Origin of the sequence: Dorea sp. AM10-31 (assembly GCF_003435815.1) — a bacterium.
Classification (GTDB): domain Bacteria; phylum Bacillota; class Clostridia; order Lachnospirales; family Lachnospiraceae; genus Dorea_D; species Dorea_D hominis.
In genome coordinates, this window is the sequence record NZ_QTUV01000012.1 from 1 (window position 1) to 54,008 (window position 54,008).

47 protein-coding genes, 1 tRNA gene and 3 pseudogenes are annotated in these 54,008 nt (G+C 38.1%); 4 read left to right on the forward strand and 47 right to left on the reverse strand.

Annotated elements, in window-relative coordinates; all coding sequences use genetic code 11:
* Positions 1-78 precede the first annotated feature (78 nt).
* Positions 79-432, forward strand: coding sequence for a cupin domain-containing protein (locus tag DW125_RS13090; protein WP_117538422.1), 354 nt, complete (start codon positions 79-81; stop codon positions 430-432).
* Between the two features lie 187 nt (positions 433-619).
* On the opposite strand, the gene DW125_RS13095 is transcribed toward DW125_RS13090, so the two are convergent.
* The 20 genes and pseudogenes from DW125_RS13095 to DW125_RS13195 form a co-directional block, all read right to left on the reverse strand.
* Entirely contained in the window at positions 620-1,873 is a 1,254-nt protein-coding gene (locus DW125_RS13095) for an ATP-binding protein (RefSeq protein ID WP_117538460.1), read from the reverse strand.
* Positions 1,874-2,187: 314 nt separating this feature from the next.
* A complete protein-coding gene (locus tag DW125_RS13100; RefSeq protein WP_117538423.1) occupies positions 2,188-2,631 on the reverse strand; it encodes a GNAT family N-acetyltransferase in 444 nt (147 codons plus the stop codon).
* Positions 2,632-2,656: 25 nt separating this feature from the next.
* Positions 2,657-3,082 carry a GNAT family N-acetyltransferase gene (locus tag DW125_RS13105; protein WP_117538424.1) on the reverse strand — a complete coding sequence of 142 codons (426 nt, stop codon included), beginning with the start codon at positions 3,080-3,082 and terminating at the stop codon, positions 2,657-2,659.
* Positions 3,083-3,536: 454 nt separating this feature from the next.
* Positions 3,537-4,049 (reverse strand): annotated as a pseudogene (locus DW125_RS13115) (ParB/RepB/Spo0J family partition protein); the annotation flags it as partial.
* A 52-nt stretch (positions 4,050-4,101) separates the two neighbouring features.
* Positions 4,102-4,674, reverse strand: coding sequence for a CDP-alcohol phosphatidyltransferase family protein (locus tag DW125_RS13120; protein WP_117538425.1), 573 nt, complete (start codon positions 4,672-4,674; stop codon positions 4,102-4,104).
* Positions 4,664-5,728, reverse strand: a complete 1,065-nt coding sequence (locus DW125_RS13125; RefSeq protein WP_117538426.1) for an FUSC family protein — start codon at positions 5,726-5,728, stop codon at positions 4,664-4,666. The genes DW125_RS13120 and DW125_RS13125 overlap by 11 nt, the downstream gene beginning before the upstream one ends.
* 33 nt (positions 5,729-5,761) lie before the next feature.
* The gene (locus DW125_RS13130; protein ID WP_117538427.1) at positions 5,762-6,805 is read right to left on the reverse strand and encodes a sensor histidine kinase; all 1,044 of its coding nucleotides are present in this window, start codon (positions 6,803-6,805) and stop codon (positions 5,762-5,764) included.
* Positions 6,805-7,476 (reverse strand): response regulator transcription factor, encoded by a 672-nt coding sequence (locus tag DW125_RS13135; protein WP_117538428.1) that lies wholly within the window; start codon positions 7,474-7,476, stop codon positions 6,805-6,807. Before DW125_RS13135 ends, DW125_RS13130 begins: the two co-directional genes overlap by 1 nt.
* 18 nt (positions 7,477-7,494) lie before the next feature.
* Complete coding sequence (locus DW125_RS13140) at positions 7,495-8,928, reverse strand: phospholipase D family protein (protein ID WP_117538429.1); 1,434 nt, start codon at positions 8,926-8,928, stop codon at positions 7,495-7,497.
* Positions 8,929-9,126: 198 nt separating this feature from the next.
* Positions 9,127-10,686, reverse strand: coding sequence for a cardiolipin synthase (gene cls / locus DW125_RS13145; protein ID WP_117538430.1), 1,560 nt, complete (start codon positions 10,684-10,686; stop codon positions 9,127-9,129).
* A gap of 35 nt (positions 10,687-10,721) precedes the next feature.
* Positions 10,722-11,402 (reverse strand): GTP pyrophosphokinase, encoded by a 681-nt coding sequence (locus DW125_RS13150; RefSeq protein ID WP_117538431.1) that lies wholly within the window; start codon positions 11,400-11,402, stop codon positions 10,722-10,724.
* Positions 11,403-11,552: 150 nt separating this feature from the next.
* A pseudogene (locus DW125_RS13155) lies at positions 11,553-11,741 on the reverse strand (linear amide C-N hydrolase); the annotation flags it as partial.
* 293 nt (positions 11,742-12,034) lie between these two features.
* Positions 12,035-12,274: a hypothetical protein gene (locus DW125_RS14605; RefSeq protein WP_330411928.1), complete on the reverse strand. Its 240-nt coding sequence runs from the start codon at positions 12,272-12,274 to the stop codon at positions 12,035-12,037.
* A 13-nt stretch (positions 12,275-12,287) separates the two neighbouring features.
* Positions 12,288-12,506 carry a hypothetical protein gene (locus tag DW125_RS14530; protein WP_117538432.1) on the reverse strand — a complete coding sequence of 73 codons (219 nt, stop codon included), beginning with the start codon at positions 12,504-12,506 and terminating at the stop codon, positions 12,288-12,290.
* A 412-nt stretch (positions 12,507-12,918) separates the two neighbouring features.
* The gene (locus DW125_RS13170; protein WP_242992997.1) at positions 12,919-14,019 is read right to left on the reverse strand and encodes a Fic family protein; all 1,101 of its coding nucleotides are present in this window, start codon (positions 14,017-14,019) and stop codon (positions 12,919-12,921) included.
* An 87-nt stretch (positions 14,020-14,106) separates the two neighbouring features.
* A pseudogene (locus tag DW125_RS14535) lies at positions 14,107-15,432 on the reverse strand (tyrosine-type recombinase/integrase); the annotation flags it as partial.
* 282 nt (positions 15,433-15,714) lie between these two features.
* A complete protein-coding gene (locus tag DW125_RS13180) occupies positions 15,715-16,623 on the reverse strand; it encodes a radical SAM mobile pair protein B (protein ID WP_117538433.1) in 909 nt (302 codons plus the stop codon).
* Complete coding sequence (locus tag DW125_RS13185) at positions 16,611-17,300, reverse strand: radical SAM mobile pair protein A (RefSeq protein ID WP_044925406.1); 690 nt, start codon at positions 17,298-17,300, stop codon at positions 16,611-16,613. The genes DW125_RS13180 and DW125_RS13185 overlap by 13 nt, the downstream gene beginning before the upstream one ends.
* Positions 17,297-17,734: a radical SAM mobile pair system MarR family transcriptional regulator gene (locus tag DW125_RS13190; protein ID WP_008392846.1), complete on the reverse strand. Its 438-nt coding sequence runs from the start codon at positions 17,732-17,734 to the stop codon at positions 17,297-17,299. Before DW125_RS13190 ends, DW125_RS13185 begins: the two co-directional genes overlap by 4 nt.
* Positions 17,735-17,861: 127 nt before the next feature.
* Positions 17,862-18,386, reverse strand: coding sequence for a flavodoxin family protein (locus DW125_RS13195; protein ID WP_117538434.1), 525 nt, complete (start codon positions 18,384-18,386; stop codon positions 17,862-17,864).
* Between the two features lie 310 nt (positions 18,387-18,696).
* Between DW125_RS13195 and DW125_RS13200 the strand changes: the two genes are divergently transcribed.
* A complete protein-coding gene (locus DW125_RS13200) occupies positions 18,697-18,933 on the forward strand; it encodes a DUF6061 family protein (protein ID WP_002578301.1) in 237 nt (78 codons plus the stop codon).
* A 133-nt stretch (positions 18,934-19,066) separates the two neighbouring features.
* Here DW125_RS13200 and DW125_RS13205 read toward each other — a convergent pair whose 3' ends face one another.
* The 6 genes from DW125_RS13205 to DW125_RS13235 all read right to left on the reverse strand — a co-directional run bounded on the left by DW125_RS13205 (position 19,067) and on the right by DW125_RS13235 (position 24,417).
* Positions 19,067-20,386: an MATE family efflux transporter gene (locus DW125_RS13205; protein ID WP_109214827.1), complete on the reverse strand. Its 1,320-nt coding sequence runs from the start codon at positions 20,384-20,386 to the stop codon at positions 19,067-19,069.
* Positions 20,376-20,834, reverse strand: a complete 459-nt coding sequence (locus DW125_RS13210) for a MarR family transcriptional regulator (RefSeq protein ID WP_108817235.1) — start codon at positions 20,832-20,834, stop codon at positions 20,376-20,378. Before DW125_RS13210 ends, DW125_RS13205 begins: the two co-directional genes overlap by 11 nt.
* A gap of 155 nt (positions 20,835-20,989) precedes the next feature.
* Positions 20,990-21,694 carry a DUF6040 family protein gene (locus tag DW125_RS13215; protein ID WP_021369328.1) on the reverse strand — a complete coding sequence of 235 codons (705 nt, stop codon included), beginning with the start codon at positions 21,692-21,694 and terminating at the stop codon, positions 20,990-20,992.
* Entirely contained in the window at positions 21,678-23,399 is a 1,722-nt protein-coding gene (locus DW125_RS13220; protein ID WP_117535163.1) for a MobA/MobL family protein, read from the reverse strand. The genes DW125_RS13215 and DW125_RS13220 overlap by 17 nt, the downstream gene beginning before the upstream one ends.
* 328 nt (positions 23,400-23,727) lie before the next feature.
* Positions 23,728-24,042 (reverse strand): DUF3847 domain-containing protein, encoded by a 315-nt coding sequence (locus DW125_RS13230; protein WP_002578306.1) that lies wholly within the window; start codon positions 24,040-24,042, stop codon positions 23,728-23,730.
* Between the two features lie 144 nt (positions 24,043-24,186).
* Positions 24,187-24,417, reverse strand: coding sequence for a helix-turn-helix domain-containing protein (locus DW125_RS13235; RefSeq protein WP_002578307.1), 231 nt, complete (start codon positions 24,415-24,417; stop codon positions 24,187-24,189).
* A 175-nt stretch (positions 24,418-24,592) separates the two neighbouring features.
* Between DW125_RS13235 and DW125_RS13240 the strand changes: the two genes are divergently transcribed.
* Both DW125_RS13240 and DW125_RS13245 read left to right on the forward strand, forming a co-directional pair.
* On the forward strand, positions 24,593-25,222 hold the full coding sequence (locus tag DW125_RS13240) for a helix-turn-helix domain-containing protein (protein WP_009243739.1): 630 nt from the start codon (positions 24,593-24,595) through the stop codon (positions 25,220-25,222).
* Between the two features lie 160 nt (positions 25,223-25,382).
* The gene (locus DW125_RS13245; RefSeq protein ID WP_117471158.1) at positions 25,383-26,678 is read left to right on the forward strand and encodes a tyrosine-type recombinase/integrase; all 1,296 of its coding nucleotides are present in this window, start codon (positions 25,383-25,385) and stop codon (positions 26,676-26,678) included.
* A gap of 179 nt (positions 26,679-26,857) precedes the next feature.
* On the opposite strand, the gene DW125_RS13250 is transcribed toward DW125_RS13245, so the two are convergent.
* From DW125_RS13250 to DW125_RS13360, 21 genes are all read right to left on the reverse strand, one after another.
* Positions 26,858-27,256, reverse strand: coding sequence for a hypothetical protein (locus DW125_RS13250; RefSeq protein WP_330411929.1), 399 nt, complete (start codon positions 27,254-27,256; stop codon positions 26,858-26,860).
* A 13-nt stretch (positions 27,257-27,269) separates the two neighbouring features.
* Positions 27,270-27,518, reverse strand: coding sequence for a hypothetical protein (locus DW125_RS13255; protein WP_117538435.1), 249 nt, complete (start codon positions 27,516-27,518; stop codon positions 27,270-27,272).
* Positions 27,519-27,944: 426 nt separating this feature from the next.
* Positions 27,945-28,018, reverse strand: a tRNA-Arg gene (locus DW125_RS13270).
* A gap of 391 nt (positions 28,019-28,409) precedes the next feature.
* Positions 28,410-29,459 (reverse strand): IS30 family transposase, encoded by a 1,050-nt coding sequence (locus DW125_RS13275; protein WP_117538436.1) that lies wholly within the window; start codon positions 29,457-29,459, stop codon positions 28,410-28,412.
* A gap of 206 nt (positions 29,460-29,665) precedes the next feature.
* Complete coding sequence (locus DW125_RS13280; protein ID WP_158549930.1) at positions 29,666-32,800, reverse strand: Ig-like domain-containing protein; 3,135 nt, start codon at positions 32,798-32,800, stop codon at positions 29,666-29,668.
* Positions 32,801-32,932: 132 nt separating this feature from the next.
* Positions 32,933-34,120, reverse strand: a complete 1,188-nt coding sequence (locus DW125_RS13285) for an InlB B-repeat-containing protein (RefSeq protein WP_117538438.1) — start codon at positions 34,118-34,120, stop codon at positions 32,933-32,935.
* Positions 34,098-40,295, reverse strand: coding sequence for a SpaA isopeptide-forming pilin-related protein (locus DW125_RS13290; protein ID WP_117538439.1), 6,198 nt, complete (start codon positions 40,293-40,295; stop codon positions 34,098-34,100). Before DW125_RS13290 ends, DW125_RS13285 begins: the two co-directional genes overlap by 23 nt.
* Complete coding sequence (locus DW125_RS13295) at positions 40,285-41,115, reverse strand: class C sortase (protein ID WP_117538440.1); 831 nt, start codon at positions 41,113-41,115, stop codon at positions 40,285-40,287. The genes DW125_RS13290 and DW125_RS13295 overlap by 11 nt, the downstream gene beginning before the upstream one ends.
* A 10-nt stretch (positions 41,116-41,125) precedes the next feature.
* Positions 41,126-41,980, reverse strand: a complete 855-nt coding sequence (locus DW125_RS13300; protein WP_117538441.1) for a class C sortase — start codon at positions 41,978-41,980, stop codon at positions 41,126-41,128.
* Positions 41,981-42,103: 123 nt separating this feature from the next.
* Positions 42,104-44,050: a SpaH/EbpB family LPXTG-anchored major pilin gene (locus DW125_RS13305; RefSeq protein WP_117538442.1), complete on the reverse strand. Its 1,947-nt coding sequence runs from the start codon at positions 44,048-44,050 to the stop codon at positions 42,104-42,106.
* Between the two features lie 110 nt (positions 44,051-44,160).
* Positions 44,161-44,541: a hypothetical protein gene (locus tag DW125_RS13310; protein WP_117538443.1), complete on the reverse strand. Its 381-nt coding sequence runs from the start codon at positions 44,539-44,541 to the stop codon at positions 44,161-44,163.
* A 148-nt stretch (positions 44,542-44,689) separates the two neighbouring features.
* Positions 44,690-45,742 (reverse strand): hypothetical protein, encoded by a 1,053-nt coding sequence (locus tag DW125_RS13315; RefSeq protein WP_117538444.1) that lies wholly within the window; start codon positions 45,740-45,742, stop codon positions 44,690-44,692.
* Between the two features lie 88 nt (positions 45,743-45,830).
* Entirely contained in the window at positions 45,831-46,088 is a 258-nt protein-coding gene (locus DW125_RS13320) for a DUF4160 domain-containing protein (protein WP_242993003.1), read from the reverse strand.
* Entirely contained in the window at positions 46,081-46,353 is a 273-nt protein-coding gene (locus DW125_RS13325) for a hypothetical protein (protein ID WP_117538445.1), read from the reverse strand. The genes DW125_RS13320 and DW125_RS13325 overlap by 8 nt, the downstream gene beginning before the upstream one ends.
* Positions 46,354-46,412: 59 nt before the next feature.
* Complete coding sequence (locus tag DW125_RS13330) at positions 46,413-46,784, reverse strand: hypothetical protein (RefSeq protein ID WP_117538446.1); 372 nt, start codon at positions 46,782-46,784, stop codon at positions 46,413-46,415.
* A gap of 6 nt (positions 46,785-46,790) precedes the next feature.
* On the reverse strand, positions 46,791-47,792 hold the full coding sequence (locus tag DW125_RS13335) for a ParB N-terminal domain-containing protein (RefSeq protein ID WP_117538447.1): 1,002 nt from the start codon (positions 47,790-47,792) through the stop codon (positions 46,791-46,793).
* Entirely contained in the window at positions 47,779-48,615 is an 837-nt protein-coding gene (locus DW125_RS13340) for a ParA family protein (RefSeq protein WP_117538448.1), read from the reverse strand. The genes DW125_RS13335 and DW125_RS13340 overlap by 14 nt, the downstream gene beginning before the upstream one ends.
* 74 nt (positions 48,616-48,689) lie before the next feature.
* On the reverse strand, positions 48,690-51,476 hold the full coding sequence (gene mobP2 / locus DW125_RS13345; protein WP_117538449.1) for a MobP2 family relaxase: 2,787 nt from the start codon (positions 51,474-51,476) through the stop codon (positions 48,690-48,692).
* A gap of 324 nt (positions 51,477-51,800) precedes the next feature.
* Positions 51,801-52,199: a hypothetical protein gene (locus tag DW125_RS13350; protein ID WP_117538450.1), complete on the reverse strand. Its 399-nt coding sequence runs from the start codon at positions 52,197-52,199 to the stop codon at positions 51,801-51,803.
* A gap of 68 nt (positions 52,200-52,267) precedes the next feature.
* Positions 52,268-52,522: a ribbon-helix-helix protein, CopG family gene (locus tag DW125_RS13355; RefSeq protein WP_117538451.1), complete on the reverse strand. Its 255-nt coding sequence runs from the start codon at positions 52,520-52,522 to the stop codon at positions 52,268-52,270.
* Positions 52,523-52,965: 443 nt separating this feature from the next.
* Positions 52,966-53,757 (reverse strand): DUF5688 family protein, encoded by a 792-nt coding sequence (locus DW125_RS13360; RefSeq protein WP_117538452.1) that lies wholly within the window; start codon positions 53,755-53,757, stop codon positions 52,966-52,968.
* Between the last annotated feature and the right edge of the window lie 251 nt (positions 53,758-54,008).

Consider the following 54,008-nt stretch of genomic DNA (forward strand, 5'->3'; position numbering starts at 1 on the left):
TGCCTCGCAAACCCGCATAAATACTGAATGTGTGGAGTTTTGCTCATGGCTAACTACAAATTAACTATGGAGGTTATTATGGTAAATTACACAAAAACAACTATTGGAAAGGAAAACCGAATTGAGCTACATGAAAAGTTGTCTTTAACAGGTGCAGAAATCAGTTTAAACGAACTACCTGCAGGAGCAAATGTCCCATTTGTTCATTCTCATAAAGAAAATGAAGAAATCTATGGAATTCTTTCAGGTAACGGCAAAGCCATAATTGATGGAGAAGAAATTAGCCTTTCAACTGGAGACTGGCTAAAAATCGCACCTGCTGCAAAGCGTCAGTTTTTTGCATCCGATATTTCTGGAATTACTTATATCTGCATTCAGGTAAAAGAAAATTCTCTGGAACATTTTACAGCAGAGGATGCCGTAATCGGCTAATTAAAAGTATTTATTTACAAAAATTATTTGTTGTCTGTTCTACATAATCTGCGGAACAGTCTCGTTTGTACGGGAAAAAAATAAACTGAGCCACGACTGTTCCTACATGAAATCAGCCGTGGCCTTATTTATATCATTTCACTCTTTTTTGAAATAGAACAACACCACAGCAACAACTCAAATCGACTTAAAATTCCAGACTATTCGCATTCAGCAAGAAATACTTCATTCCCATGATGACAAAACCTTCATCATTTCTCCAAGGCTTTTTGCTGCCATTTACAATGACGATCTTCTTGAAAGAGTCCGGGATATTACGCAGAGAATTGAACTCCTGCGTCTGTTTTTCTTCCGAAGTCATGTCATATGCAACCTGGATATAGTATCTCTGGTTTCCTTGATTCACCACAAAGTCAACCTCCAACTGCTTGCGAACACGTTTGCCCTCTTTATCCTTATCGAAGATATCCACGACACCCACATCAACATTGTAGCCACGGATCAGCAGCTCGTTATAAACAATGTTCTCCATGATATGAGTAGGCTCCTGCTGTCTGAAATTCAGACGTGCATTTCTCAGTCCCAGATCAGTAAAGTAGTATTTCAGATTTGCACCGATATATTTTCTGCCCTTAATATCGTATCGGCTTGCCTTGGAAATCAAAAAGGCATCTGTCAAATGGTCGATATGCTTGGAGATGGTTTTATTAGCATAAGTCATCTGGCGCTCACTGGCAAAGGTATTGGCAATCTTTGAAGGATTGGTCGGTGCGCCGATTGCAGATGCAAGCACATCAACCAGAATCCCAATCTCATCCACGTTCTGAACCTTATTTCTTTCAATAACATCCTTCAGATAGACATTTGCAAAGATGTTCTTCAGATAGTCCGCTTTCTGTCGTTCGCTCTGGAAACTTACGATCTGCGGCAATCCTCCGTAGATCATGTAGTCATCCCAGGCATCATCATAATCACCGTCATAGACAGAATAAAACTCTGCAAAGGAGAGAGGGTAGATTCTAATCTCATCACCTCTGCCACGGAACTCGGTCACAATGTCGCTGGACAGGAACTTGGAATTACTTCCGGTGACATACACATCAATATTGCTCATGCGGAGCAGGCTGTTCAGCACTTCCTCAAATCGTGGCATGAACTGCACTTCATCCAAAAGGAGATAATACTTCCCGTCGTCTTTCATGGCATCCTTGATGTACTTGAAGCATACCTTGGGATCTCTTAATTCCTCGTTCTCAATACCATCCAATGCAATTTCAATAATATGATCAACATCAACGCCGTTCTCCAGTAAGTATCTCTTAAAGATGGTAAACAGCAAAAAGGATTTGCCACATCTACGAATGCCGGTAATCACCTTTATCATTCCATTATCTTTTCGCTCAATCAGCTGCTGTAGGTAAGCGTCTCTTTTAATCTCCATCGTTACACTACCCATTTCCGTGCATCTGCACACTTTTTAGTAATGAGATTCTATCACAGAACGACCTGAATTTCAATATGTATTCCCATTTTATGTGCATCTACACACTTTTATGTAATGTTGATAAATATATTTTCAGATTTTTTTGATTGCAATGTCTATAATCGACTACTCCAATCGTTATTATAGGTAGACAACAAAAAGAAGATGGTTCCGATGTTTCATTAAATATGTTCGTTAGTCTTTTACGCAAAGGATTCTATCTCCTCTGCGCCCTAATGCTTTTCGGATTCAGTTCAACAACTGGAAGTTAATTATAAAGGTCTTTGCAAATACACCATATCTACTAACTGTACTCCGCTCTCGTAGATTGGGTGATCGTAATTATCTATAAAGAAATTTGATATAATATGTGAACGGACAAAACCACACTTTTCATAAAATGGTATTGTCAGTGGGCTATCGCCTGTTCCGACTTGCAGAATGGCGTATTGTTCTCTGTAATTATTAACAATAAACTCAATTAAGGCTCTTGCATAACCTTTCCCTTGATATTCTGGAACTGTAGCAATGTTCTTGATTTCGAGTATATCATTTTTTTCATCCGTTATGACACACTCGCACTTGACCCCATTATCATCAAGTACATACATCTTGCCGCTATCAAGATAACGGTCAACCATATCTTCCTGCTCATCTGCTAATAGGAGCAAATCAAGATATTGTTTTTTATTCTCTTTAACTTCAATAATTTTCATCAATCGCACCTTCAAATTTCGATTTCTATTTTCGTTTCCATAGCATGGTGTACTCTTTTTCACCAGTAGCTTCATCCAAACCTTCACATTGAATAATGAACCCTTCTCTTTGGTAAAAAGAAATTGCTCTGATATTCTTCTGGTATACATTTAATTGTAATCTGACTTTTTTATCCTTAATATAATCCAATAAAAGCTTACCTATGTCACATGACTGCATCTCATCAGAGACAAAAATACCTTCGATATATTCATCATTTAATCCTACAAATCCTTGTATCATTTTATCTGCTTCAAACACATAAACTTCGTATTGTGACATCATTTCTTTTACTAATTCATAATTACTCTTCCAGTATTGATTGGAAATAAAATAATGTGCTTTCAGATTTGTCTTTAACCATATGTCAGCAACTCTATCGATATCTCCGTTTAGCAACTTTCTAATCATAACAAATTTTCTCCACAACTACATCCTTTATGCTTTTCTCTTTTTTTCATTCTATCACAAGCTCACCATTAATCATCATTTTTTTGATATTTTTTCTTTTCCCCCACTGTAAAACAGCCTCTGAGCGTTTCGTTATATAGAGGGGTACACATACAGAGCAAGATCCACCCATGTTTAACAGTATTGCCATTTGGCATCCTGTTCTCCTATGGGATTTATCTTGATGGGGATCTCCCCATACCCTCTCAATAACAGACGTTTCACTTGTCTGTTGGTTCCACCTAAAGGTGTTCACAGCACTATTTCTAATATCGGAAGGGGCAGCCGATATTAAAATACGTGGACTCCCGGTAGGAGGAATAGTCTCAACGGAAGGAGGAGTATGAGAACAAAAAAAAAGATAAAGAACTGAATCACAGACATTTTATAGGATTACGTCTTACAGATGTCGAACTGGATTTATTAGACCAGTATCACTGATATATTCGTAGATCCATTCCTGTATTTCCTTATCGATGTAAGAGATATCAACGGCAACCGTGAATTGAAGCTTCTTGTTATCTACCAAATCAAGAAGTTCCGGAATAGGCTCTGTTAATCGTACAAATCTTTGTACCTGAGCTCTACTTTCCCCAACTTGCTTGCTCAAGACTTCATCCGATCTCAACTTCGTCTCATTTTGAGACAAAGTTAAATCTGCTCTGATTCCCTGCCTTTTCATTGCCTCAAGTTTCATCTTATAAGCAAAAGCTTTCTCACTCGGCAACAGTTCCTCTCGCTGAATGTTAGCGTCCATCATTGCCACAATGGCATCATCATTCGGTAATTCTCTTACGATTGCCGGAATTGTCGTAAGTCCTGCCAGCTGTGCTGCATGCATTCTTCTGTGACCGAACACCATTTCATATTCTTCATTATCATCCATGCGAAGCAGTACCGGTGTCAGTACTCCATTGATCCTTACTGTTTATATCTATCTTCTCCTAAATATTTTTCTAGTCATTGCAATATAAAATTGCTTATACATTCTCTCTCTTAAGAGTCCTGGTATTCTGGATAATATACAGAGCGACCGATATGACCATCATTATAGCGCACAAACCAATCAACAAATCTGATACCATCGGTGTAATGTGGAACCATATAATATGCACCGCTGCAGTTCCATATAATAAAAAGGTTACTATCTTTCCATGCCAGTCTGCACCATGTACTTTTCCTGTCTTTCGTATCACAAGACATCCACTAACTGCCATATACAGCTCCTTACCTGCCATTATTACGATTAAAAGAAGCACATGCGGAAAACGAGTAAACAGACAGATTAACATCGCTGCCTGTGTCAGCTTATCAGCCACCGGATCAAGTATTTTTCCTAAATTACTAATCCTATGGAATCTTCTTGCGATATATCCATCAGCAAGATCCGTAAGACCAGACAGCAATAAGATTTCACCAGCTAACAGAGGATTTTTCTTTACACAATAACTCCATATAATTACCGGAATCAGACAAAGCCGAAAAAAAGAAAGAAGATTAGGAACCGTAATAATTCTATTCAAATTTTCTTCCTGATTCACTTCACTCTGCATGTACGGTCACCTCACTTTCCTTTTTTTTAGACATAAACCAATAAAATATAACACAAAATGCTAAAGCAAATACAACACCAAAAACATTTTGAATCACTCTAAGGCTAACCGCTCCTTGTAGTCCATAAGTCTCTGCAGCAATGGCTAAAGCACCAAATGTGTTAAATAATGCCTGCCAGCCATATTGTGCTGAAAATCCTACACCGATTCCACCAAGAATTCCTATATATGCATAGATTGACGAAGGAAGCAGAAAATATAATACTGTAAAACATATAACACCTGCAATATTTCCGACAATCCTTTTACGGACTCTGTAGTGCATATCTTCCATAAACGGCAAAATCGCGGACATGGCCGCAATACCAGCCCACATTGCACGTGGCATATTACAAAGTTCTGCAATGCAAAGGACAATCGGTACGCATAAAATCTGACATATCTGCCATTTTGTTCTGGAAGAAGTGATATCAAATTCTTGTATCAGATCTTTCAGATTTCTTTTATAAGTTCTGTTTTTATGATTTCGATAAAATACAAAGCAGGTAAGTGCTGCACCTAAAGCCATTCCGACTAATCGCATCTGATAGCTTTTTCCCGTAACATCATAACCATATAGCAGCAGATACCCAAGAGCCAATGTAGATTGATTAAACATGAATGGATTATGGCATCCGAACAGAATCAACACAGCCAGTGCCGCAATATTTAACAGCATTCCCAATACCGGTGAAAACTGATTTGCTAAATGCGGACATACAGTCATAATTACAAAGAACAAAGCCAAAAGCATCGTAGATTGTCCGGTGTGGATCCCCAGATCCGCATTTCTAAACACCATGAGACATAATAAGACTACTACACCTACAATGCTGTTCTCATTTCCAAATAGGATGCTGAAAATACTAACAAAGAAAAAACAAAATGCCATTGTAACAGCTATCTTCACCAGATATACCCACATATGATATAATTTTTCTTTTAATGTTTCACTCTTTTTCAACAGGTTTTTAGAACCTGCCTGATTTAACTGCAACTCCTGATAAAATGTCATATAAATTCTCCCATCTTCTAATTTATCTTAAAACTATATAATCTCATCTTTCTGCTTTGGCAGCTCTATAACAAATCTGCATCCACCATATTCACGGTTTTCTGCTTTAATTGTTCCTCCGGCACTATCTACAATCCGTTTTACAAGTGCAAGACCTAGGCCATTTCCTTCTGCTTTATGAGATCCATCTACCTGATAGAACTTGTCAAATATTCTGGATTTTACATCATCCTCTATTCCTGGTCCTTCATCTTCCAAAATGAACTTAACAGAATCCTGTTCTTGTTTCAGAAACATCGTAATTGTCCCCTTTGAAGGGCTGAACTTAATCGCATTATCCAAAAGATTTATCCAGATATGCATAAAAAGTCCTTCATTCCCAGTATATTTAACTTCCTCCAATTCTACCTGAAAACCAATTTCTTTTTCTGTCCATTTTGTTTCCAATGAAAGAAATGCCTGGCGGATCTGTTCATCCAGACGATATTCTGTTTTTTTCATTGGTATATTCTGATTCTCTAACTTGGATAACAGCAAAATATTACCAACCAATCCGGAAAGTCTTTGGGTGTTAAATAAGATTTTTTCTACATATTCCTCTTGATCCGGAGACAGTTCTTCTCCCTGAAGTAGCATTGTATATCCTTCAATGGCATTAATCGGGGTCTTAAACTCATGAGAAACATTAGATACAAAATCCATCTGCAGCACCTCTGTTGCACGAAGTTCTTTTGTCATAACGTTAAAACTTTGATAAGATTCTCCAACTTCTGCTATACGGCTGTTCGTTTCCAAATGCTGTTCAAAATCTCCCTGAGAAACTTCCTTCATTGCTTTACTAAGTCTGGTAATTGGTTCCAGTAACTTTGCATTGATAAAGGAAGTGATCAGCCCTGCAATCAATGTATTGAAAATTAAAAGCCAGCCAAGCACAGATATGCTGCCCGGCAGATTAAAAAAATGATTCAAAAAAGCAAATAATAAAGCAGATATGACTGTTGAAAATACAAGTGCCAGCCAGATTGCACCAGTCAGACAGGATCGGATCCGCAATTCTTTTTTTTTCTTTTGTTCCATTATTTTTTCACCACCTTGTATCCAATTCCACGCATGGTTACAATTTCGAAATCCGGATTGTCTTTCAAACGCTCTCTGATTCTTCCTATATGTACCTCTACTGTATGTGGGTCTGCCTCTGTCTCATATCCCCATACTTCATCCATTAACTGTTGTTTTGTAAATGTTCGGCCTGGCGAAGCTGCAAGCTTGTACAAAAGTAGAAATTCTTTTTTAGGTAAAACAAGACTTTCCTTATCCGTTGCAACCGTCATTGCATCGTAATCAAACTCTGTTGAACCGATCACAATTTTGTGTTCATTCAATATTTGCGCACGACGAAGCAATGCCCCGACTCTCAAAACCATTTCATTCACATTTACCGGTTTTACCATATAATCGTCACTTCCCGAAAGAAATCCCTGGCGCATATCATCAAAGGAACCTTTTGCAGTGATCATAAGTACTGGTATCTGATATCCTGCTGAACGAAGTTCCGATACCAGTTCATAACCATCCATAACCGGCATCATAATATCAGAAATGATCAGATCAATATATTCCCTATCCAATACCTCTAATGCCTGTGCCCCATCTGATGCACTTTTGACCTGATATCCATTCTTCTCAAGCACTTTTTGGAATAGCTGACTTAATTCTTTATCGTCTTCTACAATTAATATTTGAAACACGTTTTTCTTCCTCCTTCATCAAAACAGGTACCTTGCCCATCCAAGCAGATGTTGTACCAAAAATATATTTCTCTGACGTTTCTTTGTTAATTCAATTGGCTCTACATGATACGGATCATTATAAGTTCCGCCTTCTAATATCTGGCGGGACACTTTTTCATATTCCATCATGCCTTCTTCTAACTGTTTATTAATATCTTTACTGCGTATTACAAGCATCAGTTCCGTATCCAGATAAGCACTTCTCATGTCCATATTAAAGGAACCGATTACAGACAGATCATCGTCAATCAGAATACTTTTTCCGTGGTATGAATAACCACCTTCATATTCCCAGATATTAATTCCTGTACTTAAGATTCTATTTCTGTTTTTCGCATAATCGGCAGACCCAAATGGATTCCCATTATTCGCAACTGAATTTGTCATGATAGAAAAATCTGAAACGGTCTCTGCAATCTCCTCCCATGTATTATACATCATATCATTACAGATAATATATGGCGTGTGGATCTTCACACGATTTTTTGCATTTTTCATCAATTCTCCCAACTGATACCACACTACTGGTTCTTTGGAACCTGTGTGAATAGGATTTGACACTAATGTAATCTTTTCTGTCTCAAAAGTTTCGTCCGTATAATCGGTCTCGCAGATTCTTTCCTTATTCTCTTCAAAATATTTCTGATAGCTGTTCTGCAGCTCTAAAACTGCGTTCTTTACAGATTTTCTATTTGCCAGTTTTTTATTGTTATGAAAATAACCACTGTCTTCCTGCTTCCATATGGTTTCAAAATACTCTGACAACTGGTTAACTGAATTTTCTTTCTCAGGTTCATCGCAAACCACTAACACGTCTCTGTCATAGTTCTTATGCCCCGGAAAATCACCCAGGAAATAATTGTATGTATTTCTTCCCCCAAGAATATATCTCTTTCCATCCGTAATCAAATATTTATCATGCATTCTACCCATCATTTTCCACGGTTTCAACGGATTGGCCTTATTATACAGTTTAATTTCAACATTCTCATGGGAAGATAATCCATAGAAATACGGATTTCCTTCCATATCAATCCAGCTCTCCATTCCATCTACTAACAGACGAATATGTACACCTCTGTCTGCCGCATCATGCAGTGCTCCTAAAATCAATTTTCCACTTTCATCGGATTGAAATGCAAAAGTAGAAAGAATAATTTCCTTTTTTGCATTCTTGATCAAACGCACTCTTTGTAAAAGCGCTTCTGGATTCTTTTCTATGATTACTGCCCGTTCTGTATTTTCACTGCATTCGTTCCGTGACCCATTTTTTGTTTCTTTTTTGGTTGTATTGGACACTTCCGGCTGCTTTTTATATGCAACGCAGATTCCGAGCAATTCATAAAAAGCCACACATAAAAAAATTGCCAGTATAACAAGAAGGATTTTACATATTTTATGCTTTTTCATTGTACATCACTTGATTCCTTTTTATTTCATACTTATACAATACAAAGTCAATCTCAATTTAACCTCAACAAGGTTTATTTTTTTCATCCATGCAAAATCTTCTTTGTACAACAGACTGTTAGATATAGCAAAAACGGCCTTTCAAAAACAGTTAACTTCTAAATCAACTGTTTTTTGAAAGGTCGTTTCATCAGATTCTTATAGCAATCCAGCAAATAATCTCATAAATAATTGTCCCAGTCGCAAATATGCACCTTGTCCGGTTTGATATTGGTCTGTCACATCACGACATTCTCCCATCGTTCTTATCAGATCATTTTTTATTTCCACAACTGCCTGACAATCTGCCATAAAACAGCCGTTTTCAAAATGGTGATATAAACTTCGATAATCCAGATTAATTGTTCCACAAGTTGCCATACAGTCATCTGCCACACTCATTTTTGCATGACAGAAACCAGGAGTCCACTCATAAACACGAACACCATGTTTAACTAATCCATGATAAAAAGAACGAGTTATATTATAAATGAATTTTTTATCAGGAATACCAGGTGTGATAATTCTTACGTCTACCCCTCGCTTAGCAGCCAGACATAACGCATGCGTCATTTCATCTGTTATGATTAGATATGGAGTCATAAACCAACAATATTTTTCAGCTTTATTTATCATACTGATATAAACTTCTTCTCCTACTTGTTCATTATCCATAGGGCTGTCTGCATAAGGTTGAACAAACCCAGTTTGCTGTGCCGCATAATCATAGTGGAAAAGGTATTTACTAAAATCAGAATCATTAGCATCCTTATCACTTACTGCATTCCACATTTCCAAAAATGTCACCGTAAGCGACTGAACAGCATCTCCTTCTAAACGAATACCTGTATCTTTCCACTGTCCATACGGGTGTGTGTAATTAAAATATTCGTTTGCTAGATTATATCCACCTGTAAATCCGACTTTTCCATCAATAACTGTTATTTTTCTATGATCACGATTGTTCAAAAACAGATTTAAACCTGGCACAAATGGATTGAATACACGGCAATGAATTCCTATTGCCTCCATCTTTTTCACAAAATCTGTGTTAATAAAGCCTATAGAACCCATATCATCGTAGAATACTCTAACTTTCACACCTGCTTTTACTCGCTCTTCCAGAACATCTTGAATCTTATGCCATGCTTCAGCGTCTTCTATCGCATGATATTCCATAAAGATAAACTTCTGTGCTTTCTCCAAATCCTTAAGCTGTGCCTCTAATCCTTTCACTGCTTCATCAAAATACACAATATCCGTATTCTGATAGATTGGATACTGCGAATTTCTTTGTATGTAACTTGCTATATTTCCTGCTTTCGGAATTGCTTCTTTTATTCTGCTCAAACACTCCTGACTGTCCGGAAGCATTGGTAACAATTTGCTATCAATTTCTGCATATCGCTCACGCATTTTATGTGTGCCACCATTCAAACCAATCAACAAATACAGGCCTACACCCATAATTGGGAAAATTAGAATTAAGATGACCCAAGGCATTTTCATAGAGGATGTCTTATTTGATGCGTACAATCCCAAAACCAAGATCCCACTCAAAATCCTTGTAAATAAATTTATGATTTCTGCATATTCATTCAAGCGTGTTACGATAGTAATAATAAAAATTACTTCCAGAAGAATGCAGATTATGGAAAAACATAGCCGCTTTACCCCATTTTTTGTTTTTGCTTTGCCCTCTAAAGTATCTTGTTTCATATATATTCCACCTTCCTACTTGCTCAGTTTTCTCCCTAAATTTCGTGGAACATACCAATTTTGTCTTTTATTCTCTGCATTTCATTATCTGCTTCAATGATAGCTCTTGCAGAATGAAGTAATTCTTCACTTATCTCATCATAGCCAGGCATTTCTTCAATTCCTTTTTTATAGCGAAGTTGATGTTCCAATGTTGCCCAAAAATCCATACCATTGGTTCGAATCTGTAATTCTACACGCATAGGTGTTTTACCCTTAGCAAAAAATACTGGTATTTCAACAATCATATGATAGCTTCGATAACCATTCGATTTTGGATTTTTTATATAATCTTTTATTTCAATAACTTTAATATCATCCTGTTGGGTAATCAAATCTGATATCATATAAATATCGTCAATAAACGCACAAACTATTCGAACGCCTGCTACATCATTGAGATATGTCTGTATATTTTCTGTTGTAAATTCATATCCCATCTTCTGCAGTTTATCGTAAATACTATTGGGCTTCTTAATTCTTGTTTTTATAAAAGAAATAGGATTTCGATTGTTCTCAACTGAAAATTCATCATCCAAAACCTCAAGTTTAGTTTGTATCTCCCGAATAGCACAACGATACATCATCATTAAATTATAAAATTTTGTAGCATTATTTAAAAACTGTAGTGATTCCGGACTGTCCATCCTGAGTTTTTTTACTTTATCTTTTGTCATGGAACTTTCCTTTCTACCTCATCCCTGATTTCAAAACATTATTTATTTTGATAGTTGATTCGTTCTCCTTGAATTACTGGATAACAAATTATTTTATCACTATCCAGATTTTCTACATGCATATCTACTGCACTGATCTGATGGTTTTCATAAAGGATAATCCTCTGCAACATGAGCCATTCCAATAATTGCATAATGATTTTTCATATCGCCAACATGGCGAAAATTAAACGCATAATTACGTGGTGTAATTACTATCTGATCACCATAAGAGCATTCATAATCGAGGGTTCGTCCCAAGTAAAAATCTTTTGTTTTATAAGTTGCTGCTGTACACATGATCGTTTATCCTCCTAAATAGATTGAAATATGTCAATGAGTTTTTTTCTTAAACAATAGTATAGCACAATTCTTTTATTTCGTTCCAACTTCATACATGATCATAACATGTAAACTTTAAACTATTTTCCTAGATTATTTCTTCATCAGTTTTTCAAATCAGGTATCCATAGCTAGGATGAATTGACCTACATCTGGCAATTCTTGCAGCATTTCATTTAGGATTTTGTGCTTCACATATTTCTGCACATACACCCAACAGGCAACGCTACTGGCTTCTGATACAATTTCAGCTATGGTTTTGCGCATAAGCTCTTCAAATTCAGCAATTTCTTCTTTCGGAACAACATCATACAGTGTGGTGCCTGATGACTTATTTTTACTCCATTTTCATTTGCATCTTTAAGCAGATTCTTAACTTTTTCTCTTGAATCCTCCGGTACTTTCATGTACTCCCACATAAATGCTACCACATCGGCTGGTGTGTCTTTTTTTAGTGGTGGTAACTGAATATAATCATTGTTTTCGCTCATTTTCATATCCTCCTCACGATATAATAAAATCAATAATACGTTCTCTTGTCATATCCAGTACAGTATCTACGAAAACTCCTGCAAACAGGATCAGATACAGAATAACACTCAGCGAAAACAAGAATGCAACCCAAATGTTAGCTGGAAATTGATCATTTTGAATGGAATTTTGTGTCACGAACGTGATTAGAAAATAACAAAAGCGTTCGTTGTCAGCTAATCCAGCTAACATTTTCGAACGCTTTGAAGCCCGTCGCCAAGAGGATTTGAACCTCCGACCCCTCGCTTAGGAGAGCTCCAACCTATTGTCACTCTCTGTCAATCTGAGGTAAGGTAAACCCATATGAGATACTATTAGAAACTGTTTCCTATTCAATTTGAGTTATTCTGAATACCCCCTCTGTCAAGCTCTGTAAAGCTCTGAAAGTTAGCTGATTGTTTGCTCCAGCTAATAATTGGGGAATGCCTTGATATTACCATCGACATCTGTTATATGACCACCATGCTTCGTACGTTCGATCATGGTAAACAGTATTCAATTAAACTTCCTATCGAAAGCACGAGATATTTTCTTGTCTATAAATAATATAACGCATACGAGACGGTTTGTCCATGCGTTTTTGACTGGCAAATTTTATATTTTATTACGATATTTTTTTCAAAATCTTTTTCTCATTTGTCTTTGAAAAATCACTTAACCGATAAGATCGGACTCGTGTCTTTACAATGATTGGAATTAACAAACCATTATTTACCAGCTTTGCACATCGATTAATAATCGTTTTGTTGGTTACACCAAGCATTTTGCTTACTTCAATTGGTGTAAACTCATATAATCGCTTTTTTAACAGAAATGCTAAGAATTCTTTTTCTTTTGCATTTAAATAAGATAGACTTCCATCTAACTCGTCGTTTTCGGATGTTTTTGATAATTCATATACCTTTTTAGAATACAATTCCATCATCCGCAAAAAATAATTGATCCATATTTCCGGATGAGGAGGGTTTTCTCTTCCTGAATAATATAACGCCGGTAACCCCATTTGCAGTGATGCATAATACTCATCTGGATCATAGGCAAAATATTCTTCCAGAGAACCTATTCCATTAAAACCATATCCATAATAATCAAGAATATAGCCTGACATTAATCTGGCGGTTCTTCCATTTCCATCTTCAAAAGGATGAATGGTAACCAATTGATAATGAACTACAGCAGCAATAATCAGCGGATGATCATCTGTAGTATTTACATATTCAACAAGTTCATCCAACAAGTCTGGAATATCAATATACTCTGGTGGAATATATTCCGCTGCGCCTGTTTCGGAATCATATACTGCAAATAACATTCCAGGTGGCATAGGGCCTCTTAAGCCTATCTTTTCTTTTGACGCACCTTTTTCAACCATTGCCTGCACTTCTAAAATCATTTCTTTTGAAAAAACTTCTTTCTTTTTCAGTTTTTCTTCTAAAAAATTTAAAGCTAAAAAGTAATTACGAACTTCCTGTTCTGGCTTTAAAAAATGTTTGTGAGGATCACTATCAATAGCCTCATTTGCCTGTTTTTCAGTTAATGGATTTCCTTCAATCTTATTAGAAGCATAGGAACTTTTTTTCTTAGAGTTTTTTCTAAGTCTGTTTTTTATAACAGGTGGCATTTCTATCGTACTAAGAGAAAAACGCTTTTCGTCTATTTCCGATATTCTTTTTAAAATTTCATTTGTTAGCGTAACCTTAATCACATGATCCACCTCCATTTCATCCATATATTATATCGTTTTATGAATCGTTTTTCCACTAAAATTACACTATTTTTTCACTATTTTTCATTACTTCATCGTCTTCGCCAGTGAATTGAGCAACGCCCGCATCTCTGGATTAGCCAACACTTTTACCAGAAGTTCCGGATCGACTTCATCAGCAACAGTAGTATTATTATTTTCCTGCTGTACATGCATCTGTGGATCCAGATTCTTTTTCTCATAAAACGCTTCTTCAAAAAGCTCTGCATTTTTCCTTCGGTCATCATCCAGAATATGAGAGTACACATCCGTAACCATATTGACCTGAGCATGACCGGAATCACCCTGTACCGCTTTGATGTCTCCACCATTCAATTTCAGCTTATAAGTAACGCTGCTATGACGGAAACTGTGAAATACAACCGGTGGGAGATTATAGTCCTCGATCAGTTTTTTTTAAGGACCACGGATTGCTCCATCTCCGAGAGGAAGACCAAAGGTACTTGCCATAACCAGGTTATAGTCCATATATTCATCACCAAGAATTTCTTTCATTTCATCTTGCTCAACTTTCCAGTCTACCAACATATTAGCAACACTCTTCGGTAAGAATATTTTACGCACACTGCTTTCTGTCTTCGGTGTTTTCAGAATACGGACCGTAGAATTCTTCTTATGATTTGTTGGGAATACCAACAACACATCTTTTCCATCCAATGCATTCAACGATTCTTTTCTTATACGCTGTGATTCTTTGTTGATGAAGACATATGCACGGTTTTCTTCAATTGCCTCAGAAGAAATATCTACACAATCCCAGGTAAGACCAAGCAGCTCACCAAGTCGCAGGGAACATGAGAAAGATAGATTAATTGCGAGCTTTAATCGTTCATCTTCACAGACACTGAGCGCATACATCAATGTATCCGCTGTCCAGATGTCTCTTTTTTGTGATTTATGTTTTGGTACAGTCGCATGAGTACAGGGATTCTTTTCCATCAGTTCCCATTTCACTGCCTGTTCAAAACAGTTCCTGAGCAGCTTATTAACATCCCTGACCGTACTGGACGATACAAATTCATTTCGACTGGTTTTATTTAATGGATTGATAACAGCACGCCTCTTCAAAAGACTCTGATAATATCTTTCGATGAATCTGGTATTGATCTCTGAGAGTTTCGTATCACCAATGATCGGAAGAATATAGTTATTGATAAGAGAGACATTTCCTTCATATGTAGAAAGCGCCCAGTTTTCTTTGCCATAAAGTGCAACATATTCTGTAATAAGCTCATCCAGTGTTTTGCATTTCCGGACGACAAATGATCCCATCTCTTTTTTATATTCAATTTCTTTTTTTCTTCTCTTTGCTTCGGCTTTCGTTTCATAGGTTTCCCATTTCTGTTTTCTCTGACATTTCTTTATCCTCTTTTCCTTGAAATATGAAAGAAAAATTATTCCTTCATATAACGAAACGCTCAGAGCATGTTTTACAGTGGTCAAAAGCAAATTTTTTTACTTTTTTTCTTACGAGTTTTCTTGCGAGTTTTTTTAATGCAATTCGCAAGAAACTCGTAACATTAGATTTTTACATTTTTCATGAAATTAAGTAAAGAAAAAGAGCATATGGAATTGAATCCATACACTCTATGATTACTGGAACTTTATTTCATTTTTAATTCAACAAACTGGAATTTAGCGATTTCTTTTTCCGGTATTCTCTGTTCCACGGACTTCCTCATGATAGAAATAATCTACGATGATTGGATGTCCCTGTGGCACCCTGCCGTAGGGCATTTCATTATCAACAAAGGAACAATCATATTGCTTTGCCATTTCTTCGGCTTTTTCTTCCAGAGTTTTGAAATAGCTGCGGTTGTGCTTGTTATAGATTTCGTCATAAAGCGGCACAAGGTCAGAATGTTTCTCTGCTATGTAATCCATAATCGTCTTTTTGAAGCCACCCCGAAGATTGAGGTTTTCTAGCCAGAACAGATCGCACTGATCCTTTACCCGCTCAAAGATCGCTTCAAAGTCCGTGATACCGGGAAATACCGGGGATACGAAACAGACTGTACGGATCCCTGCTTCATATACCTGCTTCATAGCAGCGATACGACGCTCAATGCTTGAAGCAGAGTCCATATCATTCTTGAAATTTTCATCCAGTGTGTTGATCGACCATGAAACGGTCACTCGTCCAAGCTTTATCAGCAGATCAATATCCCGTACCACAAGATCAGACTTTGTGCAGATCAGAATATCTGCGTCACTGCCGATCAGCTGCTCCAGAAGTTTTCTGGTATTTCCGAATTGCTCCTCCTGTGGATTGTATCCATCTGTCACAGAACCGATGACCACCCGTTGTCCGGCATATTTCTTCGGATTTTTAATTTCCGGCCAATGCTTCACATCAAGGAAAGTGCCCCATTCCTCCTTGTGCCCGGTAAAGCGCTTCATAAAAGAAGCATAGCAATACTTGCAGGCATGTGTACAGCCCACATAGGGATTGACCGAGTAACCGCCTACCGGCAGACTAGACTTAGTCATGATGTTCTTTGTTTCCACCTCACGAATGAGGATTCCATTTATTACTTCTTCCATGATTTCTGTACCTCTAACACTTTATTAAATTCTTCCGGCATTTCCTGAATCATATTTTCATCCCCTATGATAGGGACAAGGTCTTCCTTCATAAACACCGGAATACCGAGCTTATGTGCCTGGTCCGCCAGAGACCATGCCCATTCCGGCTCCGTATGAATCTTCCTGCTCTGAGCTCCGGTCATGGTGCCGACAACGATCCAATTGATTCCGGAAAGGTCAACTGTGCCGGGATCGTCGAATAACGGCTCAAAGGTAACATGGTAATGTTTTGCTCTGACGTTTTTCCGAAGGGCGTCGATACGCCACAGTTCTGCTTTCCTCGTCACCGTAGCGCCAAACCATGCGTTTTCCAGATCGGTATCAAAATCCAGCAAATCAGGTCGCTTGGTAAGGAACAGGAACTGATGCTGTGGATTTTCACGGATCTTTGCAAACACCTCGTCTCTCCATTCCGGCTTCCATCCGGAGAGATCGCTCATCCCGGTAAGAAGAAAGTTCTGCGGACGTTTCTTTTCCATCATCTTGAGCTTACCCGGAAAGAATTCAGGGTCAGCGAAGTCATCAATCATATGCCAGCGTTTCACGTTGTTGCGGGCATAGCAATATGTACACCCCACTGTGCAGCCGATGACGATATTCATGTTCTGAATCTGATCTTTGATACAAATACTCATGACTTCTGCCACTCCTCAAGATTCTTTCTGATGCGGTCGAGGCATTCCTCAAACCGGGTAATTTCTTCCTCTGAAAAACCTTTGTAGTAAATATTGCCCATCTCATCAGATACAGAATCGTACTCGCCCTTTAAGGCATGTGCTTTCTCAGTCAGAAACAGGAGTGTTTTCCTTTTGTCCGTTTCAGACTGAACACGGCTTATCAGCCCTTGATTTTCCATTCTTTCCAGCATCGTAGTAAGAGATGTTATCGCTAATCCGCATTTAGTCGAGAGTGACCTGATTGAGATACCATCCTCCTGCCACAGCACATAAAGAATACGTCCCTGGGCTCCATTAAACGCATCAATATTCTTTTCACTGAGAATCTTCTCGAAAATCCGGTCTCCAAGCTGTTTTATTTTGGTGACAAGAAATCCTCCATTCATTTCCATACAAAAGCTCCTATATAGTAGTTTATTAAAAACATACTATATAGGAGCTTTATTGTCAAGAGTTTATATATCTTAATAGGTAAATTCCGTTTTTTTCAATTCTCCAAACTGGAATTTGGTGTGTGCTTTATAAATTTTTTCCGATCCACTCAAGTTCGTTCATGGAATCCTTATTTTTTTCAAGTTCATCTCTGGCTGTTGCGTAATATGATTTTTTGAAAAGCATATCCCAAGAAAGATATTTTGCCATACAGTCAAACTGCTTATCAATCAGCTCATACTGGATACTGCCTACGGGAGAACCACCTACAACAATTGTGCCAACTTTTTTGTTTTTTAACTGCAATCCACGGCAGTAGCACTTATCAATGATAAGTTTCAATTGTGCTGACATTCCCCACCAATAAACTGGTGTAGCAAAAAGAATCATATCTGCGGCAGCAATTTTATCAATTGTAGGATTTGTATCATCCTTATCGACGCATCCCTTAGAGCATTGACAGACACCACATCCCTTGCATGGTGCAATGTTGAGTTTGTCGGGTTCAATGATTTCAATTTTATTCTTTTCTGACGCTCCTTTTATAAATGCATTGATTGCTGCCAGCGTATTTCCTTTTCTGGCACTTCCATTAATAATTACAATTTTCATGCGTGTATCCTCCAACTTCCGATTGAGATTTCACCTGTTTTAAGAAATTTAATAACTGTTATATTTTATTATTAAATTCTTCGCAACCCCTTGAAAACACTGGATTTGTCGCAGGTGAGCTTTCCCTTATTATTTCCCTTGTGTTATATCGTCCCATCAGTGTTTATGCACTCTGATAAGGGCAAATACAAGGGCAAGAAAAATCTATAAGACAGTATAACACAAAATAAAAGTGACATGGTGAACTGATTGAAATGCTTCTTAATTTTTGCTACTACTGATTGATTAAATGATAAGGAGATGGGATACGATGAGAACAATATTTGCAGAATACAATCCACAGTGCAACAGCATTGATGTATATACTAATACGGGCTATATACTCCGTATTGATTGTTGGGAAGCAGAAAAAAATTTAAGAACCACACCTGGATCTGATTGTGCTTTGACATCGCTTGCAATCGATGAGCCATTAGAATATGCAAGGTTATATCTTGATGGGAATTTACAGATGTGGGTAGATGCTGAAGATTCATTAGAGTTATGATTATTCCAATCAAAATCTACTAGAATTTATTAAAAATTAGCTTCATAATTTTAAAAGGACAGCCCTATTGCTATGAGGCTGTCCTTAAAAATACAATAGATAAACCTAGATTATTCTTGCTACTATCTGATTGTTAAATTTTCTGTATTCCATATTGCAAATCTCCCTTTTCGCAATATTTTATTAGTATGAATGCCAGAATCGCTGAAAAAACACGTGCCAATACCGTACTCCACCATATCATAATCTGTCCACCAAATAAAGGTGGTAAAACAAGCATAAATATCAGCATCAATACTGGTTCAATGAATGTAAGAATGTATGACAATCCACTTTTTTCAGTAGCATAAAATCCAGCTGTCGCTATTCTGGTAATCGCAACAAATGGTAATGACACTAAAAATATAGGTACAATTTTAGAAATCTCAATACTTACTTCATAAGAAGCTCCGAAAACCCCTCCAATATTTGCTCTGTTTACATACATGATAATTCCACCACAAACAGCAAGAATTATTGCAAAAATGTATGCCATTCTCTGAACTCCTCTCAGGCTTTCTTGATCCTTCTCACCATAAAAACGGCTCATTAAAGGTTGACTTCCATCACCTACGCCCTGCAATATGAGATATATGATACAGATAATATAGGATACACATGCATAAGTTGCAATAGCTTTTTCTCCCCCATAAGAAGCGGAGAATCGGTTTATAAACACCAATGAAATATTAGGAGTCAATGCTAGCCCAAATGGTGCAAGACCTACTCTGAATATAGCGCCACACATTTCTTTTACATTTTTTAAGGATACATACACATAAAACTTTTTATTATATAATGCGTATATGATTGCAATTGCTGCAGTCACACCCTGTCCGGCTATTGTAGCTGTGGCTGCACCTTTCATGCCCATTTCATATATCCATACAAAGATAAAATCCAGAACAATATTGGTTATGAATCCACCAACCATCGCAAACATTGACCAGAAAGAGTTTCCATAATTTCTAATGAATGGCATCATTCCAGTTCCAAGAATCTGCAATATTGCTCCAAGTGCTATAATTTTGATATAATCTGTCGCATTTGTTAATATAATTCCATCTGCTCCAAGCAATCCTAAAATTTTAGACGAAAAGGAGTAAATAATTATGGTACTGATAACACTTACTATTACAAGAAGCCACCAGCTTGTAGCAATAAATTCTTCTGCCCGTTTTCCTTTCTTTTCTGCTGCATTAATTGAGTAATAAACAGCTCCTCCCATACCAATTCCTGTTCCAAGAGCCTGAATCAAAGCCACAATCGGATATGCAATATTAATAGCCGAAAGTCCAGCATCTCCTATGGTATTGCCTACAAAATATCCATCCACTATCGCATATATTCCTGATAATGCAAATGCTATAATAGATGGAATAACATATTTAAAAAATAATGATTTATGATTCATTTTTCTTACAATCTCCTTCCTTGAAAAGTCTGATAAACAGCTCTGTATTATCATTAAGACTTTCTATATTCTCTAATCCCATTTTTTCGATTACATATATTTCTTTTGAGTGCAGTTTTTCTATGATATCTTTCGTATATTCCATTCCTGATTCTGTGAGGCATATCAGCTTATTTCTCTTGTCTGAATCATCAGATACCATATTGATGTATCCTTTTTTCTGAAAATCTTTTAGTATCGTATTTACCGTTTGCTTAGGTATATTCCATTTTTCACTTATCATTTTCTGCGTGCATCTTCCATTACTTTCATAAAATGAATACAAAGCAAAAACTCCATTTGAAGACAGTCCCTGATCCTTTGACCATTCCTCATACATTGCTGTACATTCTTTCCATAAAGCATAATATCGTTGCAACTGTATTATCATATTATTATCTTTTCTCATCTTTTTCCTCCTTAAATTAGTACGAATCCGGACTTTTGTATTATAGTCCGAGTTCGTACTAATTGTCAAGATTTATTTATATACTTTTTCTTTATATAAACAATCAATAGTCCCTTACTAAGGACAGGAAGATTATGAAATTTCCCTGTCCTCTTTTAATAATATCCTCGTTCTTCCATCCAGTCTTTCACATAACATCTGATTCCAATATAAATAATATGCGACAGTAATAGCAATACAATAAGATTTATCGGATTAGCGTTTTTAATCCATTCTCCAAAGTAAATTACAACAGCTGTACTCGTTATCGCTACCACGATACTGATGATATCCCAACAATATTTCCGGTAGATTTTTCCTACCTGATAACCAATCCCGATTATCAGCCACCCGGTTATTACGAATAAAATTGCCATGACAGTACCGGCAATCAGCCAGTACACAATCCCGGAAAGAATACTGTTAGGTATTCCACTGCTTAACTGTCCGAAAGAGTCTGCACCTGTCACAAACTCCCGAAATAAACTTCCCATTCCTTTTCCTAACGCACCGAAAAAGACGATACAGTCGTTAAGGAAAACCGGCGAAAGAATCGCAGTAAACAGTGTTGTTGTTATGCTGTACCATGCCAGTAGAAACAAGATACTTTCATAACCAATCGTCATATTTTTATATTTCTTTTCTAACTGGCTTTTACGGCTATCGCATTTTTCTTTTGCTTTCCGGTAAGCAGTACGGTCACATTTTTCACATTTCTCATAAGGCACTTTTTTCTCAACAGCTACCTCTACCGTCTTTTGGTGTGTCTGTGCATAAAGTTTTTCCTGCTCTGCTTTTTCATACTTAAATTTCCATGCCACGGCTTCTGCGTCGGCTCTTTTCCTGCTGTCTGTCTCGCTGGTCAATCGTTCCTCTGTTTGCCTTAATCTTGTCCGCAATGCTTCGATATTCTCGGCTCTGTTTTCGCTGTTCAATTTCTCGTTCAAGGTCAGCGATTCGCTTAGCTGCCTGTTTAGTTCCTGGATTGTCTGGTCTTTCTGATCCAGTTCGTCCTGCATCTGTTCGGTCATCAGCAGAAGTTCTTCCACCTGCCCGACGTTCTCTAAGTTTCTGCATTCGCTCATCGATCTCCCTCGCTTTCTCTATCTGCTGTTTAAGGTCAGCAATTCGCTGTTCTGTTTCTGCAATAAGCTGTTCTCGTTGTTCAGCTTCTGCGTTAATTCCTGCCATTGCTGATTCTCGTTTTCCAACTGTTCGATTCTGGTTTTCTGTTGCTCGATCTGTGAGAGCAGTTCTTCTGTATCTGGCAAAAGATTTAGCAGCCTGGATAATTCGCTGTTTAAGCTTTTTAAACTCTGGTTCTGCTCCTGAAAAGACAGGAGCTGCCTGTCCCGTTCCTGCAATTCCTGTACCATCTCTGCCATAAGATTCTGCTGTTCCTCGATCTGGTTTATCATTGTCTCCATCATGGGAATGACTTCCCGGCTTTCTTCTAATGTCACGCAATCGCTCCTTCCATTGTGTTAATGCACTGGATACTTTTCCAAAAGAAATCTGTATTTTATCCAGCAGTGCATTTTGTCTTTTTATGATCTGGTTTTCCTCTACTTTCCATGAAGTAGAGGATGTCTGTCCGTTTTGAAATTTCTCGTCAATTTTTCTGGCATCTGCGCCCTCATGGATCGTCGGTATCTCTAATTTTCCCTGCCTTGCATAAGAACGATGGTCAATGTGATTTTCCGTTTTCAAATGTGCATTACAGACGTTTGCCCATTCGCTCCGCCATAGCTCACAATTTTTCGGATTGTTCCACCCGGTAGCATCGGTTAATACACGTTTCCACTGTTTGCGGTTCCTTGTCCCGACTTTCTGGACTCCATTTTCATCAAGTACGGGGATTCGGATTCCATGACGGTCAGGGTTCTTTTTATCCTGCCACCAGTCCGGATGGGATTCATCCACCACAATATTTCCATTTTCATCTCTGACAAACTCCCAATCCTTGATTTCTTTGTTACCCCATGAGTGGTCTGAATTGAATGGTCGCATCGTCACCAGTAAATGCACATGGGGATTACCATCTCCTTTATCGTGGATACTCCAATCCGCACACATTCCCTTATCTACAAAGGTCTTTTGAATATATTCAGTTGTATAATCAATCTGTTCCTGTCGGCTCCATTCTTTCGGAAGTGAGAACTCAAATGACCTGCCGAGTTGTGCATCTGAACTTTTTTCTATCCTCAAGACTTCATTCCATAAACGCTGCTTCTGAAAAGTAAGTTTGAATTTTTCCAGTGCAGCATTTTGGTTATCTGCCCTTTTATATCGGACAGATTTCTGGAACCGTCTGATATTTTCAGCAGGTACATTCTGCCATTCCTGTGGTGCATTTTCACACATCAGCAGGCTGGTATAAACGACTTCTTTTTTTGAAGTATAGTAGCTGATCCTGCCTGTTTCTTCATTTTTCATCACATCGCCATTGAGATAAGCAGACGCCGATATGATGGATTTTCCTTTGCTGCGTCCAACAATCTTTACTGTATAATGAAAAATCGCCATGCTCCGTTTCCCCCATTCTGCCGTATCCGGCTTTGATTTCCGGCAGGTAACGTTTTTCCTAAAAGAAAATGGTATCTGCCGGAGCACCCTCTGCGTAAGAGTGCCCTGTGCATAACAGCCTGCATGGAATGTGCCCCTCTGGCGAAGAGTGCCTCCTGCGGCATGAGCAGGTCTGGCTGAAAGCCCCGCCGACGGAACGAGCCCGGCAAGCGTAAGCGCAGACCGGTTGCCACCTGTGGCAAACTTATACGGACGACCTCTGGTTGTCCATAAGTGCGCCCTTCATAAAAAAGCAATGAAGGGAATGGAAACTCCACTCCCTCCGGCATTACACTTCCTCCGTATTTGCAACTGGCTCTTTCTGCATTGCCTTTGAGAAGAATTTCCCATTTGCTTCCTGCCTTTTTAAGAAGCCGATCAGCTTTGGGATATCATCTTCCTCAATCGCAGAACCCAGTACCGATTCCACTGCACCGCCAATCTGGCAGAGCCTGTGTGTCCGTTTTTTGGTTTCCACATCTTTCTGACGTTTCTTCAGTTCCCGTTTCTGTGCTGCATACTGTTTTGCTTTCTCAAGGCTTTCCTGTTCTTTCTTTTCCAACTGGAGCATACGCTCCTCATAACTCTTTGTTGATCTTGCCATAAATATCATCGTCCTTTCTTTTTTTCCAAACATAAGTTTCCTGTTGTCTGTCAGACGAAGTACATGGTATAATCTGCTTGCGTGTAGGTATATCATGACTCCGGTCTGATAGAACCTTTGGCGGTTTCTTCGGGAACCGCTTTTTTAAGTTGAACCGTTTCTTGTGACTGCTTTCACATTTCCCTTATCCCTCAAGTCCCTGCCCTCGTTGGCTTCCATAAAAAGTTCCAGCATATCCGTTTTGATCAGGACTTTTCTCCCAACCTTCAATACCGGAAGTTTCTTCCACTCTACCAACTTTCGCAGGGTGTTCCTGCCAATTCCCGTATAATCAGCAGCTTCCTCAATAGATAAGGCAATCTTTCTTTGCGTCATATGACCACCTCCTTTCGAATTGCATTATGCAATTTCATTTGTGCTGTCAGTATAGCGTGTTTATATTGCTTTGTCAAGCATTATGAAATTTTGCTGCTTTTCTTAAAATTGCATATTGCAATATATTTTGTTGCGTGGTATAGTAATGACATACCGAAAAAGGAGGCACATCAGCATGAAAGATAAAGAACTACGCAAGCTGATCGGCAGCAGGGCAAAACAGCGCCGTCTGGAATTAAATCTGACACAGCCTTATGTCGCAGAGAAGATGGGAGTTACCGCTTCCACAATCCTGCGTTATGAGAATGGTTCGATTGACAATACCAAAAAGATGGTACTGGAAGGTCTTTCGGAAGCACTTCATGTATCGATTGAATGGCTCAAAGGGGAAACCGATGAATATGAAACTGATATTACGGATAAGAAAGAATTGCAGATTCGTGATGCGATGGGCGACATTCTCAAACAGTTTCCTCTTGACCTCAATAAAACAGAAGACGCTTTTTCTAAAGACTTACTGCTGTTAATGTTAAAGCAATATGAACTGTTTCTGGATTCGTTTCAGTTCGCCTGTAAAAATTACAAAGGCAGTACCAAAGATGCGGACATTGCCAAAGTAATGGGATTTGAATCGAAAGATGAATATAATGAGATTATGTTTCTCAGGGAGATCACACATACTGTCAACGCATTTAATGATATGGCAGATGTTGTAAGGCTCTATTCAAAGAAACCGGAAGCGGCAGAACAAAGGCTTGCAAATCTTTTATCCGAAGTTATGTATGACGATTCTGAATCGGTATAGTAAGATAATCGGAGTTATGATACAATGAGCGCAAGCGAGTCAAGCTGTTTACAGATTTGACGAGCGGCGAATTGGCTTATGGACTTGTCCATAAGATGCCTACACGCAAGAAGCATTTCAGCAGTTCCGATTGTCTGATATCGAAAGGAGACATACGATTATGGCAAAAGGATCTGTTAGAAAAAAAGGAAAAAAATGGTACTATCGTTTCTATGTAGAAGATGCAAGCGGTAAAATGGTTCAGAAAGAATACGCCGGAACCGAAAGTAAAAGTGAGACGGAAAAGCTTCTCCGCAAGGCACTGGAAGACTACGAAGATAAGAAGTTTGTTGCAAAGGCAGATAATCTTACCGTAGGGGAACTTCTGGATATGTGGGCAGAAGAAGAACTGAAAACTGGGACACTCAGCAACGGTACAGTGGAAAATTATCTTGGTGCAATCCGATGTACCAAAAAACACCCGATTGCAGACCGCAAACTGAAAACAGTTACTGCCGAACATTTACAGGCATTTCTTGATCTGCTTACATTCGGTGGTGAGTTTCCAGACGGGAAAGTAAAAAAGGGATACAGCAAAGATTATATCCATTCTTTTTCCGCAGTGTTACAGCAGTCATTCCGTTTTGCAGTATTTCCAAAACAGTTAATCAGTTTCAATCCGATGCAGTATATTAAGCTGAAAAAGCAGGCAGAGGAAGTTGACCTCTTTTCCGATGATGAAGTGGAAGAAGGTACACAGCCGATTTCACATGAGGATTATGAACGGCTTATCCAATATCTGGAAAAGAAAAATCCACCTGCTATTCTTCCGATTCAAATTGCGTATTATGCCGGGCTCCGTATCGGGGAAACCTGTGGTCTTACATGGCAGGACATTAACCTTGAGGAACAATGCCTGACCATAAAACGCAGTATCCGCTACGACGGCATGAAACACAAAAATATTATCGGACCAACGAAACGGAAAAAAGTAAGGATTGTTGATTTTGGAGATACGCTGACTGAAATACTGAAAGCTGCCAGAAAAGAACAGCTCAAAAACCGGATGCAGTATGGCGAATTATATCACCGCAATTACTACAAAGAAGTGCATGTGAAAAACAGGGTATATTATGAATACTATCATCTTGACGGAACACAGGAAGTCCCGACAGATTACAAAGAAATCTCCTTTGTCTGCCTGCGACCAGATGGCTCTTTGGAACTGCCGAGTACACTCAGCATTGTATGCAGATCAGTGGCAAAGAAGCTGGAAGGATTTGAAGATTTCCATTTTCACCAGTTGCGTCACACTTATACCAGCAATCTGCTTTCCAATGGAGCTGCACCGAAAGATGTACAGGAACTGTTAGGACACTCTGATGTCAGTACCACAATGAATATTTACGCTCACTCAACAAGAAAAGCAAAACGGGATTCCGCAAGACTTCTTGATAAAGTAGCGAGCAATGCTTAACTAAAAATTTCCCTTATTTCCCTTGCGGATTCCGCATAAGGGCAAAAATAAGGGAAAATACATATCATTTCACTATTTAATGGGCTGAAAAGCCTGTAAAATAAGGAAAGTTCAGGAAATCTCTCCACAAATTACGATTTGCACTTCAAATCGTTTTCTTCATTCTATCACAGCATCTATTATTCTGCCATCAATCTTTCGAACCAGGTATCCATGACAATAATAAACTGGCTTACCCCTTTCCATTCTTGCAGCATTTCATCCAGAGTTTTGTGCTTCACATATTTCTGTACATACACCCAGGTGGCAACACTGCTGGCCTGAGAGATAATTCCTACTATAATTTTACGCATAGTTTCTTCAAATTCCGCGATTTCTTCTTTTGGAACGATGTCATAGAGATCTGGAATCTGAAAATCTTCCTTCTCACAATTTTCATCCACATCAATTAGATCTGCCGTCACTCTCTTTCTGGATTCCTCAGGTAATTTCAAATATTGCCAGATCATTGAGACCACTTCGGACGGTGTGTCTTTTTTGATTGGTGGTAATTGTATAAAATCATTCTTTTCACTCATTTTCATATCCTCCTCACGATATAATAAAATCAATAATACGTTCTCTTGTCATGTCCAGTACAGTATCTACAAACACTCCTGCAAACAGGATCAGATACAGAATTACACTCAGCGAAAACAGGAATGCAACCTGTACCCAATCATGGTAACAGTATGCAGTCGCTATAATCAACAAAGTGAATATAAATCCAAGGATCCCTCTGACAACCGCATAAGTCTGTACTGTCATCTTCACTGCCAGGCCGATCACAAAAAGTATCAGCTATCTTGACTCCTTTCCTCCAGGATTCAGGAAATAAAAAATGCCTGCCTGGAACTTTTATAGATAGTAAAGTTCCAAACAGACATTGCTGTTTGACCATTAGCTGTAGCTAATAGAATTGAATACTGTTTCAGCTAATTCATGTTTGCAAGTTTGGGAGAGATTGTTTCTTTTCCCGCCTTTTCTCTGATTTACATCCCCGAATAAGAGGTGACAACGGAGCGGAACCCAAATGTTAGCTGGACTTCTTAAAACCCATGTTTGCAAACCGGTAATTTTGATTAGCTGTCAGCTAACAAAAATCGGATTGCGTTAGCTGGAAATTGATCATTTTGAATGGAATTTTGTGTCACGAACGTGATTTGAAAATAACAAAAGCGTTCGTTGTCAGCTAATCCAGCTAACATTTTCGAACGCTTTGAAGCCCGTCGCCAAGAGGATTTGAACCTCCGACCCCTCGCTTAGGAGGCGAGTGCTCTATCCAGCTGAGCTATGACGACACATGCCGCAAACCCTTGATTTTACTGGGTTTCTGGGATTTTTCCCTTCGGCCATATATAAGATTATCAACTCTTTTTCGAGTTGTCAATCTACAGATTTTTTTGATTTGGTAACATTAGAACGTTCCCCAATTTGGGGAATGCTTTGTTGTCACCATTAGCATTTTTCAGAATAGATTCGAACTGAAAGTTGTTTTTCATTTTTTCCCTTTGGGGAATGCCTCGGCTTTCTCTTAGGAGGCGCTTATTTTATCAGTTAAACTAACAAGACTTATTGCCAGAATGTTATTATAACACTCTGGCATATAAAAATCTACATTTCTTTCTAAACAGATCTTATTGTTTAAATGTCAATATTAAATGCGACATTTTTTTATTTTTCAACAAATGCTTATCCTATTTTTTCAATTTCTTTTTTAAACATCTTTTCCGCTGAACTCCATCCATGTATTTTACGTGGATATGTGTTGATCCAATTTTCTATATTTGCTATTTCTTCCTCTGTTTTATTATCAAAATTTACACCTTTCGGTAGATGTCTCCTTATTAACTTGTTTGTAACCTCATTAGTTCCACGTTCCCAACTGCTATATGGATGACAGTAATATATCTTTGTTCTATGTTTTTTCTCATCAAAAATAGACCGCTCCATACCTGTGCAATCTGCAAACTCTGATCCATTATCTACTGTAATTGTCTTAAACACTTTTTTAAATTGTTCTCCCCATTTTCTTTCAAGCATATCCAACGCATTTACTACGGACGCAGTAGTTCCGTCAGAAATTTTGGTCACTATCTCATTTCTTGTTTTCCGTTCTGTTAATACGAGAAGACTATTGCGTGATTTTCCTCTTTTTCCTTTAACCGTATCCATTTCCCAATGACCGAATACTTCTCTGGCATCTACTTCTTCTGGTCTGTTCTCTATACTCTCTCCAGCTTCTGTTCTGGCTTGTCTTTTCAAAGTCTTCTTTTTTCTCTTTTTATTTTTCTTCACTGGTAAATCTTTATTTGTCAAGCACAGAAATATTCCTTTATTTATATAACTATATAAAGTGGTTGTACAAATCATTACGGAAAACTCACTTTCTTTATTTTCCGCTTTAATCTCACCTAATACTGCCGCTGGACTATATTTCTTATCAACTATCTTTTCTTCTATGTAATTGGCAAGTTTTATATCATTTGCTATCTTTAATCCACTACCTTTACACTTCAAGTTTTCTTCATATTTTTCCTGTGCAATATCAGGACTATAACGTTCTTCTTCTGTCAAATTTGTATTTAAAGCTACAAAACGACCTCTTTTGATTTCTCTATAAATTGTACTACGATGAACCCCAAGCATATTCGCTATTTCTATAACTGTATGACCTGCCCTAATTAATGTTTCAAGCCGAATCCTATCACGCATTGATAAATGATCAAACTTTCCCCCCATACTGTACCTCTCTCATTTCCACTATATTTTCTTACCTTATTAATTTCAGTATAACGGAAATCAATTTGTTTTTACAATATTTCCATGCAGACAACAAAAGAGCACTACTTTCGCAGTGCTCTTTTGCTTGTGACAATTTATCTAATTCAATGCTGAAATTGAATTAACAACTACATTATAAAATACACTCCTAACTTTGTCAATACTTATTTAATCTTGACCTTCATTGCCATCTGCTTTTTACTGCCGTCTTTTGCAACGGCTGTAATCTTCACTGTTTTGCCTTTTCCTGCTTTCTTTGCCGTAACAACGCCTTTTGCATTGACTGTTGCATACTTCGTATTGCTGCTTACCCATCTGACCGCTTTGTAAGATTCCTTTGTTCCGGAAACTGCAACTTTTAATTTGGCTGACTTACCATTTTTAATGGTTTTCGATCCGGTAACCTTTACTTTGGTAACTACACCTTTTACAGTCTTGATCTTGTAAGTGCCATACTTTTTACTGCCATCTTTTGATATTGCTGTGATCACTACTTTTTTACCGATACCAGCTTTTTTCGTTGCAACCACACCTTTCGCATTTACTGTAGCATATTTTGTGTTACTGCTTTTCCATGTAACTGCTTTGCTTTTGGCATTTGCAGGTGTTACAGTGGCTTTTAACTGGATTTTCTTTCCTGCAGATAAGACATGGGATGTTCCGGATATAGTAACCTTCTTTACTTTTACAACCGGCTTAGTTGGTTTTACTGGTGTTGGTTTATCCGGTTCCGGATCATTAAACAATGAAAATTCTACCCATTCTGTATAAACGTCTTCATAAGATCCAGATTCCGTTTTGTACTGATAGTGTCCTCTTGCTCTATAAAAAGTCTTCTGTTTCTGATCATCCGGAGCAAATACCGTCCATCCATTCTCTTCTATCGTTTCATAATCCGTTCCATTAAGCTGCTGGATCTGTGTGCCCTGATAGGAAAGGGAGTCTTTTGTATCCCACTGGAATAATGCCTGGATATTGGATTTGATCTGTACAGAAAGCTTCAGATCAAACGTTAACATCGGGATTTCTTCCTGTTTCTTTTCATTGCAGCGTTCACAGGTATATTCCATTAAGCCTTTCTGAGTATAAGTGGCTGCTTTGATCACTTTTCCATTATCATAGGAATGTCCCAGTTTTTCGATTACATCCCCCTCAAGGAACAGCTCACCGCAATTTTTACAGTAACCGTCTCCAGTATATCCGTCTTCCGTACAGGTTGCTTCTTTCTGGTTCCGGTATTCCAGCTCTCCATGACCGAGTTCCGGAATGACTGTATCATAGTAGTAATCACACTCTGTACACTGATATCTCATGATTCCCGGTTCTTTGCAGGTCGCTTTCTTGATCACGATTTCTTCATAAGAATCATGTAGATGTTCGTACTTCGGGATTGTCTCTTCTTTCTTTTCACCACAACGCTTACAGGTATATTCCTTAAGTCCCTCTTCCTCTTTCGTTGCTTCCTTGATCACTTTTCCTTCATCATAGAAATGACCGAGCTTATCAATTGTCTTTCCTTTACTGATCAATGCTCCACAGGTTTTACAGTAGGTATCTCCAGTATAGCCATCTTCTGTACAGGTTGCTTCTACAGCATTGAGTACTTCCGGAGCATGACCGGTTGCTTTTGTCGTTTCCGTCTTTGTAGTACCGCAAACTTTACACTTACGAGTCACAAATCCATCTTCTGTACAAGTTGTCTTCTGCTCTTTTGTTGTGATCCAATCATGTTCACTTTTTTTATCATCATCAATCCTTCTTGATGTTCCACCACATCTTGTGCAGGTTAAGATATGGATGGTTCCGGTTTTACAAGTTGCCGGAATTACTGACGTTTCCTTATAATCGTGTCCGTATTTTTGGATTATATTTGTATAAGTGTCATTACACCGGCTACACGTATACTGTACTTTACCATTTACTAAGCAAGTAGTTTCTTTAAGAACAGTTTCCTTATAATCATGTCCTAACTTTTCTTTTCCCGGCTCTGTATAGGTATCATTACACCGGCTGCATGTATATTTAATATATCCGTCTTTTGTACAGGTCGGCTCTACTTCTTCCTTCTGATAATCATGACCAAGTGCCAATCCGGTTACTTTTGTATAGTCTGCATTTCTGCAATAATGGCATCGATATGTCGTGATTTCTTCATGTGTGCAATCGGCTTTTTGGGTAATAATCTCATCTCCATCGACATATTCATGATCTTCCTCTCCGGTATATACACAATATTCATAAAAGCAATTCTTACACTTATAGACAGTGCCTGGATAACATCCACCTTGTACTCCTCTTATAGTAAACTCATGTTTTCCATTACAGGAAGAATGATCTTTACTGTACATTTCAGATGCAATCGGGTATCTGTCCTTATATTCATTGGACGATTTATAAGATCGATGAAAGCTAAAATCATCTGATCCATATAAGAACTCTGCCTTTGCGGTTCCATTTACAAACGTAAAATTTTGAAAATTTGTTGGATCCGTATAATAATACATTCCATCAATCTTAACTAAGTTCCACGCATGTCCGGAATAGCCCAAAGTTCCACTATCTTCCAATGCCAGCAGCCCTGCTTTATTTGCCATGTAATAAAACAGGTCCGCATAATGTGCACAAACACCTGTCTTTGAAAAATAGGCGAATACTGCCGGACAATATCGCTCTGTATTACCGTAATTCTCTTTATAAGTGATATGCTTACCAACCCACTCTTCAATTAGCAAACATTTCTCATAGTCTGATTTTCCGTCCAGATTAAGACTGTTTAAGACTTCCGTTGTTCCTTCTTGAAAATTTTTATATACTTCCAGTGGGGTTTGATAATCTAATCCTCCTGTATAAACACCTGTATATTTTCCATCCTCATATTTAACTTCTAGACCATATAACGGAGATGCCTCTACTTGCAAGGTATGCCCTAAATCCGGATTACCTGTTTCTTCCTGAAAAATAGTATCGCCAACTTTTTTCTTAAATTTTTTTGCATAAGCTTCATCAATCTCAGGAATGCGTTCTTTAGCATTTATTACTATAGGAATTTTGATATTCTCCAATTGATGCGCTCTTTTAGCGCCAAAATTTCTAACTATCCTCCCTAAATCTTCTGCTGCTTCTTCCCACGAATCGTACTCATGTTGATTTAATGTATATTCAATCCTGTCATTAATACTATCTATAACTCTTTCATTCTCTATCGTATAATCTGCAGCTTTTACTTTACAAGGAAGTAGTAATACTCCCAGCAATAGTGCCATTCCTGCCCCTTTTAATAGCCAATTCAATTTCTGCATATTCATTACCACCTTTTGTCATAAGCATTTATAAGAAATGCCCCGGATTACCGAGGCACTCTCCTTTGTAACTATTATTATAGTACCATAATTCATTTCTAAAGTCTGTACTTTTCCCAGACTTTATAACTCTTATTTTTCAGTAAAATAGCCTGGATCATCTTCCTCATCCGTATGTGCATAATCAGATGTCGTATGTCGATTATCGTAAGCTGTACCATTGCCACCTTCCAGTTTTTCATCACCATAAAACATACCTTCATCTTCTTCTACATCCGAGAAATCAGATATAAGCCCTTTTTTCTTCCAGACTGCATACAGGTCAATACCGGATGTACTGGTCATCTTTATAGAATCCTCATCTTTATAAATTACCTTACCACGTTTTTCTGTACTCCATCCGGCAAATATATACCCGGTTCTCTGAAACGTATTCTTTTTCAATGTTGCAGTGGAATCATAAGCAATATCCTGTCCATCCATGGTTCCTATTCCACCGTTTGCATAGAAATTACACGGATAATTATTGGCTGTCCATTTCGCGTTTGTTGTGAAGCTGGATTTTACATTTGTCAGTGTTTTATCCCATCCGGCAAATGTATACCCGGTTTTTGTCGGTGCTGTTATGGATGCCGTGTTTCCTCTTGCCACAGTTGCTGTTTTGGTTGTCGTACTTCCCCAGCTTGTACCGGTTCCGGCATTGAATGTTACCTTGTACTTCGGACGTTTTAAAGTTAATGTAACGATCGCTCTTGAACCTGTCGTATAATTATATCTGTATCCATCAACAGTTCGCAGACCTACCTGGGCTGTATTCACCATCAGATACTGGCTTTTTGTTGTATCGTTATCGACACATGCTGCACTGTAATATTTTGATCCACTCTGGCTCACATAAAGTCCACATCTTCCTTCACTTTCATCTAGCTCAGTTGTTAGTGTCTGTCCGTTTACTTCATGGTTTGCCGGTACCACATAAGAAATAGGAATTGGAAGGATATAATAATCCCCTTCATTATCTTTCGTTGTTGTTACTTGGCTTTTCAACAGCTTGACACTATGGTTATTGGTTGCATCTGAGATTTCCACATTCCAAAGCATTGCCTTGTTTTTCATATCATCGTGTGTAAAATTTGCCGTTTTCCATACATGGATCTGGATTGTTGAGTTTTTATCTCCACCGGACAACTTGAAATACATGTATCCGCTTTTGTACACAGACTCCGCAGCATGAAGCTTAAGAGCCTGTCCAAAGATTAATAAAAAGAGAAGAATGACCGTTGTGCATTGTAAAATTCTATTTTTCTTGCTCTTTTTCATCTTGTTCACTTCCTTTTCTTTTCCTGTTTCTCATTCCAACCAGTCCCAGTGCTATACAAATCATAGCCGGTAATAACCATGGATACTGTTCTAATGCTCCGGCTTTTGGTATGTTCAGGATCGCACTGTTCGTAATGTCGTATGTCAATTGATAGAAATAATACTCTCCACCGATCTTGATACCCTTGCTTGTATCTGCTTTTTTTGCATCCACTTCATCCTGTGTCATCTGCAATGGGACAGTGATCTTCAACGCTTTTGAAAGTTTGTTCTTTCCAGAAACTGTATTTGTTTCCTCCAGCCAGTAACTTCCGATTGGCAGCCCAGTAAATTTTAGCTTTCCATCCGTATCTGTCTTTCCGCTTTGGATCAGGTTATGGTCCTGATCATATAAGGCGAAGCCTACACTTTCCAATGCTTTTCCGGAATCATCCTTTTTGTTGATCTCAACCGATCCGCTCCGTTCCTTATTGTAAAACGTCACTTCTCCATCCTTGGTACGTCCGGCAAGCGAGCCATCCTTACGTCCTAACTGATACGTGATTTTATTCTTATCAATGGAGATGCCTGTATCTGTACTCTCAATCTTTTCCAGTTCATAATAAGGATTATCGTCCTCTTCTGTAACAGTGTACGTACCCGGATCCAGATCATCAAAAATCAGATCCTTTGTCACTTTCCCATCTTTCGATTCTGATAACAGTTGTTCTATTTCATCTTTATTGAATGTGATCTTCTTACGAAGCTTTACATCATCCCCCTGCAGGGTTGTTCCTGTGATCAGGAAAGTGAACTCCGGATTACCCAGATTCCAGTTTACATCTCCATCAACCTTCTTATGGATCACAATCTTGGATTTTCCCGGAACATGCATATTGGTGATTGCTACGTTCGTATATGCTGTTCTATCTGTATCTGTCTGGTCTTCCTCTGCATAAGAAATTTCATATCCGGTCTTAGAATTACCATTGATCAGATCTGTAGACTCCTCTTTGATCTCATAGGTATATTCTATTCCCTTCGGATCTTCAGCATCCAAATGTCTAAATGTTGCATCATCTTTCCAATTATTGCTTTCATTTAATTCTGTGCTGTCAAAATACTTCCCATTCCGGTACAGATTCACCTTCACACTCTCCGGTCGGATGCCATCCTGATCCTCCCCATCATCCCAGATTTTCTGGACTACGAAATTTTTATATAACTTCTTTGGTCTGTTAGTGACAGAATAAACTCCTGTTTCCGTATCTGTATCATCTGTAACTTTCAAATAATCATCAGGCACTATTTCATCAAACTTCCAATCGGACATTTCTTCAACCGGAATATCCGTCTCAATCATCCAGTTATTCTCGGCAGTTAAGGTATAGTCTTTCGTCTGAGATCCATTAGTAGCTCTAATCGTAATGCTCTTTGGTCTGTTGCCAACGTTATTCTCATCATCCCAGATCTTCTGGAGCACAACCTTTGTCAGTTTTTTATTGGTAACAGCACTATATTCATTCTTGTATGCAATATCCGCTATGATTCCGGATTTTTCATAATCATGGATCACACCGGCAACTTCTCCATTGTAGCTCTCTACCGATCCGCTATATCCCAGTGTTTTTCCAGACATTTCTCCAATCGCATATCCCGGTGCAGCCTGTATTTCCCTGACATAATACATCCTTCCCGATCCGGAAGCATTCAGGTCTGACGGAAGGTTTGAGAACGTCACTACCGCCGCATCCCCTTCGCTGGTCAGTTCAGATTTAGCCATTGCGATCAGTTCATTTACTCTAAAGAGAACGTTTCCGTTTTTAGCTATGACATCTTTTGCCGCATATAATCCAAATGTAGCCCCTGCTACCGGATTACCGCTTTCATCTTCTTTGGCAATCCGGATCGTATGTGTGATCAGCGTATCTTCCACATCCAAGTTTACTTCCACGTCTTCCGGCTGACTTTTGTCCGCATCCGGGGCATCCACTACTTTTACGGTTGTTTCTGCTGATCCGAATTTAGAGCATTCCCCACTTTTGAATGTAAATCCAACCTGCTGCTCCCCAACTGGAGATGCCGTATCCGGATCGATTTCTACCTCTTTATCCGTTACAGCTACTTCTTTTTCAGATCCATCATCATATACCAACTTAAATGTAAAATCATCGGCCTCGTACTTTGTTCCCACCACAAATTCATACTTTGGTTCAACCTTGACTTCTACCGGTTGCGGTGTTGTCGGATCAGATTTAACGATCTCCGTATTGGCATAGATCGTAGTCAGTTTTGTACAGCCCCGGAACATATTTTTGACATATTTAAGGCTTCTGGTATCAAAATTTGTAAGATCTAATTCTGTAAGGTTTGTACATGCCTGAAACATACCTGTGGCATTTATAAGTCCGGATGTATCTGCCGCATCAAAATAAATATTTTCAATAGTAAGTCTGCCAAGGAACATAGAACTACTATCAGTATTCAATATAACGTCCTGTTCCTCATTCTGTGTCGATACAATACACTCTGCACCAACCGACCACATAACTACACTTCCATCTTTCAAAGAGGAAACGTCTTTCACATCTATTCCATCTGGTGCTTTTTCGTTGGAAAATACTACCGTTTTCATATTAGCTCCCATATCATTGTGAAATTTTCCTCCACTTTCCAGTATATATTTTCCTGAATTAGCTTCCGGATAGGTGATCGGTTTCGGATCTTCCGTATCTGTGTCCGGGTTTGGCTTTGTGATCTCATTATAATCATTGGCTTTTGTATCCCATGTAATCACAATCTCATATATAGAATCATCCAGTTGATATCCATATGGGGCTTCCAGCTCTTTGATATAATATTTCCCCTGCGGAAATCCATCTGTTTCTGTGCCATCCTTTAGCGTCCTTGTGAACTGTGCAATTCCTTTCTTATTTGTTGCTTTTTTTGTGATCTGTTCATCTGCTTCCCATAAAAGAGAACCATCATCTGCCAATATATCTTCTTCGGCATATAATCCATAGACAGCTTCTTCTACTTCTCCGGTGGAATACTGGAAGTTATCCATGGAAAATCCGGTCAGTACATCCCCAGTCTTAGTAAGCGCAATCTTTCCATATACCGGTTCATCCATATCCGTTAATGATAAAGTGCCTTTTTCTGCTGTCTCAAAATTTACTTCAAAAGTCTTTTCTTTGCTGCATTTATATCCATCCGGTGATACCGTTTCCTTTAAGTAATATTTTCCATAAGGAAGTTTGCAGCTTGCGACTCCCTCTTTTTCTTCTCCGGTTGTGATACTTGCAACTTTTTCGCCTTTTTCGTTATAAATATCATACGATGCATTGCTAAGTAAGATCTGTGTTTCTGAAGAACGTTTCGTGAGAATGACCTCTACCGGCTTTTCTTCATTCTCAAAAGATACTGTAACCGGTTCTTTTTTATTGGATTTTGAAAGTGTGACCTCCTGATCTTCCGCCAGTTCGTGTGTATCATTGCCAGAAATCTGATGGATCATATACGTTCCATACGGCAGCTTTCCGGATACCGCCTCACCACTTTCATTTGTAGTCAGAGTTTCTACAGTATCTCCATTGATGTCAATGATTTCAAACTCTGCATCTCTTTCGGCTTCTGTCACCGCCTTATCATTTACCCGGTCAGTCACCATGGATTTTTTAATCTTGATATAAGCATAGTCTTCAAATTCATCTTTTCCCTGTATGGTGTAGGTCGGATGTCCATTTTCCATAACCGGTGTATCTTTTTCTGAATAGTAAGGATCCATTAGAGCATATCCATCAGCTCCGGCCCACTGTAATACGATGAACTTCTTTCCGGCATCCAGCTTATTTAACAACATAGACGCTTCACCGTTTTTGTCTGTAGTCATCCTGCCTACGATAGCTTCTCTCGGCAACGATAAAGCATACAATCTTCTTTTCGTTCCGGTCGATAAATCTGCCTTATCAATGTCTTTTGCTAATGATTGATCCAGTATGATGAACTTTGCTTCTGCCTCTTCCGTTTCCTCTTCATCTTTGACTGTCACTTTTTTCAGACGGATTTTTGTAGCGATATTTTCATCTGCGAGGTCATACTGTAGAATTTTATGATCACCGGCTTTGATCGTTACTTGAAAATCTTTAACTTTTTCGTAATTCTCAGCACCTTTTGTCTGATGAACGGTATAGGTTCCAGGCTGCAGCTCACCACTGACTGCAAGTCCGTGTTCATCCGTCACTAGTGTTTCCACTGTTTTTCCAGAGGCATCCTGGATCTCAAATTCTGCATCCTTCTCGGCTTCATTCCATATGCTGTTCGTTTCCTGATCATCACAATGTATGGTTTTTGAAATGGCAATACCGGCATATTCCGGTTCATCGTTTGCATTGATCGTATATTCGGCTTCAGAGCCATCAATCTTAATGATCTGTGTCGGCAGGAATGCATATCCATCCATTCCTTTTGTCTGCTCGATCCGGTAGTTTCCGTAAGGCAGTTCCCTAGACAGCGCATCTCCGTTTTCATCAATAATCAGAGTGTCCACTTTTTCGTTATTACTGTTATAGAGTGCAAATTCTGCTGATTTTTCCGGAAGTTTTTCTGTTCCATAGGTCTTATGAATTGAAATTCTTCCAGTGATCAGTGTATCTGTTACATCTTCGGTCTGGTCGGTGGAACTTAAATCAACCGGATATTTCTTATCAGATAACAGATATCCTTCCGGAGCTTCGATCTCCTGCAGATAGTATTTTCCTGGCTTCAGTTCACTGACGGCAGCCTGTCCATCTTTATCTGTAGTCAGTTCTGTCACCTTATCATCTGTTTCATATAATACTGTTTTATTATCCGTATCATAAATTTTCTCTGCTGCATATAATCCATATACCGCATTGGCTAAAGTTGCTTCTATTCCGTATTCTCCAGTTTCACTGTCCTTTTGGAGCGTCAGTGTTCTCTTTTCCGGAAGATCTGTGAACTGGAAGTAAAGATTCTTATTCTGACTTTTTTCTGTTGCTGTCTGAATGGAATTGCTTACTTTATGACCAAACGGAGCTTTAACTTCTTCAATCTTCCAAGTATGTGTTTTGGATTTCAGAGTGTTCAATTCCGCATTGACCTTCTTTTTGATTTCTGCTCTTCCAGCTTTGATTGCTGCACTTTTATTTTGGTAATACCCATTTTGAGTCAGCTTTTTCCTTTGTGTCGAATCCAGATCATCCCAGTTTTCAATATAGGATTTACTGACGGTATATGTTTTGGTCGTTAATTTCCGACTATATGTATAATCGATGGAACCACCCTCTCCCGTTGTGATCTGTGCAACTTCTTTTCCATCACAAGTTACTTTAAAAGTCGCATTTGGGAGACCGGTTCTTTTCACAGCATCGATCTTATCAATCTTCAGATTCACTTTTTGAGTTGTTGAATCAAAATCCTTCACGGACACACTTTTTTTGATCGGTTCAAAATCTGCAACGACTTTGAAGACCGCAATCGGCTGATGGCTGTTACCGCCACTGACCAATTTATACGTCTTCTGACTGATCTTGTAATTCTTTAAGGCTGTTTTCGCTGCCGTGTAGATCTCATCATATAAGACAACCTGTTTTGCAGCCGGAAATCCACTGATATTGCTGATTAACTTTACTGTTTCGCCTTTGGTCCGGTTGTATGAGCCATGCTGCATGTACCAGGCAAATCCCTGGGCAAGCATTTTCCTGTCTCTTTTATCCAATGACATTAATTTTTTGCTGTTCGTAATACCACTTAAGGATACCTTTTTTGTGATCAGATATTCCTGTGCAAGCCCCACGTATTTATATTTGTCATAACCTGCTTTTTCTTCATACATCCAGCTTGTACGTTCATCATTTTTTACATTAAATTTTTTCGCCGCACCTTCCGGTGTATCCTGTTCTGCATAGACACACTGTCCCAGATCTCCATCCAGATAATGAAGCAGGACGCAAGCATTTTCTTTGATATAATCGAGACCTTTTCCAGAACCAAATTTTGCACTGCCTTTCCAGTGATAGGTAACGATATGGCTGCTTGTGTAGGCTTTGGCTGAAAGCTTATGGCTGGCAGCCTGCGCCGTTAATCCCTGATACTGGAAAGAAGTCATTACGATCACTATGGTGGTCAGCACAGAAATTAATTTTCTTAAGAAACCTTTCTTTTCACTGTTCATATTTTCTCGCTCCCTTCCGTCTTCGGAAAATTGATACAAATTCTAAAGTACACATCACTATCAATGCCGCACCACATAGCTGCCTGAATCGTCTTTCCTCTTCAATTTTTCTCGAAGCACTTTTTTCACTCATTTCATTCTTTTTCATCTTCATTTTTGTATTACTTCTTACACAGTAGACGACATATCTATATTTCCCATGCCCTCTGTATGGATGACACGTGATCAGCGTCACCATATCCCTTCCGGGCTGTATCTTCACTTTGTCTATATCATTCGGATCAATGATCTGTATCTGTTCCACAAGATATGTAAGTTTCTCCCATGGATTGCGGATCACAACTTTATCGCCTGTTTTCAGCCTTCCTATTTCACGGAAATATGGGATACCGCTGTATCCTCTGTGACCGGCGATCACGCTATTTGTATTCTCACCGCCCACCGGCAAGGATGTCTGTCCCAATACGGCTGCACCTTTCGCCAGATGTGAGTCCGATGCTCCCAAATAAAGCGGAAGTTTCAAATCCATTTCCGGAATGGATATATAGCCAAAATCTTTCCGGTTCCATCCCTGTACATGATACGGATTCTGTTCATAACTCCAAGGATCTTTAAATCCCTTTTGATGTTCTTTATAAATCCTGTGATTGTAAGCTACCGCTTTTTTATAAGCTCCGTCTTTTTCTTTATGCACCAACGATTTTTCATAGTATTTTATGTAATTGTTCGTCTTTTCTGACTGAATATGCGTTGCTATATTGGGATAGAAGAAGCATCCAATTCCGATAAAAAGAAAAAGTATTCCAATTACTCTTTTCATTTTACACACCTTATTTTTTCCGTATTTTCCGGATGATCTTATAAATTATGATGGCAACTAAAATTAACGAAAAAGCCATGAGCAATGCACGTTTGTACGCTTTCTGCCACTGCGAACCTCTGTTTTTATTTTTTTCAGCGTCATAATCTTCCGGATTATATTTCGTCCTTGTGCCTCGGACTAACAACCGATGGGAATTTACTCCATATGGGGTACAGGTAATAAGTGTAACGTGGTCTTCTCCCCGGAGGATGTTCAGCTTTTCCGTATCTTCCGGAAGAACTACATTAATCTCGTCCACTTTATATGCAAGGATTTTTCCTACAACATGTATATAAAACAGATCCCCTTTTTTCATCTCTGTAAGATCTGTGAACATTCTTGATGAATTGAGGCCCGTATGACCAGTTAATACCGAATGGGTATCATGCCCGCCTACAGGAACACTTGATGCAGATATATGTCCGATTCCTTTTTCCAGGGTTTTTCCTGCCGTTCCATGATAGATCGGCAGGTTCACACGGATACATGGAATTTCCACATAAGCCATGATATCCGTTCCTTTGATTTTCAGGATATCATCATATCGTAATCCAGTAGCTTTTACGCTCATCTCATCCGTGAACGGATCGGTAAGTACAACTTTGGCTCTTGCAAGCTGCTGATTATATAGTCTGGCTTCCCGGAACAATCTCTGATATTCCTTTTCGGATACCTGTTTGCTTTTTTGTTCATACACTCCAATCTTTGAGCTTGCGCTTTTATCGTAAATATAATTACTGATCCATGGATATAGAGCCAGTCCGATACCAAGAAGAATCAATGCCATCTGCATTATTTTTTTCGGTTTTTTTGAATTTATCATAACTTCATAGTTTCACATTTTCGTTTATTGGAAAAGGGACGGTCCGGGTATCTCCCGAACCACTTCCCTTTTCATGTTTTTTATTTATTAGGTTTTAAGGATTTCGGATTTATTATTTATTCATTATTTTGCAACGTTTTTCTTTCTGCTCCATGCGATTCCTGCTCCTGCAAGAACTACACCTAAAATAGTGATCAGATAGAGTCCGTCTCCGCCAGTTTTTGGAAGTGTAAATCCTTTCGAGTTCAGTACTTCCATGTCAACAAGACCGTGCTCAGAATCTGTAGTTGTCTTGTCGGCGTTCAGAGTTGCGTTTGTACCATCTACTGTTGCAGATGCTGCTGTAGTCTGTACTACAACTTTATTCTGCAGAGCTTCACCTTTAACCACGCTGTCATTTGCTGTACTTTCTGTTCCGGCTTTGCTCTGGATACCTGTGATATTTGCGGTTGTAGCTGTAATATCAGCTTTTGCACTGTTAATGGTAATGGTCATAGGCTCTTTCAGGAGGCTGTATCCTGTATCAGAGTGAGTCTCTGTCATTACATATGTGTCACCTTCGATACCATTGATCAGAAGTGTTCCATCTGCAGCCGGGCTGAACTCTGTAGCTCCTGCCTCTGTAGCTGATTTACCATTTACATAATATACACCGTTAGATCCGGTTGCTTTTACATAGTAGTTGTCTTTCTGGTTTTGAAGTACAAATTTAACTTTTGTTGCATCTCCGTTGTTGTCAGAGAATTTCTTCTGAAGATCAATACCGAATGTATAAACGATACTCTGATCTCTTAAAACGTCATAATATTCCTGGCTTGTTCTTCTCCATTCCAGAGAAACATCATTCGGGTTACCTTTATCTCCGGTTACAACCGTGTTATTTGATTTCACATCTGCTGTATAATATACAACCATGTATTTCTCTGAATAGTTTTTGTTGATCTCATTCAGTCCATCGGCTGTCATTGCAACTGTCATTTTGGCTGATCCATTGTCGTTCTCAGAATAGTCCTGTGTATACTTTCCAGAATCTTTTGTCCATACTGCAACAGCACCACTGTCTGCTACGTTGGCTACATTTGATTCTGCTTTGTCAAGAGAATCGTAAAATGCGATTACAGCATCTTTTCCATAGGTGATACCCTGGCTCAGCTCATCAATGAAAGTGTATTTGCTTAAGTAAGTTGTTGAGCTTGTAATACGTGGAAGTTTTGTAACAAGTTTGTAATCCAGTTTTTCACCTTCAGATGCAGTTACTGTATCAGAGTATGTATATTCCGGTCTTGTTTTTGTGAAGTCAGCAACTGTACCTTTTTCTGCAGTTGTGATGTTCGCTTCATCTGGATTATTTCTTACTTTTTTATCCAGTGTTGGAACACCTGTCTGGTTTTTCGGGTAACATACAACATCATAGAACCAGCTCTCACCTTCATAATCTGTCATTGGGAGTTGCACAAACCACGGATTGGTTGTATATACAACATCTTCCGGGACTTTCGTTTCAACGATCAGGTACAGACCCAATGCAAGGTCCTTCTTAGTGGTTGTTCCGGAAGCATCTGTAAGTGCCATCTTATCAGCGTCTGCTGTATAAGCTTCCAGCTTATCTTTTGTTGCTGTGTTATCTTCTAATGCTGTTTTCAGAGAATCATTGATCTGCTGAGAAGTGAAATACTCCTTCGTATCTTTTGTATGAACCGGATTCTGAGTATCGAGTCCGATGATTTTCTGTAATGCTTCCGGAATCTCATAGATCAGCTTCACATTTCCGCCGGAGCTTAGTGTATCAACATCTCCTACCCGAAGGTATGAAAACTCTACTCCTTTGATGGCATAATCAGCCAGTTTCTTTTCTACTTCACTATTCTGTTTTCCTGTAGAGATCTGGTCATCTACGTTGACACCAGCCTGCGTTGCAGCTGTAATATCATATTTGTGAATTGTTAATGATGCCGTTTTGGATGTATCAATAACATCCTCAGATGCGGCTTTGGCAGGCATAACTGATACAGCAGTCAGCATTGCAGCCAAAGCCAATGTCATGATCTTTTTCTTAACTTTTTTATTCATGATTTTTCTCCTTTACTTTTTTAATTATGATCATTCCATATGGTAATTTGGAATAAATAAGAAAATCCTCTTTTTATCTTCCCTCCTCATAGAGTATCTTCTTTCATAATTCATCTTTTTTTCTCCATAAGTTTTAGATAAAAGCTATCGTTTTTTTCTAACAGATATGCACTGTAATTCACTAATGCCTGAAAAATAATCTGAGATTTTTTGCAACCTGTCAGTTTTGTATATTTATCCAATCTTTCATCTTGGTCTTCATAAATATAGTTGGAATACAATACATTTCTTTTTATATATTTGTCTTCTCTCCTTGATGTAATCAAAACTTCATCATTCATAACTGGATCCACTTCAAAAAAGTACGATACTGCCCGATCCAGAAATACAATTTTGCTAATCTCTTCCATTTGAATCAGATAACTTATAAGTTCTTTTAGTGTTTCTGTTATGTAATATGATGTAATTCTTTTCTTTCTCAATTCTGTCATTTCTCCGTGCAAGCATTTATTTTTATATATAATATCACTTCAAAATTTAGGTGTCAGGAATGACACCCTATTTTTCAAACATTTATTTTTATATATAATATAGTTTTAAAATTTAGGTGTCAAGAATGACACCTAAATTTTTATTCTTCTACCAGTCAAAACTATCAGCAGTACTTCCATTACCAATATCAACATTGCGTTCCCTGTACTTAATGTTCCAACTTTGTCCTGGCTTCAAATCATCATATGTTCCTTTACTGCTTTTTCTCCCACTATTACTTTTTCTACTACTTCTTCTCGTTGAGCCAGTGCTGCTCCTTTTGCCGTAGGAAGAGGATGTTGATCCGGAACGATATGATCTGCCGGTTGTACCGGTGCTATTACTATAGCTATTTGATCTTGCGACCGTAGTTACCGGTTTATTCTTTACTGTTACTTTCACAGTCTTTGTAACAACTGTATCGTTTGATCCGGTAATCTTATATACCAGTTTATATTTTCCAACCTTTTTCAGCTTCACCTTGGAATCGTCTGCCTGAATACTTTTGATCAGTTTATCTTTTTTGATCCCTTTCATCCAGTCTGCTTTATTTCCTTTGATCACTTTGAAATTTCGGAAGCCCTTTACATGCTTCAGATAATCTTCCGTCACTTTAACAGTGACTTCTTTCATACTCTGATTGCCGTTATTATCTTCTGCCACAACTTCAATTTTGTTCTCTCCGGCTTTCGGAAAACTCAATGTATATTTGCTTAAGTCATTTACATCTTCTTTTTTAATATCACATCTGGAAAACTGGATGCTCTTAATACCAGATTTATCCGTCACACTCTTTACCAGATCAGATGCTTTCACATCCCGGTTCACAATGATATTTGCTGCTACATCATTTAATGTGATTTCCGGATTTTTGCTGTCCTGTACTTTTACTTTAAACTGTACCGTTTTATCTTTGTAGGTTGCATATGCCTGATAAGTTCCTACTTTTGATGTATCTACTCTGGACAGATCCAACTTTGTATTCTCTAATGCTGTTTCATTTCCGGCAATATAATCTGCCGGATCCGTACTTAATTTATCTCCATACTCCACCACATAATTTTTCTCTTTTGCAGCATATGCATTATATTTATATATACCTATACTAGCACCCAAAACAACAACTAAACCAACAACTGCTGCGATCCATTTTTTCTTCATAGCTTTTCACCTCATCTTGTGTTAGGTGTCAGGAATGACACCCTATTTTCATTTTTACTTTAGGTGTCAGGAATGACACCTAATTCTTTTAAAATCCAAAATACTCATACCAACGGTTCACAATATCCGCTCTATTCGCACATATATACTTTTGAATTTTCTTCAGATCACTTTTAGGAATATTTCCCTTATTATGTTCTAATATAACGCCATCTCTTTTTATCCAAAACTTTGCAGAATTTTCAGATGGTCTCCCTTTCGATACATGTATATGAATCGGTTCACTGTTTTCATTTGAGTAAAAATAAAATGTATATCCCAAAAAATCCAATAACGCTTTAGGCACTTTGTTTTTCCCCTCTTTCTCTGGCGATCTCCCATATGATAAAACTGTTATTTCTAAGATATTGCTGCATCTGCATCAACTCGTCTTCTGAAAATCCGTAAGATTTATAGACCTGATTTTCCGGGAGCTTTCCTTCTGCAAAATCAAAGCCTTTATCATTTGGTCGTTCAAAGCGAAAGGTAATTGTCTCAAACCCAGCACTATCTTCTTCAATATCAGAAAATGTAAGTGCTATATTATCTATCGTGCTGTAATAATTTTTCATCTTGGCATTCTCCTTTCCCACATCTTGTTTAGGTGTCAGGAATGACACCTAAATAATTTTTAATAATAGTCTTTCGTTTCTTTTATTTCAACGCCTGAAGCATCTACGGTCAATAGTAGTGCACAATAATCAATCAGAGCCTGAAAGATTACACAGCTTTTACTACATCCCAACCTTTCGGCCTTTTCTTCTATTAATGATATTTGATCTTCATCAAATATCATTGTTTCCAGCACATCCCGTCTTTTATAATCCGGATTGCTTCTTTCCGTAAGCATTACTCTTGGATCAATCTTTGAATTTACAGAGAAAAAATTTCTTATTGCTCTTCTATAAAAAACCGTCTTTGTGATTTCCTCTCGCTTGGAAAGAAATTTCACCAAATCCTTGATCTCTTTCGTTATATAAAAACTGGTCTGTACTTTTTCCATGCTGCGCTACTCCTTATTCAGTAAAGTTCTTAATATCTCTATACATTCATCATAACGCATTTTCTCTTCTTTCGTCAAATAAACATATTGCTTTTTCAGACTTTTCGTAATTCCTTTCATATCTTTTTTGAAACGTTCTAAGGATACCGCATTAGGGTTATCTGCTATTTTCTCTGCTTTCTTTTCTGCTGCTCCTGACGGTGTTATTTCTTCCCCTGTTTTTTCTGCTTCTTTCAGATAGTCTCTCTGCTCATCCTTATCCATCTTTTTTACGATCTCATCTGCCGTATTGATGGTTGTTTTTCCGAGCAATATTGCTTCTTTTAGTTCATCAGATGCGTGCTTTTCAATGTTTTCGAATTTATTTATTGTCCCACTGCTCATACCGGTTGTTTGCACAAGAATGTCTCTTGTTTTTTCACCTTTGATCATCAATTCATCTTCTGCTCCATCTTTGCTGGCAAAAGGAATACTCTCTACTCCATTCTCTCTTAACTCCTGAATAATCTCTTTCCATTCACGGATCTCCATCATTCGATCCGCATCTGTGTAATTCCTTGCTTCCTTATTTGTTGTAATAATCGAAAGCCTTTCCTTATTTTTACTACTAAGTGGAAGATCTATCTCTTCTGGATCTTTTACTACACACGGGATAAGGCTGTCCTGTGTCCATTTTGTATTTTCCGGATCTGCAATCAATTGGTCAATCGCTGTCAGTCTTCTTTCTCCACCTAACAATTTATATTTTCCGTTCTCCATTGCTTTTACATGCAATGGCTGAATTAGTCCGGTATGGTCGAGCGACCATGCAAGGCTGTTAATTTCGGCTATACTGTACTTATTCATTTCATTTTTTTCAATATCGTCTCTATTAAGATACGATATCTTTAAATCATTCTTTGATTTATCATTTAATAATCCAGCTCCTACTTTAAGCGTAGGTTCTTCTGTCTGTTCAGCTTTAAGGCTGTCTAACCCTCTGAATAACTCTTTATTAAACTTTGGCATCTTCCTTCACTCCCATTATATATTTTGTTAATTGCATGTACTCTTTTGTTGCCCGGCATTTTTCTTTACCATTATCATATGCCAATAACGGTTTTTGAACCAGTGATCCTTCTTCAATATTTTTCGTTACACTAATATTTGTCGGAAGGATATAATTTCCAAATGCCTCCTGTAACAATTCATAAACTGTTTTAGAAACATTTTTTCGTCCATTCCATTGTGTGAAAAATATACCGCCAATCTTAAGACGCGGATTATATTCCTGCACGGTCTGTACCAGATTCATGGTAATTGCTACACCAAGTAAGCTGCCGCCATCACATCTTACCGGAAGGTACACCCGGTCAGCAGCCGCTAAGCCATTTATATTGACAATCGAAACCGATGGACTACTATCCATTATACAATAATCGTATTCATTTTGCACTGCTTTTAAGTGTTTCTGTAACCGAAACTGCTGCGGCGTTTTTACATCGGCTTTCATCCGTTCCTCTGTTTCTGATAACGTCAGATAACTGGGAATGATATCCAGGTTCTCATATTCTGTTTTCTTAATTGCATCGTGAATATCCATTTCACGATCCATCAAAAGATCTTCCACAGATTTACTTCCCGGCGTATGTACATTTTCACCGTTATATACCTTGGCAAATAATTGTAAAAAATCTACTTCGCTATATAAACAGGTTGTATTCATCTGCGGATCCAGATCAATCAATAAGACCTTTTTTTGAAATTCTGTCGCTAAAATATGAGCAATTGTTGTTACACTCGCCGTTTTTCCCACGCCACCTTTGTTATTAAAAAAAATCAAATTTTCCATTTGTTTTCCTCCGATTTTATTTTATATTGATTATATAGTATAATATATTATATATATAATATTGTCAAGTAGATTTACCTCTCATACTCCTGTTCTTTCTCCGGTAATCGTGTCAGCAGCTCATGTTCCCATTCGTTCTGTCGCTGCTCATACTCATTATTCATAGATCTTTTCAAAGAAACGATTGCCTTGTTTAATGCCGATCCATACCTAATATACTCCAACCTTACACTGCTTCTTTTTTTCCCAGCATACATAGCTGTACGCATTTCCACGTTTTTTAATATTTCCTCTGCAAATGCGTTGCCCTGATCCTTTGCCTTTCCCAACCAATATTTGCTTAACTCAAAATTCTGTTCGCCAGGCTCTTTCTTCATATAAAAAATTCCCAATGACACTTGTGCATATTCATAATTATTTTCTGCAAGCTCCGTCAGCATCTGCATCCCCTCTTTTATCTCACTCTTTTGTTCTCCTTGATATGCCAGATATTTTCCCAGCACATACTGTGTTGATTCGGAAGCTCCCTTTTCCATAGCATCTCTTAATATATCCACACCTTTCCGCTGCTGTTCTTTCTCCGGCAATTTTAAATAACATTTTCCAAGAAGCTCCTTCACATAGTTATTCTCTGTACTTCCTTCCAGATAACCGATTGACTTATGCAGATCATAATATTCCGAATGCATATCTGAATAGATTTTTCCAAGTTTATAGGATGCATATTCATTTCCGTTATTCCTTGCCTTTTCCAGCCACTTAATACCTTTCTCCATCTGATACAACGGGCTTTCTTTGTCCGTATAAATATCTCCTAATGCATACTGTGCATAATCAAATCTTTCCGCTGCTTTCATCAAAAGTTTTTCTGACTCTTTAAGACTTTCAATATCTCCATTTTCCAGATTAATCTTTGCCAATTGATACATCGCATAATAGTTTTTCTTTTTTACTGCTTTTTTCAAATGTGCTTCTGCAAATTCTATATTTTTCTCCGTTCCCTGCCCCTTTAATTCCATCATGGCAATTTTATATCCCAACATATCATCACTGCTTTTTGAAAGCATTTTGGAAAATCCTTCGTATGCATCCCGGTAATATTTCTGCGCTTTTTCCTGATCCACCGCTGCTCCAACACCTTTCTCATACATACTGGCTAATCGATACGCTGCATACGCATTACCACCAATTGCAGATTTATTAAAATACTGTATTGCCTGATCATAACTAACCTCTACATCTTGCCCGTAATAATAAATATTTCCAAGTGAGTACATGGCATAAATATTCCCTTCTCCTGCAGCTTCTTCATAATACTTTCTTGCCTGTTCATAGTCTTTATCAACGCCCTGTCCATATGCATACTGCTTGGCAATTCGATATGGTACATATTGTCTTAAAAATTTATCTTTTTCTAAACTGGTTAAGCTCTCATAAACATCTTGAAATATTTGCAGGGATCCTTTGAAATATTCCCCCGCTTTTTCTTCATCCGCCTCAACACCACGACCGTAATTATAGCAAGTCCCCAGCTCATACAATGCCAATGCATTTTCCGGCTCCTGCTCCAGCAGCCGGATTCCACTTACAAATTTTTCTTTTTCATAAATCAGTTCTTTTGCTTTTTTGTAAATATTGGACCATACTACTCCTCTGCTTGATTCCACCTGATCAGAATACTTCCAGTCTTCCTCCACAGGATACCAGTTATCTTCCAGCTCCGGCTCAGGTAATTTTTCTTTTCGTCCCTGTTCCTCTGCCTGCTCCGCTGCTCTGTATTCCTGTTCCGCATTACTTCTTATTTCATTGTCATATTCTCGCAATTCTTTTAAGATGCAATTTCCAAGTTTCTTGTATAAATCCTTTATTTTGTTATTTACATATTCTTCCGGATTTCCTTTTGTCGAATATGCCTCTTGATATTTCAGACTTTGCATTTTTAATTCTGACACTAATTTTTGAAAATCATTTTTATGATACTGATCAATATATCTACGGCTCAATTCATCAATATCAGGTCGAATGCTTTTCATAAGATTCGTACTGTAATTCCACATCTTTTTATCACATTCCGGCAACTTTTTATATAACTGAAAAAATGCGTGTGCCAGTTCTTTATCCTCTGCAAGTGAATGATCTTTTTTCTGCTTAATGATCGTCCCACGTATGATCTCATTAATTTTATGATTGATATCCCTGCTTTTTATAATTTCATTTGCGATCGTACTTTTACAGGCTTCAATACTGCTTAACTTAAATCTTCCAACCATTTCCTGACTGCTTACCAGTTTTCCGTTTTTATTCCTTACCGGAGCTTTCACCTTTTTTCCGTTTTCTTCTTTCCATTCATACTCCTGATACTCTTTCACTTTCCGCATAGGATCTGGTTCTACTGTAGCAACATGGATATGGATATTATCTGTATTGTAATGAATAGAGCCACTCCATATCGCATTTTCCAATCCTTCTTTTTGCAGCATCTTCCGCATTCCTTTCCTGGTTACTTCATATATCTTTTTTTCATCCAGTATCCCATCGTGCAACAATCCATTTTCTTTTAACCAACTGTTATCAAAGGAAATCACCGTCTGCCACATCAGTGATCCTTTTTCCTGCGCTGCCGCAAATCTTTTTTTCATCTCTTTAGATTCCGCTTCTGTCAACCTATTCTTTTCAGCGGTAAATAATCCTGTAGTTTTTTCTGGATTTCCCATATAATCCGCATAAAGATCATACTCCATCGTATGCTCTGTTCTTACTGCTTCTGGGCGGTCCATATAATTAATATACTGGTTATACTTACTACTGCTTGGTTTACAGAACCGATTTTTTACTATTACTCCTGCTTTGATGTTTCCCATCCCATTTAGGTGTCAGGAATGACACCTAGTTCCTCCTTCCTCTAGGTGTCAGGAATGACACCCTGTCACTTCTTCCTCTTAGGTGTCAGGAATGACACCCTGTCACTTCTCCTCTTAGGTGTCAGGAATGACACCCTCCTGCTTCTTCCTTTTAGGTGTCAGGAATGACACCTTGTTCCTTCTTCCTCTTAGGTGTCAGGAATGACACCCTGTCACTTCTTCCTCTTAGGTATCAGGAATGACACCCTGTCGCTTCTTCCTCTTAGGTGTCAGGAATGACACCTTGTTTGTTTCTCTCTCCTCTTAGGTGTCAGGAATGACACCTTATTTTTTCAATCGTTTTCTTTCATCACTTTTCTGCTTGAAATGCTGTATTTTATCTTTCAAGTTTTTTCTCGATTGCGAAATCACCGGAGATGGCGCAAAATCACATCCAATACAAGTAGACAATTGTTTACTGTGTAAAATCGTATTCACAGCATCCAGTAGCACTATAGAATTTTGTTCCGCTGTTTGTACTGCCCATTTCATACGTTCTTTCTGAAGATAATTTTGTTCCAACTCCTTTCTCACAGCAATTGCAATCTTTTCTTCCCACGCTTCATTCTCTTTTGAGAGCAGATAATTAATAACCTGGCTGGATGTAGTAAAACCCAATTTCGCTTGCAGTTCATTTAAGATCTTTTCGTTTTCTTCTGCTATATAAAATGATTTCTTCCTCATATGAATTTTCTTCCTTTATTAAATTTTCGAGTTAGGTGTCAGGAATGACACCTAACTATGTTCCTTCATTATTTCAGCTTTTCACTAATCTTCTCCAACGCAAGAGTATTGGATTCGATAATGTCATTTGCCTGTTCCAGTCGATCAACTACAGCATCTACTAGGTTATGATATTTTTCATCGATGTTCTGGATATCTTCCAGCTCAGATACTTTTGTCAAATACCTCCGGATATATTCCTCCCGGCTCACTTTGTTCTTCCTGGCAAGTTCATCAATTTTCTTAACGACTGCCGCATCTAATCCACGCACTGATATGTTCATTATTTTGTTTCCTCCATATTTTTATATATGTTATTATATCTTTTTATTATATAGTTATCAATACATTTTTGTCACCACACTTTTTATATTTGAGAGCATGGAATCGTTAGGCTTTGCCTAACCATCAACGTAAGTTGATGTCAGATTCCTCTTATGCTCTTTACTTCTCCGAAGTTCTACTTTTTTCAATAAAAAAAGAAAATTTATTTTCTTTCTCCGCTTTACTGCTCCGATATGCTTCAGTTGCTCTGAATACTTTTTCTACTTAGGGTGTCAGGAATGACACCCTAAAATTATTTCTTTCAAAGAAAAAGAGTGGTCTTTCGACCACTCTGAAAAATACTTCTTTTTCATAAGGTGTCATTGCTGACACCTTACTTTTTTTCAGCAGATTCTTTCTCTGCTATGTTTTTATGTGTTGGAAATTTATATTTCCATTTTTCTTAGATAATAAATGCTCTGTTCGCCAACTGCTCTCTTTCGGCTACTGTACTTACATTGACATCACGAACCATTCTGGATAAATCACCCAAATCCGTATCCTCTGTTTTCGGAACAACGATACATTCATGAATAGAACTTGGCAAGATTACAAGGTTTTCAACCGCATATTCCTTTTTAATTTCATTCATCATTTCTTTATTAAGGAACTGGACAGCCCCCTTATTTCCATGTTCATTTGTTGCAACTAACATTGTATTGTCTCCAAATGAAACTTTCAAAATCTGTCCTTCTGCAAATGTATTCTTTTCTGCCATTTTCCATGCCATTTCTTCATCAATTTTAAACTGCTCCAGCATACCTCTTTTTAATTTCGTCTCCATATACAAGGAATCATTTTCAACTACTCTTCTAACAAGGAAGCTTTCGATTTCCTCACAATATTCGCATTTTCTTCTGATTTCATCCAGCGCATTGTTATTTACTTTTTCTACTTCGATATACAAATGTTTTAAAATATCTTCCTTGTTCAAAAAAGAACTAATTTCTTTTGGAATATTTTCATCACTGACAGCTTCAATAATTTCATCAACAACCCTATCCATTTTATCTCCACGCATTTCAGCTATGGCAATAAGTTCATCTGGATACAGCAACACAGCTACTCCATACCCATCCTTTTCTTTGGTTTCAAACTCAAATGCGTGTAACATTTCTCCGTTTTTCACCACTTCTTTTTCAATAAATTTTAAACCTCTTTTTCCTAATTCTTCTTTCAGCATTTCTCTTGTCATAATAAAATCTCCTTTTTCAAAATTATTTTTTTAATGTGCTTTTTAGATTCGACTCCGGTGGGGAGCGTTCTTTTTTTCTGTCAGCGTATTTGGGCATCCTTTTTCTCCTTTCTTTATCTATGTGCTTTTTGAGTTTTCCTCACGTCTGGGTTTGCGTGTATCATGCACGAACAGGTTTCAGCGCATACGCATGGTGGAGAACAAAGTGGACCTTGCGTATGCGCTGGAATCTGTTATGATACAAATTCGCA

Bases quoted from the DNA above. Each gene is read 5' to 3' on its own strand.
- DW125_RS13090 (WP_117538422.1), top strand. From the start codon at position 79: ATGGTAAATTACACAAAAACAACTATTGGAAAGGAAAACCGAATTGAG.
- DW125_RS13095 (WP_117538460.1), bottom strand. From the start codon at position 1,873: ATGGAGATTAAAAGAGACGCTTACCTACAGCAGCTGATTGAGCGAAAA.
- DW125_RS13100 (WP_117538423.1), bottom strand. From the start codon at position 2,631: ATGAAAATTATTGAAGTTAAAGAGAATAAAAAACAATATCTTGATTTG.
- DW125_RS13105 (WP_117538424.1), bottom strand. From the start codon at position 3,082: ATGATTAGAAAGTTGCTAAACGGAGATATCGATAGAGTTGCTGACATA.
- DW125_RS13120 (WP_117538425.1), bottom strand. From the start codon at position 4,674: ATGCAGAGTGAAGTGAATCAGGAAGAAAATTTGAATAGAATTATTACG.
- DW125_RS13125 (WP_117538426.1), bottom strand. From the start codon at position 5,728: ATGACATTTTATCAGGAGTTGCAGTTAAATCAGGCAGGTTCTAAAAAC.
- DW125_RS13130 (WP_117538427.1), bottom strand. From the start codon at position 6,805: ATGGAACAAAAGAAAAAAAAAGAATTGCGGATCCGATCCTGTCTGACT.
- DW125_RS13140 (WP_117538429.1), bottom strand. From the start codon at position 8,928: ATGAAAAAGCATAAAATATGTAAAATCCTTCTTGTTATACTGGCAATT.
- cls (WP_117538430.1), bottom strand. From the start codon at position 10,686: ATGAAACAAGATACTTTAGAGGGCAAAGCAAAAACAAAAAATGGGGTA.
- DW125_RS13150 (WP_117538431.1), bottom strand. From the start codon at position 11,402: ATGACAAAAGATAAAGTAAAAAAACTCAGGATGGACAGTCCGGAATCA.
- DW125_RS14605 (WP_330411928.1), bottom strand. From the start codon at position 12,274: ATGAGCGAAAACAATGATTATATTCAGTTACCACCACTAAAAAAAGAC.
- DW125_RS14530 (WP_117538432.1), bottom strand. From the start codon at position 12,506: ATGTTAGCTGGATTAGCTGACAACGAACGCTTTTGTTATTTTCTAATC.
- DW125_RS13180 (WP_117538433.1), bottom strand. From the start codon at position 16,623: ATGGAAGAAGTAATAAATGGAATCCTCATTCGTGAGGTGGAAACAAAG.
- DW125_RS13185 (WP_044925406.1), bottom strand. From the start codon at position 17,300: ATGAGTATTTGTATCAAAGATCAGATTCAGAACATGAATATCGTCATC.
- DW125_RS13190 (WP_008392846.1), bottom strand. From the start codon at position 17,734: ATGGAAATGAATGGAGGATTTCTTGTCACCAAAATAAAACAGCTTGGA.
- DW125_RS13195 (WP_117538434.1), bottom strand. From the start codon at position 18,386: ATGAAAATTGTAATTATTAATGGAAGTGCCAGAAAAGGAAATACGCTG.
- DW125_RS13200 (WP_002578301.1), top strand. From the start codon at position 18,697: ATGAGAACAATATTTGCAGAATACAATCCACAGTGCAACAGCATTGAT.
- DW125_RS13205 (WP_109214827.1), bottom strand. From the start codon at position 20,386: ATGAATCATAAATCATTATTTTTTAAATATGTTATTCCATCTATTATA.
- DW125_RS13210 (WP_108817235.1), bottom strand. From the start codon at position 20,834: ATGAGAAAAGATAATAATATGATAATACAGTTGCAACGATATTATGCT.
- DW125_RS13220 (WP_117535163.1), bottom strand. From the start codon at position 23,399: ATGGCGATTTTTCATTATACAGTAAAGATTGTTGGACGCAGCAAAGGA.
- DW125_RS13230 (WP_002578306.1), bottom strand. From the start codon at position 24,042: ATGGCAAGATCAACAAAGAGTTATGAGGAGCGTATGCTCCAGTTGGAA.
- DW125_RS13235 (WP_002578307.1), bottom strand. From the start codon at position 24,417: ATGACGCAAAGAAAGATTGCCTTATCTATTGAGGAAGCTGCTGATTAT.
- DW125_RS13240 (WP_009243739.1), top strand. From the start codon at position 24,593: ATGAAAGATAAAGAACTACGCAAGCTGATCGGCAGCAGGGCAAAACAG.
- DW125_RS13245 (WP_117471158.1), top strand. From the start codon at position 25,383: ATGGCAAAAGGATCTGTTAGAAAAAAAGGAAAAAAATGGTACTATCGT.
- DW125_RS13250 (WP_330411929.1), bottom strand. From the start codon at position 27,256: ATGAGTGAAAAGAATGATTTTATACAATTACCACCAATCAAAAAAGAC.
- DW125_RS13275 (WP_117538436.1), bottom strand. From the start codon at position 29,459: ATGGGGGGAAAGTTTGATCATTTATCAATGCGTGATAGGATTCGGCTT.
- DW125_RS13280 (WP_158549930.1), bottom strand. From the start codon at position 32,800: ATGCAGAAATTGAATTGGCTATTAAAAGGGGCAGGAATGGCACTATTG.
- DW125_RS13285 (WP_117538438.1), bottom strand. From the start codon at position 34,120: ATGAAAAAGAGCAAGAAAAATAGAATTTTACAATGCACAACGGTCATT.
- DW125_RS13290 (WP_117538439.1), bottom strand. From the start codon at position 40,295: ATGAACAGTGAAAAGAAAGGTTTCTTAAGAAAATTAATTTCTGTGCTG.
- DW125_RS13295 (WP_117538440.1), bottom strand. From the start codon at position 41,115: ATGAAAAGAGTAATTGGAATACTTTTTCTTTTTATCGGAATTGGATGC.
- DW125_RS13300 (WP_117538441.1), bottom strand. From the start codon at position 41,980: ATGATAAATTCAAAAAAACCGAAAAAAATAATGCAGATGGCATTGATT.
- DW125_RS13305 (WP_117538442.1), bottom strand. From the start codon at position 44,050: ATGAATAAAAAAGTTAAGAAAAAGATCATGACATTGGCTTTGGCTGCA.
- DW125_RS13310 (WP_117538443.1), bottom strand. From the start codon at position 44,541: ATGACAGAATTGAGAAAGAAAAGAATTACATCATATTACATAACAGAA.
- DW125_RS13315 (WP_117538444.1), bottom strand. From the start codon at position 45,742: ATGAAGAAAAAATGGATCGCAGCAGTTGTTGGTTTAGTTGTTGTTTTG.
- DW125_RS13325 (WP_117538445.1), bottom strand. From the start codon at position 46,353: ATGAAAAATTATTACAGCACGATAGATAATATAGCACTTACATTTTCT.
- DW125_RS13330 (WP_117538446.1), bottom strand. From the start codon at position 46,784: ATGGAAAAAGTACAGACCAGTTTTTATATAACGAAAGAGATCAAGGAT.
- DW125_RS13335 (WP_117538447.1), bottom strand. From the start codon at position 47,792: ATGCCAAAGTTTAATAAAGAGTTATTCAGAGGGTTAGACAGCCTTAAA.
- DW125_RS13340 (WP_117538448.1), bottom strand. From the start codon at position 48,615: ATGGAAAATTTGATTTTTTTTAATAACAAAGGTGGCGTGGGAAAAACG.
- mobP2 (WP_117538449.1), bottom strand. From the start codon at position 51,476: ATGGGAAACATCAAAGCAGGAGTAATAGTAAAAAATCGGTTCTGTAAA.
- DW125_RS13350 (WP_117538450.1), bottom strand. From the start codon at position 52,199: ATGAGGAAGAAATCATTTTATATAGCAGAAGAAAACGAAAAGATCTTA.
- DW125_RS13355 (WP_117538451.1), bottom strand. From the start codon at position 52,522: ATGAACATATCAGTGCGTGGATTAGATGCGGCAGTCGTTAAGAAAATT.
- DW125_RS13360 (WP_117538452.1), bottom strand. From the start codon at position 53,757: ATGACAAGAGAAATGCTGAAAGAAGAATTAGGAAAAAGAGGTTTAAAA.